Annotated in this window: 41 protein-coding genes (1 of these 41 running past the window's edge); 11 read left to right on the top strand and 30 right to left on the bottom strand. The window is 73.6% G+C overall.

Annotated features, from left to right (window positions below; translation table 11 throughout):
* Positions 1–464: 464 nt before the first annotated feature.
* The 3 genes from ACZ514_RS09870 to thyX form a co-directional block, all read right to left on the bottom strand.
* Positions 465–2,150 carry a ribonuclease J gene (locus ACZ514_RS09870; protein ID WP_467890899.1) on the bottom strand — a complete coding sequence of 562 codons (1,686 nt, stop codon included), beginning with the start codon at positions 2,148–2,150 and terminating at the stop codon, positions 465–467.
* A gap of 113 nt (positions 2,151–2,263) precedes the next feature.
* The gene (dapA, locus tag ACZ514_RS09865) at positions 2,264–3,163 is read right to left on the bottom strand and encodes a 4-hydroxy-tetrahydrodipicolinate synthase (protein ID WP_468702218.1); all 900 of its coding nucleotides are present in this window, start codon (positions 3,161–3,163) and stop codon (positions 2,264–2,266) included.
* 226 nt (positions 3,164–3,389) lie between these two features.
* A complete protein-coding gene (thyX, locus tag ACZ514_RS09860) occupies positions 3,390–4,130 on the bottom strand; it encodes an FAD-dependent thymidylate synthase (RefSeq protein WP_469124471.1) in 741 nt (246 codons plus the stop codon).
* 270 nt (positions 4,131–4,400) lie between these two features.
* On the opposite strand from thyX, the gene ACZ514_RS09855 reads away from it, so the two are divergent.
* Together ACZ514_RS09855 and ACZ514_RS09850 are read left to right on the top strand one after the other, a co-directional pair.
* On the top strand, positions 4,401–4,652 hold the full coding sequence (locus ACZ514_RS09855; RefSeq protein ID WP_468702215.1) for a hypothetical protein: 252 nt from the start codon (positions 4,401–4,403) through the stop codon (positions 4,650–4,652).
* 48 nt (positions 4,653–4,700) lie between these two features.
* Positions 4,701–5,252: a PH domain-containing protein gene (locus ACZ514_RS09850; protein WP_468166799.1), complete on the top strand. Its 552-nt coding sequence runs from the start codon at positions 4,701–4,703 to the stop codon at positions 5,250–5,252.
* 73 nt (positions 5,253–5,325) lie between these two features.
* On the opposite strand, the gene ACZ514_RS09845 is transcribed toward ACZ514_RS09850, so the two are convergent.
* The 6 genes from ACZ514_RS09845 to eccD form a co-directional block, all read right to left on the bottom strand.
* Positions 5,326–5,769, bottom strand: a complete 444-nt coding sequence (locus ACZ514_RS09845; protein ID WP_468166797.1) for a hypothetical protein — start codon at positions 5,767–5,769, stop codon at positions 5,326–5,328.
* Positions 5,770–5,784: 15 nt separating this feature from the next.
* Entirely contained in the window at positions 5,785–6,537 is a 753-nt protein-coding gene (gene dapB / locus ACZ514_RS09840) for a 4-hydroxy-tetrahydrodipicolinate reductase (protein ID WP_468166795.1), read from the bottom strand.
* Positions 6,538–6,547: 10 nt separating this feature from the next.
* Entirely contained in the window at positions 6,548–7,948 is a 1,401-nt protein-coding gene (locus ACZ514_RS09835; RefSeq protein WP_468166793.1) for a M16 family metallopeptidase, read from the bottom strand.
* Entirely contained in the window at positions 7,945–10,167 is a 2,223-nt protein-coding gene (locus tag ACZ514_RS09830) for a polyribonucleotide nucleotidyltransferase (protein WP_468166827.1), read from the bottom strand. The genes ACZ514_RS09835 and ACZ514_RS09830 overlap by 4 nt, the downstream gene beginning before the upstream one ends.
* Before the next feature lie 286 nt (positions 10,168–10,453).
* The gene (gene rpsO / locus ACZ514_RS09825) at positions 10,454–10,741 is read right to left on the bottom strand and encodes a 30S ribosomal protein S15 (RefSeq protein ID WP_007266917.1); all 288 of its coding nucleotides are present in this window, start codon (positions 10,739–10,741) and stop codon (positions 10,454–10,456) included.
* 171 nt (positions 10,742–10,912) lie between these two features.
* Positions 10,913–12,424 carry a type VII secretion integral membrane protein EccD gene (eccD, locus tag ACZ514_RS09820; protein ID WP_469124470.1) on the bottom strand — a complete coding sequence of 504 codons (1,512 nt, stop codon included), beginning with the start codon at positions 12,422–12,424 and terminating at the stop codon, positions 10,913–10,915.
* Positions 12,425–12,638: 214 nt separating this feature from the next.
* On the opposite strand from eccD, the gene eccCa reads away from it, so the two are divergent.
* A complete protein-coding gene (gene eccCa, locus ACZ514_RS09815; protein WP_469124469.1) occupies positions 12,639–16,628 on the top strand; it encodes a type VII secretion protein EccCa in 3,990 nt (1,329 codons plus the stop codon).
* A 122-nt stretch (positions 16,629–16,750) separates the two neighbouring features.
* A complete protein-coding gene (locus ACZ514_RS09810; RefSeq protein WP_079430064.1) occupies positions 16,751–16,984 on the top strand; it encodes a DUF397 domain-containing protein in 234 nt (77 codons plus the stop codon).
* 90 nt (positions 16,985–17,074) lie between these two features.
* Here the strand turns inward: ACZ514_RS09810 and ACZ514_RS09805 are convergent, their stop codons facing one another.
* From ACZ514_RS09805 to eccB, 4 genes are all read right to left on the bottom strand, one after another.
* Positions 17,075–17,386 carry a WXG100 family type VII secretion target gene (locus tag ACZ514_RS09805; protein WP_468166787.1) on the bottom strand — a complete coding sequence of 104 codons (312 nt, stop codon included), beginning with the start codon at positions 17,384–17,386 and terminating at the stop codon, positions 17,075–17,077.
* A gap of 44 nt (positions 17,387–17,430) precedes the next feature.
* Positions 17,431–17,772, bottom strand: a complete 342-nt coding sequence (locus ACZ514_RS09800) for a WXG100 family type VII secretion target (RefSeq protein WP_468166785.1) — start codon at positions 17,770–17,772, stop codon at positions 17,431–17,433.
* Between the two features lie 214 nt (positions 17,773–17,986).
* Positions 17,987–19,198, bottom strand: a complete 1,212-nt coding sequence (mycP, locus tag ACZ514_RS09795; RefSeq protein ID WP_469124468.1) for a type VII secretion-associated serine protease mycosin — start codon at positions 19,196–19,198, stop codon at positions 17,987–17,989.
* 16 nt (positions 19,199–19,214) lie between these two features.
* Positions 19,215–20,795: a type VII secretion protein EccB gene (eccB, locus tag ACZ514_RS09790; protein WP_469124467.1), complete on the bottom strand. Its 1,581-nt coding sequence runs from the start codon at positions 20,793–20,795 to the stop codon at positions 19,215–19,217.
* Positions 20,796–21,038: 243 nt separating this feature from the next.
* Here eccB and eccE point away from each other — a divergent pair, with 243 nt between their 5' ends.
* From eccE to ACZ514_RS09775, 3 genes are all read left to right on the top strand, one after another.
* On the top strand, positions 21,039–22,313 hold the full coding sequence (gene eccE, locus ACZ514_RS09785; protein ID WP_469124466.1) for a type VII secretion protein EccE: 1,275 nt from the start codon (positions 21,039–21,041) through the stop codon (positions 22,311–22,313).
* Positions 22,310–23,020 (top strand): hypothetical protein, encoded by a 711-nt coding sequence (locus tag ACZ514_RS09780; RefSeq protein ID WP_468166777.1) that lies wholly within the window; start codon positions 22,310–22,312, stop codon positions 23,018–23,020. The genes eccE and ACZ514_RS09780 overlap by 4 nt, the downstream gene beginning before the upstream one ends.
* Before the next feature lie 159 nt (positions 23,021–23,179).
* Positions 23,180–25,756: an SCO5717 family growth-regulating ATPase gene (locus ACZ514_RS09775; RefSeq protein ID WP_469124465.1), complete on the top strand. Its 2,577-nt coding sequence runs from the start codon at positions 23,180–23,182 to the stop codon at positions 25,754–25,756.
* Between the two features lie 75 nt (positions 25,757–25,831).
* Here ACZ514_RS09775 and ACZ514_RS09770 read toward each other — a convergent pair whose 3' ends face one another.
* The 9 genes from ACZ514_RS09770 to rimP all read right to left on the bottom strand — a co-directional run bounded on the left by ACZ514_RS09770 (position 25,832) and on the right by rimP (position 37,838).
* Entirely contained in the window at positions 25,832–26,791 is a 960-nt protein-coding gene (locus ACZ514_RS09770; protein ID WP_468695558.1) for a bifunctional riboflavin kinase/FAD synthetase, read from the bottom strand.
* A gap of 119 nt (positions 26,792–26,910) precedes the next feature.
* Positions 26,911–30,498, bottom strand: a complete 3,588-nt coding sequence (locus tag ACZ514_RS09765; protein ID WP_469124464.1) for a serine protease — start codon at positions 30,496–30,498, stop codon at positions 26,911–26,913.
* A 291-nt stretch (positions 30,499–30,789) separates the two neighbouring features.
* Positions 30,790–31,725 (bottom strand): tRNA pseudouridine(55) synthase TruB, encoded by a 936-nt coding sequence (gene truB, locus ACZ514_RS09760; RefSeq protein ID WP_468695562.1) that lies wholly within the window; start codon positions 31,723–31,725, stop codon positions 30,790–30,792.
* Positions 31,722–32,174 carry a 30S ribosome-binding factor RbfA gene (gene rbfA, locus ACZ514_RS09755; RefSeq protein ID WP_362394283.1) on the bottom strand — a complete coding sequence of 151 codons (453 nt, stop codon included), beginning with the start codon at positions 32,172–32,174 and terminating at the stop codon, positions 31,722–31,724. The genes truB and rbfA overlap by 4 nt, the downstream gene beginning before the upstream one ends.
* Positions 32,175–32,207: 33 nt before the next feature.
* Positions 32,208–32,501, bottom strand: a complete 294-nt coding sequence (locus ACZ514_RS09750; RefSeq protein ID WP_388941856.1) for a DUF503 domain-containing protein — start codon at positions 32,499–32,501, stop codon at positions 32,208–32,210.
* A 154-nt stretch (positions 32,502–32,655) separates the two neighbouring features.
* Entirely contained in the window at positions 32,656–35,742 is a 3,087-nt protein-coding gene (gene infB / locus ACZ514_RS09745) for a translation initiation factor IF-2 (RefSeq protein WP_468695565.1), read from the bottom strand.
* A 148-nt stretch (positions 35,743–35,890) separates the two neighbouring features.
* Positions 35,891–36,178, bottom strand: coding sequence for a YlxR family protein (locus ACZ514_RS09740; RefSeq protein WP_468166765.1), 288 nt, complete (start codon positions 36,176–36,178; stop codon positions 35,891–35,893).
* Positions 36,179–36,321: 143 nt separating this feature from the next.
* Positions 36,322–37,323, bottom strand: coding sequence for a transcription termination factor NusA (gene nusA, locus ACZ514_RS09735; protein ID WP_468166763.1), 1,002 nt, complete (start codon positions 37,321–37,323; stop codon positions 36,322–36,324).
* Positions 37,324–37,325: 2 nt separating this feature from the next.
* The gene (gene rimP / locus ACZ514_RS09730; protein ID WP_468166761.1) at positions 37,326–37,838 is read right to left on the bottom strand and encodes a ribosome maturation factor RimP; all 513 of its coding nucleotides are present in this window, start codon (positions 37,836–37,838) and stop codon (positions 37,326–37,328) included.
* A gap of 233 nt (positions 37,839–38,071) precedes the next feature.
* Here rimP and ACZ514_RS09725 point away from each other — a divergent pair, with 233 nt between their 5' ends.
* The 4 genes from ACZ514_RS09725 to ACZ514_RS09710 all read left to right on the top strand — a co-directional run bounded on the left by ACZ514_RS09725 (position 38,072) and on the right by ACZ514_RS09710 (position 40,929).
* Complete coding sequence (locus tag ACZ514_RS09725) at positions 38,072–38,572, top strand: hypothetical protein (protein WP_469124463.1); 501 nt, start codon at positions 38,072–38,074, stop codon at positions 38,570–38,572.
* Entirely contained in the window at positions 38,569–39,015 is a 447-nt protein-coding gene (locus tag ACZ514_RS09720; RefSeq protein WP_468166756.1) for a ferritin-like domain-containing protein, read from the top strand. The genes ACZ514_RS09725 and ACZ514_RS09720 overlap by 4 nt, the downstream gene beginning before the upstream one ends.
* Positions 39,016–39,049: 34 nt before the next feature.
* Complete coding sequence (locus ACZ514_RS09715; protein ID WP_469124462.1) at positions 39,050–39,952, top strand: aminoglycoside phosphotransferase family protein; 903 nt, start codon at positions 39,050–39,052, stop codon at positions 39,950–39,952.
* A 68-nt stretch (positions 39,953–40,020) separates the two neighbouring features.
* Positions 40,021–40,929 (top strand): slipin family protein, encoded by a 909-nt coding sequence (locus ACZ514_RS09710; protein ID WP_469124461.1) that lies wholly within the window; start codon positions 40,021–40,023, stop codon positions 40,927–40,929.
* Between the two features lie 16 nt (positions 40,930–40,945).
* Here the strand turns inward: ACZ514_RS09710 and ACZ514_RS09705 are convergent, their stop codons facing one another.
* The 8 genes from ACZ514_RS09705 to ACZ514_RS09670 form a co-directional block, all read right to left on the bottom strand.
* On the bottom strand, positions 40,946–42,646 hold the full coding sequence (locus ACZ514_RS09705; protein ID WP_468166750.1) for a proline--tRNA ligase: 1,701 nt from the start codon (positions 42,644–42,646) through the stop codon (positions 40,946–40,948).
* 42 nt (positions 42,647–42,688) lie between these two features.
* Entirely contained in the window at positions 42,689–43,273 is a 585-nt protein-coding gene (locus ACZ514_RS09700; protein WP_469124460.1) for a GNAT family N-acetyltransferase, read from the bottom strand.
* A gap of 71 nt (positions 43,274–43,344) precedes the next feature.
* Positions 43,345–44,187 (bottom strand): GNAT family N-acetyltransferase, encoded by an 843-nt coding sequence (locus tag ACZ514_RS09695; protein ID WP_468166746.1) that lies wholly within the window; start codon positions 44,185–44,187, stop codon positions 43,345–43,347.
* 145 nt (positions 44,188–44,332) lie between these two features.
* Complete coding sequence (gene ispG, locus ACZ514_RS09690; RefSeq protein ID WP_388941890.1) at positions 44,333–45,490, bottom strand: flavodoxin-dependent (E)-4-hydroxy-3-methylbut-2-enyl-diphosphate synthase; 1,158 nt, start codon at positions 45,488–45,490, stop codon at positions 44,333–44,335.
* A 176-nt stretch (positions 45,491–45,666) separates the two neighbouring features.
* Complete coding sequence (locus tag ACZ514_RS09685) at positions 45,667–46,968, bottom strand: M50 family metallopeptidase (RefSeq protein WP_469124459.1); 1,302 nt, start codon at positions 46,966–46,968, stop codon at positions 45,667–45,669.
* Entirely contained in the window at positions 46,965–48,227 is a 1,263-nt protein-coding gene (dxr, locus tag ACZ514_RS09680) for a 1-deoxy-D-xylulose-5-phosphate reductoisomerase (RefSeq protein WP_469124458.1), read from the bottom strand. The genes ACZ514_RS09685 and dxr overlap by 4 nt, the downstream gene beginning before the upstream one ends.
* A 12-nt stretch (positions 48,228–48,239) precedes the next feature.
* On the bottom strand, positions 48,240–49,625 hold the full coding sequence (locus ACZ514_RS09675) for a hypothetical protein (protein WP_468166740.1): 1,386 nt from the start codon (positions 49,623–49,625) through the stop codon (positions 48,240–48,242).
* Positions 49,626–49,654: 29 nt separating this feature from the next.
* Positions 49,655–51,133 carry the 3' portion of an acyl-CoA dehydrogenase family protein gene (locus ACZ514_RS09670; protein ID WP_468166738.1) on the bottom strand. The gene runs 471 nt beyond the window's last position, so 1,479 of the gene's 1,950 nt are visible here — the last part of the coding sequence; the start codon falls outside the window, past its right edge — the gene reads right to left on this strand; the stop codon is at positions 49,655–49,657.

Here is a 51,133-nt window from a genome sequence, read left to right as displayed (position 1 = left end):
ATCCACCGGAGTGGACGGGGTATCAACTTCTGGCGTTGATTTTTGGCACGCTGTTGAGTTCTCAAGGAACGGACGCTTCCTTCGTACTCACCCTCGCGGGCTTTCCTCCGGGCTTTCGTTCTTCGTTCTTGCGTTTCCGACTCTATCAGAGTCTTTCTCGCTTCCTTTCCAGGTCCTGCGCTTTCGCGCTTTCCCTTTCCGGCGGTTCCGACTCTATCAGATTCTTTTCCCTGTCGTTTCCGACTTGGTTTCGAATTCCGATGGCCTTCGGAGGGCCTTTCCCTTTCGAGCGGATCAGACTTTATCAGGTCTCCCTGAGTGCTGATGGCCACCCGCTCGCGTGCGGCAGCGGGCACACGTGTGTGCCCGGTCCCTGCGAGGTGGAGCCGTAAACGTACTGGAGCGGGGCCCCCGGATGCAAATCCGGTTGCCCCGCTCCAGGAGGGTCGCTACGTAGGCCGAGGTCAGACCTCGACCACGACCGGGAGGATCATCGGGCGGCGGCGGTAGCTGTCCGACACCCACTTGCCCATGGTCCGGCGGATGAGCTGCTGGATCTGGTGCGGCTCCGCGACGCCGTCGGCCGCGGCGCGGGCGATGGCTTCCTCGATCTTCGCGCTGACCGGCCCGAAGGCCGAGTCCTCGATGCCGGAACCGCGGGCCTGGATGTTCGGGCCGCTGACGACCTTGCCCGTGGTGCTGTCGACCACGACGTAGACCGAGACGATGCCCTCGTCACCGAGGATGCGACGGTCCTTGAGGGAGGCCTCGGTGACGTCGCCGACCGAGAGGCCGTCCACGTACACGTAGCCGGCCTGGACCTTGCCGGAGATACGGGCCTTGCCGTCGATGAGGTCGACGACCACGCCGTCCTCGGCGATGACGATGCGGTCCTTCGGGACGCCCGTCATGGCGCCGAGCTCGGCGTTGGCGCGCAGGTGGCGCCATTCGCCGTGGACCGGCATCAGGTTCCGCGGCTTGCAGATGTTGTAGAAGTACAGCAGCTCGCCGGCGGAGGCGTGGCCGGAGACGTGCACCTTGGCGTTGCCCTTGTGCACGACGTTGGCGCCCCAGCGGGTCAGGCCGTTGATCACGCGGTAGACCGCGTTCTCGTTGCCCGGGATCAGGGACGACGCCAGGATGACGGTGTCGCCGGGGACGATCCGGATCTGGTGGTCGCGGTTCGCCATCCGGGACAGGGCCGCCATCGGCTCGCCCTGGGAGCCCGTGCAGACGAGCACGACCTCGTCGTCCGGCAGGTCGTCGAGGGTCTTGACGTCGACGACGAGGCCGGCCGGCACGCGCAGGTAGCCCAGGTCACGGGCGATGCCCATATTGCGGACCATCGAGCGGCCGACGAAGGCGACGCGACGGCCGTACTCGTGGGCGGCGTCCAGGACCTGCTGGATGCGGTGCACGTGGCTCGCGAAGGAGGCCACGATGATCCGCTTCTGCGCGCCCGCGAACACGCCGCGGATCACGTTGGAGATGTCGCGCTCCGGCGGGACGAAGCCCGGGACCTCGGCGTTCGTCGAGTCCGAGAGGAGGAGGTCGATGCCCTCTTCGCTCAGACGCGCGAAGGCGTGCAGGTCCGTGAGGCGGTTGTCCATCGGAAGCTGGTCCATCTTGAAGTCGCCGGTGGCGACGACGAGACCCGCACCGGTGCGGATGGCGACGGCCAGGGCGTCCGGGATGGAGTGGTTGACGGCGATGAACTCGCAGTCGAAGGGGCCCAGGTTCTCGCGCTCGCCTTCCTTCACCTCGAGGGTGTAGGGGCGGATGCGGTGCTCCTGGAGCTTGGCCTCGATGAGCGCCAGCGTCAGCTTGGAGCCGATCAGCGGGATGTCCGGCTTCTCCCGGAGGAGGTACGGGACGGCGCCGATGTGGTCCTCGTGACCGTGGGTGAGGACGATGCCCTCGATGTCGTCGAGACGGTCCCGGATCGACGTGAAGTCCGGCAGGATCAGGTCGATGCCCGGCTGCTCCTCCTCGGGGAAGAGCACGCCGCAGTCGACGATCAGCAGGCGGCCGTCGAACTCGAAGACGGTCATGTTGCGGCCGATCTCGCCGAGACCGCCCAGCGGGGTGACCCGGAGGCCGCCCTTGGGAAGCTTGGGCGGCGGGCCGAGTTCAGGGTGCGGATGGCTCAAAGGTTCTCCTTCACCACGCGCGCCACGTACCCCTCAGGCACGTGGCGCGCATGTCAATCGTGCACTTGCTCTTGTCTGTTTCGGTCTTGCTTGTTCAGTTGTGAAGTCTGTTGTCAGAGCTGTACCCCGCCCGCGGCAAGATCGATCTTGAGCTGGGCCGTCTCTTCGTCGGTCAGACCGATGAGGGGCAGGCGCAGCGGGCCCGCGGGCAGGCCCTGGAGGGACAGGGCGGCCTTGGTGGTCATCACGCCCTGGGTGCGGAACATACCCGTGAAGACCGGGAGCAGCTTCTGGTGGATCTCGGTGGCCTTCTGGACGTCGCCGCCGAGGTGGGCCTCGAGCATCGCCCGCAGCTCGGGGCTGACCACGTGGCTGACCACGGAGACGAAGCCGACGGCGCCGACCGACAGGAGCGGCAGGTTCAGCATGTCGTCGCCGGAGTACCAGGCCAGGCCGCTCTGGGCGATGGCCCAGCTGGCGCGGCCGAGGTCGCCCTTGGCGTCCTTGTTGGCCACGATCCGGGGGTGCTCGGCCAGCCTGACCAGCGTTTCCGTGTTGATCGGGACGCCGCTGCGGCCGGGGATGTCGTAGAGCATGACCGGCAGGCCCGTGGCGTCGGCGATGGCCGTGAAGTGCTGGAAGAGGCCTTCCTGCGGGGGCTTGCTGTAGTACGGCGTCACGGCGAGGAGGCCGTGGGCCCCGGTGCGCTCGGCCTGGCGGGCCAGCTCGAGGGTGTGGCGGGTGTCGTTGGTGCCGATGCCGGCCACGACGTGGGCGCGGTCGCCGACCGCCTCCAGTACGGCTCGTACGAGGTCGTTTTTCTCCGCGTCGGTGGTGGTGGGCGACTCACCGGTGGTGCCGTTGATGATCAGGCCGTCGTTGCCTGCGTCCACCAGGTGGACGGCGAGACGCTGCGCGCCGTCGAGGTCAAGTGCGCCATCAGCCGTGAACGGCGTGATCATGGCGGTGAGGACCCGCCCGAAGGGGGTCTGCGGAGTCGAGATCGGAGCCATGGGTAACACGCTACTCGCTGCCATGCTCGCGGTGTCCCCTCGGGGGACGTCAACAGGCGGTGCCGTCCGGCGGGAGCCGGGTGGGTGTGGGATCCCGGCACTGCCTGCTCGGGGGTTCAAGCAGTGCCGGGTCCGTTTGATCAGCCTAGATGAACTTTACGAAACGCCGCAATACGGACACTTGGGACTTGTCCCGCACATGCGTACGCCAGCCGTGCATCGGCCCTTACGGGGCAACGCGACCGTTGGCGTTGAAGGCCGCGTAGGTCAGCGGCATGAGCTTCGCCCAGTGCTGCTCCATCTTCTCGCCGACCATCTCGATCTCCCGCTGCGGGAAGGACGGGACCTTCGCCAGCTCGTGCTGGGTGCGCAGGCCGAGGAAGTGCATCAGCGAGCGGGCGTTGCAGGTGGCGTACATCGAGGAGAAGAGTCCGACCGGCAGGACCGAACGGGCCACCTCGCGGGCCACGCCGGCCGCGAGCATCTCCTGGTACGCCTCGTAGGCCTGACGGTAGGAGTCCTCCATGAGGCGGCCGGTGAGCTCCAGCTGCGCCTCGGTGCCCTCGACGAAGACGTACTTGCCCGGGCGGCCCTCCTGGACGAGCTTGCGCTCGGCGTCCGGGACGTAGAAGACCGGCTCCAGCTCCCTGTAACGGCCGGACTCCTCGTTGTAGGACCAGCCCACGCGGTGGCGCATGAACTCCCGGAACACGAAGATCGGGGCGCTGATGAAGAAGGTCATCGAGTTGTGCTCGAAGGGGCTGCCGTGGCGGTCGCGCATCAGGTAGTTGATGAGGCCCTTGGAACGCTCCGGGTCCTTCTGGAGCTCCTCCAGGGACTGCTCGCCGGCCGTGGACACGCGGGCGGCCCACAGCACGTCGCTGTCGGTGGCGGCGTGCTTCACCAGCTCCACCGTCACGTCACTGCGGAAGCTGGGTTTCGGGTCTGAGGCGGCGGTGTCGCTCACACGGGGTCCTTCCGAACGGGTCTTTCGAGGGGCGCGCCCACTCTACGGCGGATCGGGCGGACGCCCCGACCGGCCACCGCCCGGAGCGGTCACCGCCCGGATGGCGGCGGTCCGGCGGTGAGATGCGCGGGGCTGACGGGCCGCCACGAATTCCGCTCGATGTGCCGAAAACGGGCACCCCTCGGGCCCCTCGTTCGTCTGACCGGGAGAAAGCACACCATCCGTCAGGATCCGGGCCCAGGGCCCCCGACCCCAAGGAGAGCCGCCACCGTGTTCCGCCGGCGCGAACCCGTTCCCTTCGCCTTCGTCGCCGAGGCCGAGCGTTTCCGAAGCAATGTCACTCCGCCGCCGCGCGAGAGTCTGAGCGTCACCCAGATCACCGCCCGTAGTCTGGTCGGACTGACCGTGGTGGCGGGGCTCGTGGGCTCGCTGCTCTTCGGCATACCCGCGCTGCAGCCGTACCAGGCGTCCGACCGGCCCGCGGGGACGGCGCAGCAATCGGAGGTGTCCGGGGAGCGGTAGCCTCTCGGGCACAGCCCAACCGAACGTGCATGTGAGTGAGGTCCTGCCGTGCCCCTGCCCTTCTTGACGGCCGACGGCGTCTTCGACGCACACGAGGACGAAGCCCTCCCCCATGTGGATCCCGAGCGCTGGCGCCGCCCCTACCGGCCCGGACCGTGGCGGGTCGCGGGTGCGGCGGTGCTGCTGCTGCTCTCGGCCTTCATGCTGCTGGCCACGGTGATCATCGCCTTCGCGGGCACCTGGACCGGTGCCGGCATCGCCGGGGCCGCCTCGCTGGCCGTGGTCGGCTCCGCGCTGCGGATCCTGCGCGCGGGCGTGTGGGTGAGTCCCGCCGGGCTGCGCCGGGTCGGGTTCTTCGGGACCCGGTCCATCGCCTGGAGCGAGATCGAGAAGGTCCGTACGGTGCAGCAGCCGGTGCGCTGGCTGGGGCTGCCGCGGACGGTGCAGGGTCAGGCGCTGACGGTGGACGCGCGCGGCCGGGAGCTGACGGTGCTGCTGACCGACCACAGCGCCGACTTCCTGGCGCGGGGCGAGGCCTTCGACCGGGCCGCCGGACAGCTGGAGGCGTGGGCCGACCAGTACCGGGCGGTGCCCGCCTGACGGGCCGGGAACGCCACGAGGGCCCGTACGGGGATCGTCCTGTACGGGCCCTTCCGTTCCGGCGTCCGCGCGCCTAGGCGCGCGCCTGGTGCAGGGCGATGGCCCGCTGCATGGCCTTGCGGGCCCGCGGGGTGTCGCGGGCGTCGTGGTAGGCGACGGCGAGGCGGAACCAGGTGCGCCAGTCCCCCGGGGCGTCCTCGGTCTCCGCCTTGCGGCGCGCGAACACCTCGTCGGCGGAGTCGCGCAGGATCCGGCCGTACTGGTCCCGTTCCAGCTCGTCGGCGGGCAGGCCGCCCTCGGCCTCCAGTTCGGAGGCGAGCTGGTTGGCCCGGGTGACGAAGCGGGTGTTCATCCAGAGGAACCAGATGCCGATGACCGGCATGACGAGCACGGCCGCACCGAAGGTGACGGTGAGCCAGGTGCCCTGCTGGATCAGCAACAGGCCCCGGCTGCCGACCAGGAGGAAGTAGACGACCAGGACGGCGGCCGTGACGAGGTAGGTGATCTTCGCGCGCATCGTGCTACTGCCTCATCAGCCGAGGTCGAGGAAGTTTTCCAGGCCGAAGGTGAGGCCCGGGGTCTGCGTCACGCGGCGGGCGCCGAGCAGGATGCCCGGCATGAAGCTGCTGTGGTGCAGGGAGTCGTGACGGATCGTCAGGGTCTCGCCCTCGCCGCCGAGCAGCACCTCCTGGTGGGCCAGCAGGCCGCGCAGGCGGATGGCGTGGACCGGGACGCCGTCGACGTCGGCCCCGCGGGCGCCGTCGAGGCCCGTGGCGGTGGCGTCGGGCTGGGCGCCGAGGCCGGCCTCGGCCCGCGCGGCCGCGATGAGCTGGGCCGTACGGGTCGCCGTGCCGGACGGGGCGTCGACCTTCTTGGGGTGGTGGAGTTCGACGACCTCGACGGACTCGAAGTAGCGGGCGGCCTGGGCGGCGAACTTCATGGTGAGGACGGCGCCGATGGAGAAGTTCGGGGCGATGAGCACACCGGTCTCCGGGGAGGCGGCCAGCCAGGTGTTCAGCCGGGCGAGGCGGTCCTCGTTCCAGCCGGTGGTGCCGACCACGGCGTGGATGCCGTGGCTGACGAGGAAGTCCAGGTTCCCCATCACCGAGTCGGGGGTGGTCAGCTCGACCGCGACCTGGGCTCCCGCCTCGGCCACCGTCTCCAGCTTGTCGCCCCGGCCGAGGGCCGCCACCAGCTCCATGTCCTCGGCGGCCTCCACCGCCCTGACCGCCTCGGAGCCGATGCGGCCCCGGGCGCCGAGGACTGCCACGCGCAGCTTGCTCATTGTTGCTTCCTTAGGGTGCGTGCGTACGGTTCTGGGCGACCGCTTCGTCGAGGCGGGCGGCCTGCTTCTCCTTGAGGGGGCCGATCACCGCCAGCGAGGGCCGCTGGGCCAGTACATCCCGGGCGACCGCGCGGACGTCGTCCGGGGTGACCTCGGAGATGCGGGCCAGCATGTCGTCGACGGACATCTGGTCGCCCCAGCACAGCTCGCTCTTGCCGATGCGGTTCATGATCGCGCCGGTGTCCTCCAGGCCGAGGACGGTGGAGCCGGAGAGCTGGCCGACGGCCCGCCGGATCTCCTCGTCCGTGAGGCCCTCGGAGGCGACGGTGTCGAGTTCCTGGCGGCAGATCCGCAGCACGTCGTGGACCTGGCTGGGCCGGCAGCCGGCGTAGACGCCGAAGAGGCCGGTGTCGGCGAAGGCCGAGGTGTACGAGTACACGCTGTAGGCCAGGCCGCGCTTCTCGCGGACCTCCTGGAAGAGCCGGGAGGACATGCCGCCGCCGAGGGCGGTGTTCAGCACGCCGAGGGCCCAGCGGCGGTCGTCGGTGCGGGCGAGGCCGGGCATGCCGAGGACCACGTGGGCCTGCTCGGTCTTGCGGTTGACCAGCTCGACGCGGCCGGCGGTGCGGATCCGCTTGGTGCCGGTGCGCGGGCCGACGGGCCGGGCGTCGGTGTGCTCGAGGGCTCCGGCCTTCTCGAAGGCGGCGCGGACCTGGCGCACGACCTTGGTGTGGTCGACGTTGCCGGCGGCGGCCACCACGAGGCGGGTCGGGTCGTAGTGCTTCTTCCAGAAGCGGCGGATCCGGTCGGCGCCGAGGGCGTTGATGGTGTCGACGGTGCCGAGGACGGGGCGGCCGAGCGGCGAGTCCCCGTACATCGTCTGGGCGAACAGGTCGTGGACCACGTCGCCCGGGTCGTCCTCGGTCATCGCGATCTCTTCGAGGATGACCCCGCGCTCGGCGTCGACGTCCTCCTCGCGGATCAGCGAGCCGGTCAGCATGTCGCAGACCACGTCGATGGCGAGCGGCAGGTCGGTGTCGAGGACCCGGGCGTAGTAGCAGGTGTACTCCTTCGCCGTGAAGGCGTTCATCTCGCCGCCGACCGCGTCGATCGCGGAGGAGATGTCGAGGGCGCTGCGCCGGGCGGTGCCCTTGAAGAGGAGGTGCTCCAGGTAGTGGGTGGCGCCGTTGAGACTGGGCGTCTCGTCGCGCGAGCCCACGTTGGCCCAGATGCCGAAGGTGGCGGAGCGGACGGAGGGCAGCGTCTCGGTGACGACGCGCAGTCCGCCGGGCAGGACCGTGCGCCGGACGGTGCCGATGCCGCTGCGGCCCTTGAGGAGTGTTTGGGTACGGGCGACGGCCCGCCCCTCCGAAGAGGGGCGGGCCGTCACACGGGAACTACGCGACGTCACTTGTCGGAGTCGTCCTTGTCGGCCTCGGCGGTGTCGGCCTCGCCCTCGATCACGGGGACCAGGGAGAGCTTGCCGCGCTGGTCGATCTCGGCGATCTCGACCTGCACCTTGGTGCCGACCGCGAGCACGTCCTCGACGTTCTCCACGCGCTTGCCGCCGGCGAGCTTGCGGATCTGCGAGATGTGCAGCAGGCCGTCCTTGCCGGGCATGAGGGAGACGAAGGCACCGAAGGTGGTGGTCTTGACGACCGTACCCAGGTAGCGCTCGCCGACCTCCGGCATGGTCGGGTTGGCGATCGCGTTGATCGTGGCGCGGGCGGCCTCGGCGGCCGGGCCGTCGGAGGCACCGATGTAGATGGTGCCGTCGTCCTCGATCGTGATCTCGGCGCCGGTGTCCTCCTGGATCTGGTTGATCATCTTGCCCTTGGGGCCGATGACCTCGCCGATCTTGTCCACGGGGATCTTGACGGTGATGATCCGCGGGGCGTTGGGGGACATCTCGTCCGGCGTGTCGATCGCTTCCATCATCACGTCGAGGATGTGGAGGCGGGCGTCGCGGGCCTGGGTCAGGGCCGCGGCCAGGACGGAGGCCGGGATGCCGTCCAGCTTGGTGTCGAGCTGGAGGGCGGTGACGAACTCCTTGGTGCCGGCGACCTTGAAGTCCATGTCGCCGAAGGCGTCCTCCGCACCGAGGATGTCGGTGAGGGCGACGTAGTGGGTCTTGCCGTCGATCTCCTGGGAGATCAGGCCCATGGCGATACCGGCGACGGGGGCCTTGAGGGGCACACCGGCGTTCAGCAGCGACATGGTGGAGGCGCAGACCGAGCCCATGGACGTCGAACCGTTGGAGCCGAGGGCCTCGGACACCTGGCGGATCGCGTAGGGGAACTCCTCGCGCGTCGGCAGGACCGGCACGATCGCGCGCTCGGCGAGCGCGCCGTGGCCGATCTCGCGGCGCTTGGGGGAGCCCACGCGGCCGGTCTCGCCGACGGAGTACGGCGGGAAGTTGTAGTTGTGCATGTAGCGCTTGCGGGTCACCGGGGAGAGGGTGTCCAGCTGCTGCTCCATGCGGAGCATGTTGAGGGTGGTGACGCCCAGGATCTGGGTCTCGCCACGCTCGAACAGCGCCGAGCCGTGCACGCGCGGGATGGCCTCGACCTCGGCGGCGAGGGTGCGGATGTCCGTCAGGCCGCGGCCGTCGATGCGGACCTTGTCCTTGATGACGCGCTCGCGCACCAGGGCCTTGGTCAGGCTGCGGTAGGCGGCGGAGATCTCCTTCTCGCGGCCCTCGAAGGCCGGGAGGAGCTTCTCGGCGGCGATGTCCTTGACGCGGTCCAGCTCGGCCTCGCGGTCCTGCTTGCCCGCGATGGTCAGCGCCTGGGAGAGCTCGCCCTTGACGGCGGCCGCGAGGGCCTCGTACACGTCGTCCTGGTAGTCCAGGAAGACGGGGAACTCGCCCTCGGGCTTGGCGGCCTTGGCGGCCAGGTCGGCCTGGGCCTTGCACAGGACCTTGATGAAGGGCTTCGAGGCGTCGAGGCCAGCGGCCACGATCTCCTCGGTGGGCGCCTCGGCGCCGCCCTTGACCAGGGCGATGGTCCGCTCGGTGGCCTCGGCCTCGACCATCATGATCGCGACGTCGCCGTCCTCCAGGACGCGGCCCGCGACGACCATGTCGAAGACGGCGTCCTCGAGCTCGGTGTGCGTCGGGAAGGCCACCCACTGGCCGCGGATCAGCGCGACGCGGACGCCGCCGATCGGGCCGGAGAAGGGCAGGCCGGCCAGCTGGGTGGACGCGGACGCGGCGTTGATCGCGATGACGTCGTACAGGTGGTCCGGGTTGAGCGCCATGACGGTGGCGACGACCTGGATCTCGTTGCGCAGGCCCTTCTTGAAGGACGGGCGCAGCGGGCGGTCGATCAGGCGGCAGGTGAGGATCGCGTCCTCGGAGGGGCGGCCCTCGCGGCGGAAGAACGAGCCGGGGATCTTGCCGGCCGCGTACTGGCGCTCCTCGACGTCCACCGTCAGGGGGAAGAAGTCGAGCTGGTCCTTGGGCTTCTTCGACGCGGTGGTCGCGGACAGCACCATCGTGTCGTCGTCCAGGTAGGCGACGGCGGAGCCGGCGGCCTGGCGGGCGAGGCGGCCCGTCTCGAAGCGGATGGTGCGGGTGCCGAAGGAGCCGTTGTCGATGACGGCCTCGGCGTAGTGGGTCTCGTTCTCCACTAGCGTTTTCTCCATTTTCGTCGTCTCCGTCCGCCACCCGTGTGGTGGTGGACGGTTGCGGAGAAGCGCTCCTGGCGTGCGGGCCGGTCTTCGATCGAAGCACCCGGTTCTCGGCCCCTCCGACGGGGCTTTCCGGATGCCACTACCGAGGACCGGCGGCGTGGGAGGGCGCTCCTCCTCTTCAGTTGTGCGCTGTGTCCCAGACTACAAAGCGTCCGGTACGTCGCGCACGTACGGCAAAGGGAGCGGCCCCATCGGTGTGGGAACCGCTCCCTTCACAGTGTGCTTACTTGGCGCCGGCCGCACCGCGGCGGATGCCGAGGCGCTCGACCAGCGTACGGAAGCGCTGGATGTCCTTCTTGGCCAGGTACTGCAGCAGGCGGCGGCGCTGGCCGACCAGGATCAGCAGACCACGACGGGAGTGGTGGTCGTGCTTGTGGGTCTTGAGGTGCTCGGTCAGGTCCGAGATGCGGCGGGAGAGCATCGCGACCTGGACCTCGGGAGAGCCGGTGTCGCCCTCCTTGGCACCGAACTCGGCGATGATCTGCTTCTTCGTAGCGGCGTCGAGCGGCACGCTTACTCCTCGTGTAGGTCTTCGTGGCCACCGAGTGCCCCAGGTCGAATTCTCTGGGGAGCTTCCGTAACTCGGGAGGCGGGGTCCGCTGAGCGCTGTCTCCAGAGGACTCCGGGGACGCGTACACAAACGGCCGTCACACAGCGTACCAGGCTGCCGGGACTCGACGTCTCAGCTGGTGAGAGAGCGGGCGCGGCCGTACATGTCGAGCACGGCCAGGGCCAGCGGCACCAGGGCGAGCAGGACGGCGGCCTCGGTGAGGTCGAGCAGCCTTCCCCAGAAGGGTGACAGACCCTTGCTGGGGATGACAAGCGAGATTCCCACGAGGAGGGCGGCGCCCGCGGCGACGGCGGCCGAGAGCCAGACCGTACGCAGGTCCAGGCCGCCGCGGTCGTGGTGGCGCGTCAGCTCGAACACCAGATCGGCCGGCGGGTGCAGGGCCAGGCCGAGAACCAGCAGCCCGACGGCGGCGAGGCCCGCGGCCAGGGCGCACACCACCTGGGAGGTGGAGCGGAAGAGGCGGGCGCGCAGGAGCATCGCCAGGCCGGTGGCCAGGGCCAGCAGCCGGCTCCAGGTGCCGTCGGAGAAGCCGAGGACGGCGCAGGCTCCGACGGCGACGGCCGCGCACCCCCCGACGAGGCCGAGCAGCATCTCGTGCCCGCGCCGGGCCTGGGCGGCGATGGCCTCCGCGTCGAGCGGGGCCGCCTGCTGGCCGGCCGCGCCCCGGTCGGCGTACGGGTCGGCGTACGGGTCGGCGTCGTAGTGCTCCGGGGCCCCGTGGCCCGGGGCGGCGCTCCGCGGGGCCTCGTACCCGATGGGCAGCCGGGCGAAGCGGGCGGAGAGGCCCGGCAGGAAGGCGACGAGCCCGATGCAGGCGGGGGCGCACACCGCGGCGGCGGCCGTGGCGGAGGCGCCGGTGGCGATGGCGCCGAAGGCGGCCAGGGTCCCGGTGGCGGCGAGGAAGGCGGCGGCGACGAAGGGTGCGTCCCCGTCCGGGGTGAGCGCGACCAGGGCGGCGGAGGCGACCAGGACGCAGGCGCAGCCGAGCAGGAACTGCAGCCGTCCGGGTCCCTGGCCGGCGCCGGCGGCGACGATGCCGGAGCCGGCGATCAGCAGGTGGGGCAGGGCGCCGAGGCCGAGGGCGACGGCGGAGCCGCGGTCCCGGTAGACGCGGGCGCGCACTCCGGCCGCGGCGGTGAGCAGGAGGCCGACGGCGCCGGCGATGATCCCGGGGAGGCCGTGCGCGTCGTGCCGGACCGGGTCGGCGTACCAGAGGACGAAGCCGAGCAGGACGAGCAGCAGCGCGGCGCCGGCCAGGCCCGCCCCGCGCAGCATGTCGTCGCTCCAGCGGTGCCGGTCGCGGACGACGGCGGAGGCGACGGCGTCGGAGACGTCGTCGAAGACGGCCGGCGGCAGGGACTCGGCGAAGGGGCGCAGGATGAGCACCTCGCCGTCGAGCACCTGCTGGGCGGCGAGGGTGCGGGCGCCGTCGAGGACGGTGCCGGAGCGCCGGACCAGGTGGAAGCCGGTGGGGGCGCCGACGGGCTGGGTCTGGCCGGTGAGGCGCAGCAGTTCGGGGTAGACGTCGGCGACGGCGAGGTCCTCCGGGAGGGCGACGTCGACGCGGCTGTCGGGGGCCACGACGGTGACCCTGCAGAAACCGGTCGCCTCGGCCGTACTCACCTGTGTGGCCCTCCTGTTGGCGCCGCGCCGCCGCGACGGCGACCGGTCGCGGACGCGCCGGTGCGGGCGTCACCCTACCCCGGCGGCCGTCCCGCTCACGGCGAGTAGGATCGCCGTTCGCGTCGGGCGCCGGATGCGGAAGTGGCCCCGGACGTCCGGGACTCGGGGGCGCCGTCCGCGGCGTCCCGCCCGTGTTCGAGGGATTGATGCTCCGGTGAGCCAGATCGTCGTCAAACGCCCGCCGCGGTCCCTGCCTCCCGCGGTCCCTTCGGACGAGCTGAGGCTGGAGGCGCCGCCGGAACTCCCCCGGGGGCAGCAGGAGGGCATGCTGATGCAGCTCCTGCCGATGCTGGGCATGGGTTCCTCGGTCGTCTTCTTCTTCGTGCCGGGCGCCGCGCCGTTCCTGCGCGTCATGGGCGTGCTGATGCTGGCGTCGACGGCGGGGATGGTCATCGCCCAGCTGGTGCGCCACCGGCGCGGTACGCAGGGGCACGTGGCCGAGGTGCGGCGGGACTACCTGAAGTACCTCGCGCGGACGCGCCGCCGGGTCCGCCGCACCGCGCGGGCGCAGCGCGACGCGCAGCTGTACCTGCATCCGGCGCCCGAGCAGCTGTGGTCGGTGGTGGCGGAGGGTTCGCGCCTGTGGGAGCGGCGGGCCGGTGACGCGGACTTCGGGCAGGCCCGGCTGGGGCTGGGCGCGCAGCGGCTCGCGACCGCGCTGGTGGCTCCGGACACGGCCCCGGTGGACGAGCTGGAGCCGCTGGCGGCCGGCGCGATGCAGCGCTTCCTGAAGGCGCACTCCTCGCTGGAGGGGATGCCGGTGGCGGTGTCGGTCCGGGCGTTCCACCACCTGACGGTGGCCGGGGAGGCGGAGTCGGCGCGCGGCGTCGCGCGGGCGATGGTGGCGCAACTGGTGACGCTGCACTCCCCCGAGGACCTGGTGGTGGCGGTGGCGGCCGCGCCGGGTGCGGTGCCGTCGTGGGACTGGGTGAAGTGGCTGCCGCACGCGCAGGTGCCCGGGCAGCTCGACGGTGCCGGGACGAAGCGGCTGTTCGGCGACGACCTGGGGGAGCTGGAGGGGCTGCTGGGGTCGCGGCTGGAGGGCCGGCCGCGGTTCGGCCGGGAGGTGTCGCCGGTGCCGGACCAGCCGCACCTGGTGGTGGTCCTCGACGGTGGCGCGGTGCCGCCGGACTCGGTGTTCGCGGCGCCCGAGGGGCTCCAGGGCGTGACCGTGGTGGAGGTGACCGCGGGTGAGCCGGGCGGATCCCCTCGCTCCGCCGGGGAGGCCCCGGGGCGCGGCGGGCTGTCGGTCGTGGTGCGGCCGGGCCGGCTGCGGCTGGAGTCGGGCGCCGGGGTCGCGTACGAGGGCGTGCCGGACACCCTGTCGCTGCCCGCGGCGGAGGCCCTGGCCCGGCAGCTGGCGCCGTTGCGTACGGGCGGCGGGGACGACGACGAGCCGCTGCTGGCCAATCTGGACTTCACCGACCTGCTCGACCTGGGTGACGCGGCCTCGGTCGACGTGTCCCGCACCTGGCGGCCGAGGTCGGCAGGGGAGCGGCTCCGGGTGCCGATCGGAGTGGGCGAGGACGGCGCGCCGGTGATGCTGGACCTGAAGGAGGCGGCGCAGGAGGGCATGGGCCCGCACGGGCTGTGCGTGGGGGCGACCGGTTCGGGCAAGTCGGAGCTGCTGCGCACGCTGGTGCTGGGGCTGGCGGTCACGCACACGTCGGAGACGCTGAACTTCGTCCTCGCGGACTTCAAGGGCGGTGCCACCTTCACGGGCATGGGGCAGATGCCGCACGTCGCGGCCGTGATCACCAACCTGGCGGACGACCTGACGCTGGTCGACCGGATGGGCGACTCGGTCCGCGGCGAGCTCCAGCGCCGGCAGGAGCTGCTGCGTTCGGCGGGCAACTACGCGAACGTCCACGACTACGAGAAGGCCCGCGCGGCGGGTGCCCCGCTGGAGCCGCTGGCCTCGCTGGTGCTGGTCATCGACGAGTTCAGCGAGCTGCTGACCGCGAAGCCCGACTTCATCGACATGTTCCTCCAGATCGGCCGGATCGGTCGCTCGCTGGGGGTGCACCTGCTGCTGGCCTCGCAGCGGCTGGAGGAGGGCAAACTGCGCGGCCTGGACACGTACCTCTCCTACCGGATCGGTCTGCGCACCTTCTCGGCGGCGGAGTCGCGGACGGCGATCGGGGTGCCGGACGCGTACCACCTCCCGCCGGTGCCGGGATCGGGCTACCTGAAGTCCGGCACGGACGAGATGACCCGTTTCAAGGCCGCCTACGTCTCGGGGGCGTACCGCTCGGGCGGGCCGGACCCGGCGGTGGGGCCGTTCCCGGGGGAGCGCCGTCCCGTGCTGTTCACGGCGGCTCCGGTGCCGGTGGTGTACGCGGCCCCGGACCCGGCGGTCCCGGCGGAGCGGGAGGCGCGGGAGGGGCGGGAGGACGACGCCCTGGCGGACACGGTGCTCGACGTGATCGTGGGCCGGCTGGAGGGCCGGGGCGTACCGGCGCACCAGGTGTGGCTGCCGCCGCTGGACCGGGCGCCGTCCCTGGAGCAGCTGCTGCCGGCCCTGGCGCCCTCGGCGGAACGCGGGCTGCACGCGCGGGGGTACACGCGGCCGGGCGGGCTGGTGGTGCCGCTCGGGCTGATCGACAAGCCCTTCGAGCAGCGGCGCGAGGTGCTCTACCGGGACTTCTCGGGCGCCGCGGGCCACCTGATGGTGGTGGGCGGTCCGCAGTCGGGCAAGTCGACGCTGATGCGGACGCTGATCTGCTCGTTCGCGCTGACGCACACCCCGCGCGAGGTGCAGTTCTACGGGCTGGACTTCGGCGGCGGAGCGATGTCCCAGGTGGCCGGGCTGCCGCACGTGGGCGGGATCGCCTCCCGGCTGGATCCCGAGCGGGTGCGGCGCACGGTCGCGGAGGTGGCGGGGGTCCTGGCCCGGCGCGAGGAGTTCTTCCGCGCGAACGGCATCGACTCCATGGGCACCTACCGGAGCCGGCGCGCGGCGGGGGAGCTGCCGGGCGAGGCGTGGGGCGACGTGTTCCTGATCGTCGACGGCTGGGGCGGCTTCCGCGGCGAGTACGAGGGCCTGGAGGCGGTGGTCACGGACATCGCGGCCCGCGGGCTGGGCTACGGCATCCACGTGGTGGTCACGGCGGCCCGGTACATGGAGGTGCGGGCGGCGCTCAAGGACCAGATGCCGGGCCGGCTCGAGCTGCGGCTCGGCGACGTGATGGATTCCGAGTTCGACCGGCGGGTGGCGGCCAACGTGCCCGCGGGGATGCCGGGGCGCGGCCAGGTGCCGGAGAAGCTGCACTTCCTGGGGGCGCTGCCGCGGATCGACGGCTCGCACGACGCGGAGACCCTCGCGCGGGGCACGGAGGAGTTCGTGGCGGCGGTGCGCGCGGGCTGGGCGGGTCCCTCCGCGCCCGCGGTCCGGCTGCTGCCGCGGCTGCTGCACGCGGACCGGCTGCCCGGGGGCGGGGAGTTCCCCGACCGCGGGATCGCGATCGGCATCGACGAGATCGCCCTGGAGCCGGTGTTCGTCGACTTCGAGAGCGACCCCTTCTTCCTGGTGTTCGGCGAGGGCGAGTCGGGCAAGACGAACCTGCTGCGGCTCGTCGCGCGGCAGATCGCCCTGCGCTACCGTCCGGACCAGGCCAAACTGGTCGTCGGTGACTACCGGCGCGGGCTGCTGGGGGCGCTGCCGGAGGAGCACCTGCTCGAGTACGCGCCGATGGCGGACTCCCTGCGGACGCACATGGAGGCGCTGGCCGGGCTGTTCTCGCGCAGGCAGCCGCCGCCGGACGTCACCCCGCGGCAGCTGCGGGACCGCAGCTGGTGGACGGGTCCGGACGTGTACATCGTGATCGACGACTACGACCTGGTCGCCACCAGCCAGGGCAACCCGCTGGCGCAGCTGGTGGAGTTCCTGCCGTTCGCCCGGGACACCGGGATCCGGTTCGTGATCGCCCGCGGTTCGGCGGGGGCCTCGCGGGCGATGTACGAGCCCTTCATGCAGCGGATCAAGGAGCTGGGGGCGCAGGGCGTGGTCCTGTCGGGCGACCCCTCGGAGGGAGAGCTGCTCGGCAGTGCCCGTGCCCGCCCGATGCCGCCGGGCCGCGGCTCCTACGTGTCGCGCCGGCGCGGTACCTCGCTGGTCCAGCTGGGCCGGATGCCCGGGCTGTAGGACCCGGGGGGCCTCGGGGCTCCCGGTGATCGGGCGGAAACGGCTCCCCACGGGGCCGGGTTGCGCCGATAATCGGCAGCGAAGACCGAGCAGCACCGCACGACCGACGGGAAGGGCCGCACATGGGCACCCAGCAGGAGAAGGACGAGCTGTACGCGCTCGACATCAGCGACGTCGAGTGGCAGGGGCCGCCCGGGACCAGCCCGGACGAGGAGCGGGTGGAGATCGCCAAGCTGCCCGAGGGCGCGGTGGCGATGCGGTCCTCGCTGGACCGTGAGACCGTGCTGCGCTACACGGCGGCCGAGTGGGAGGCCTTCGTGCTCGGGGCCCGGGACGGGGAGTTCGACCTCACCTGAGACGCCCGGGGCCCGCGGGGCCCCCGGGCCGGGTACGGCGAAGGGGGCGCGCCCCGTGCGGGCGCGCCCCCTCGGCGTGCCGGGCGGGACTCAGAAGGCCTCGGTGAACAGGCGCGAGGCCTTCACGTCGGTGCTGCGGTAGTCGCCCTTGCCCCGCTCGATGAGCTGGGCGACCGACTCCAGCTGCTTCTGCATGTGGTCGGCGCGGGCGTGGTACTTCCTCTGGAGGTCGAGGTACGCGACGTGCGCCTCGCCCTCCCAGGTGTCGGTGACGACCTTCACGGCCGACTCCATCTCCTCCAGGTCCTTGAGGATGTTCCTGGAGACGACGCGGATGCGGTCCGCCATCTGCTGGACGCTCTCGTACCGTACCCGGGTGTGGCCGTCGTGGTTGCCTGCCATGTCCTTGCTCCTTCGGGCTGGGGGTGTGCGGGGGCGGACGGGCGTCAGAGGCCGTCGAGGCCCGAGCGGCCGCCGGTCCCGGCGCCGGCGTGGACGGTGTGGAACGCCGCGCGGACGTCCTCGTCCTGCGCGTTGGTCAGGTTCTTCGTCCGCGCGACGGCGTCGTGCAGGACGGTGAGCAGGCGGCGGATCTCGTCGTGGTCGAGGTTGAGGTCCGACTGGGCCTTCTGGAAGCCGGCCGCGCCGACACCGGTCCAGCCCGCGTGCGCGGTGGCGAGGATGTCGGCCAGTTCACGGGCCTGCCTGGTCACGGCGCCGGCCGTCTCGGAGATCTTGTCGGCCGCCTTGACGACCGGATCGTCCGCGAGTCCGAAATTGTTCGTCATCCGAAGCTCCTCACTCTCAATTCCCCGGCAGCACCGGCGGATTGCGCGGCGGAGCGGATGCCGGGGGCGGCCGTTCACGCCGATGACACCGGACTTGTCCCCTCCGCTTCACACGGATCCCCGATCACGTTCGTGAAGCCGGGCGTCACTCTAGCCAGTTCGGTTGCCGTGCCCAACACCACCGGCGCGCCGCCGCGGCCCGCTCCGTGCGCGTTCACTGCAAACGGTTCCGGCGGCCGCGGCGGGTGTCGCGCACGACGGTCGCGGTCCCCGCGATGGCGGCGATGAGCACTCCCGCGGCCGCCAGCGCGTACGTGCCGATCCGCTCCTCGCGCTCCTGCGGTGTCTCCGACGTCGCGAGGGCCGCCGCGCGCGGTGCGGGCGCCGGGGGCGGGCCGGGGTCCGGGGCGGGGGGCCCGGGGGTCCCCCGGTCCTGGGTGACGGCCCGCACGGGGTCCACCACTCCCCAGCCGACGTAGTCGTCACGGCCGTTGACGGAACGTTCGGCGGTGTTCTGGATCTGCCAGACCACCTCCTGCGGAGTCCACTGCGGGTGCTCGGCGCGCAGCAGGGCGGCGACGCCGGCGACGTAGGGGGCGGAGAAGCTGGTGCCGTGGTCGACGCACTGGCCGAAGCCGGGGACGGTGGAGACCATGTCGACGCCGGGGGCGGCGACCCCGATGAAGTCGCCGGGCTGGGAGAACGGGGCCCGCTCGTTGCTGCGGTCGGAGGAGGCCACGGCCAGGACCCCGGGGAAGGCCGCGGGGTAGGTCCTGCGCTTCTGTCCGTTCAGGCCGTCGTTGCCCGCGGAGGCGATGACCACGGCCTTGGCCAGGGCACGCCGGACGGCCCCGCCCAGTTCGGAGTCGGCGGTCAGCGGGGCGTCGGTGTCCTGGGAGATGTTGATGACGTGGGCGCCCTCGGCGACGGCGTGGTCGACGGCCCGGGCCAGGGTGGCCGCGTCGCCGTTGCCCTGGCCGTCGTTCTGCCGGATGGGGATGACGGTGGCCTCGGGGGCGAGGCCGACGAAACCGGTGCCCTGCTGGGGGCGGGCCGCGATCAGACCGGCGACCTTGGTCCCGTGCCCGACGGTGTCGTTCGTCCCGTCGCCGCCCGAGGCATCGACGAAGTCGCGGCCCGCGCCGGTGTCGAGGGCACCGGACAGCTGCGGGTTGGCGCGGTCCACACCGGTGTCGATGACCGCGACCCGTACCCCCTCGCCCCTGGTACGCGCCCACAGCGCGTCCAGCATGACCCGCTGGAGGGCCCAGGGCCGGCCGGCGATCTGCTTCCTCATCGGGAAGGTGCACTCGCCCGCACCGTCCAGGGCGAGGGCGTACGGGGACCCCGGCGCGGCCGCCGCGCCGCCGAGGGCGGCCAGGACGAGGGCGGCGGCCGCCACGGCGGCGCGGGAGGGCCGTGACACGGCGGGCTCCTTCACTTCACGAGCCCTGCGGCTGGCGGGCGGCGTTGGTGTCCAGGCGCGGCCCCTTGGAGAGGAACTCCGACCAGGCGATCGGCACCGTGGCGGGCACGATCCCGCCGTAGCCGAGCCGCACCTGGGCCTGGCTGGGCTCGGGCCGGCCGTCGCCGGTGCCGCCCCGCGCCCCCGCGGCCGGCGCCCCGATCGCCGACCGCCCGGCGTCACTGTCCCCGTTCGCCTGGACGGCGTACCGCAGGCCGGTGTCGGTGACCAGGAAGAGGGCGCCGCCGGGGGTGGCCCGGCGGCCCTGGGTCTGGGTGTAGAGCAGACCCGTGCCGGGGGTGACGTAGGCGCTGGTGCCGCTGGCGGTGATGTCGACGGGGAAGCCGGTGCCGGCCCAGGTGCTCAGCGTCCGGTCGCCCTGGCCGTCGACGGAGCGCAGGACGTTGCACACGGTGTCGCGCCGGGCGCCGCCCCGGGCGGCGCCCGGGGTGTCCGCGACCCGGTTGACCTGGGTGCCGCGGCGGTGGGGCCACTTGGCGTCGTTCTTGAAGGGGGGCGCGTCCGGGTCCAGGGACTCCAGGCCGGTCTCGCGGGCCTTGCCGTGCATGCCGAGGCCGCCGGCCGCCGGCGAGGAGATCAGCAGCCAGGCCACGAACTCCGAGACGGGGGCGACGCGGTCGGGCAGCACCACGTAGTACTGGGTGCCGGAGCCGGTCTGCGCGGTCAGCACCGTGCCGACCCGGCCGGCGCGGTTGCCCGGCCCCGGGGCGGCGGAGGCCGCTCCGGGGGTGCCGGGGAGCTGCGGGAAGGCCAGGTCGTCACCGGGGTCGAGGGTGGCCAGCCACTCCTCGGTCACCGGCTGCGGGGTGGCGCCGGTGCCGACCAGGGCCGTCGTGAGGGTCGCGGAGTCCGGCCGCCCCTCGGGGAACTTGTACTTCCGGCCGCCCGAGTCGACGAGGTAGCGCTCCTTGGCCCCGCCGGTGCTCTGGACGTACAGCACCTGGGTGTCGGTGGTGCGGTTCGCTCCGTCCGTCAGGCCCGCCTCCCGCTCGGCGAGCACGAAGGCCGCGGTCTGCACACCGCGGCCGTTGCCGCCGGGCCGCTGGCACACGGCCCAGCGCTTGGGCGCGGCCGCGTCCGCCGCGGCGGGGAGCCGGTCGGGGGCGTAGGGGATCCCGATGACGGGGCCCCGCGGGGGCCTGCCCGCGTCCAGCACCTTGTCGTCGACGTGGACGACCCTGGACCTGCGCGGGTCGAGCAGCAGGCGCGCCGAGGCGAGGTTCAGCACGGGGTGCAGCCGGGCCTGGTCCTTGCCGTTCACCCTCGTGGTCAACACCACGTACCGGGTCGTCGACTGCTTGCCGACGACGACCGCGGCCCCGGGCTCGTTCCACCCCTTGGGGGCCTGCGGTCTGAACATGCCCCAGGCGCCGAAGCCCGCGACCAGCAGCGCACCGGTCACCACTCCGGGCAGGACCGCGCGGAGCGGCCGGGGGGCGCCCTCCTCGGTACCGGTGGCGGAGGGCTGGAGGAACGCGGCCACGGTGCGCCGCTTCGCAAAGGTGTACGCGTTGAGCTCATCACGCCGTGACGTCATGACCGCCTGCTCCTCCCCCGCACGGCCCGGCCGGCGGGGCCGCTCCCCGGCCGTGGTGTCCGGTCCGGGGACCTACTATGCCTCTTGACGGAGGGTCAGCGGTTCCGGGGTGGGCCGGCAGGCCCTACGGGCCGGAGCATGCAGGGATGTTGGGGTGGATGCGGGAATTCCGGGGCCGGGGGCGTCCGCACCCGCGCCGGCGGGAACTCCCGCGCGCCGCCCCCGGGTCGGGGAGGTGCGCGAGTGAGGTCCACCGCGACGGCGCCACGGGCGGCCGCGGCCGCTCCCGCACCCGGCGGGGTCACGCCGCGGCCGCGGTCGGGCCCGGGCCGCTGGGGTCCGTTCCGACTGCAACAGGTCGTCCTCCTCCAGCTGGCGGTCGCCGCGCTGCTCGTGGCCCGGGCGGCCGGACCGCTGCTGCTGGCGCCCGCCGGCGCCCTGGCGGTGGTCCTGGTCCCGCTCGCCCTCGTACGCCGCCGCCGGCGCTCCCTGCCCGAATGGATCGGCGGCGCCCTCGCGCTGCGCGCCAGACGGCGCAGGGCCGCCTCCTTCATCCTGCCCTCGGGCACCGAACCGGGGCTGGCGCCGCTCGTCGAGGCCGATCCGGCACTGCGGACCACGGCCTTCGGGGACCGCGACCGGCGCCCGGTCGGGCTGGTCGGCGACGGGACCTTCCTGACGGCCGTGGTCCAGGTGGACACGGACGCCACCGCGCTGCGGCCCGACCGCACGGAGCGGCCGCTGCCGCTGTCCCTGGTCCGGGACGTCCTCGAGGTGGACGGCATCCGGCTGGAGTCGGCGCAGCTGGTCCAGCACACCCAGCCCGCCCCGGCCCCGCACCTGCCTCCCCGTTCACTGGCGGCGCTCAACTACGCCCCCCTTCAGGCGAGTACGGGCAGCCCGGCGGTGCGGCTGACGTGGATCGCGCTCAAGCTCGACCCCGAGCTGTGCCCGGAGGCCGTCGCCGCGCGCGGCGGCGGCCTCACGGGCGCGCGGCGCTGTGTGGTGCGGGCGGCCGACCAGCTGGCGAGCCGGCTCACCGGGGCCGGATTCCGGGCCACCGTACTGACGGAGCAGGAGCTGACGGGCGCGCTGGCGACCTCCTCGTGCGCGAACCCGATGGCGATCACCCGGGCGGGGCGTTCGGCGGGTGGCGGCCGGCGCACGGAGGAGACCCCGCGGACCTGGCGCTGCGACGACCGGCGCCACACCACCTACTGGATCGGCCGCTGGCCGCAGCTGGGCGGGGACGGGCCCGGGCTCCCCCAGTTCGTGGCGCTGCTCACCTCGCTGCCGGCGCTGGCGACCAACTTCAGCCTGACGATGGCCCCGGCCGGGCGGCGGGGCGTGACGCTGACCGGGCACGTGCGGGTCACCGGACGCAGCGACGGGGAACTGGTCGCGGCCCGGCGGGAACTGGAGCGGACCGCGCGGGGCGTACGGACCGGACTGGTACGGCTCGACCGGGAACAGGTGCCGGGGCTGCTGGCCTCGCTGCCGCTGGGAGGAGCGCGATGAGCGGCGGGGTGCGGGGCGGTTTCGGGCTGGTCGGCCCCCGCCGGGACCGGCACGTGCTCCCCGCGGCGGACCTGGACGCGCTGGCGCTGCCCGTCGGGGACGACGGGGTCGTCATCGGCGTGGACGCCGGGGGAAGGCCTGCGGTGCTCGGCGTGAACCGGCCCACGCCGTACGAGATCACGCTGATCGGCGGGCTGTGGACCGCCCAGGTACTGGCCCTGCGCACGGCCGCGACCGGGGCCCGGGTCGCGGTGGAGACGGGGCGCGCGCCGGTGTGGTCCGCGCTGGCCCGGGCGGCCGGCGGCGGCCAGCCGTGCGTGACCCTGCACGACGTGGGCCGGGTCCCGCCGCAGGGCGCCTCGGCGGGGAGCCCGGTGCTGGTGGTCCGGGACTGCGGGATGCGGCCGCCGAGGGGACGGGTGGCGGCGGGACCCTGGCAGTCGGTGCTGACCCTGCTGCCGTACCTGAGCCCGGCCGCGCCCCGGCTGCTGCGGAACGCGTCACTGGCCGGGGTGCAGCGGGTGTCGCCGGACGAGGCGGCGCGGATCGGGGCGCTGATGCGGCTGCCGGAGGCGGTGGTGGAGTCGCTGCCGACCCTGGGGGACGGGGTGACGCTGTGGTGCACGCCGCGGGACCGGAGGTTCGTGATGACGCGGGGCACGGAAGCGGAGACCGGACTGCTCGGCGCGGCGCGGCGGATCGACTGACGCGGTACGGGATGACGGTTGCCCCGGGCCCGGGCGGCCTGTAGGCAGGAGTACGGGGGCCCGGCCTCGGGGGCTTTCGGGCGCCGGGCGCGATTAGGCTGGGCGCGGGCGCGGCGTCGAGGTGGGCGCCGACCGGTGTTCGACAGACCAGGAGGACCAGTGAGCGGCGATCGGAACGAGAGGCGCGGCGGGACGTGGGACGTCCCGACGGACGATCAGTCCGACGCGGAGCCCGAAGTGACGGGCGAGTTCACCATCGACTACACCCCGCCGGCCTGGTACACCCAGGGCGCTCCCGCGCCGGCCGCGCCGGTGGCGGGGCTGCCCGGGCCGCCCGAGGGCAGCGGCTTCGAACCCCACCGCCCGGCCGACGTGGTCTCGGCGCCGACGATGCGGATCGCGCCGGTGTCGCAGCGCCCGGCCGGCGCCGACGCGCCCGCGGTGCCGTCCGGTTCCCACGCGGCGTCCGCGCCGGCGGCGTCGCCCGACCCGTTGGCCGCCTTCCCGGCGCAGGGCGGGGCCGCGTCGGGGGCGCCCGCGTTCCCCGCGCAGGAGGCGCCGGGCCGGGGACCGGCGTTCCCCGCGCAGGGGGCCGGGGCACCCGAGGCGGGACGCCCCGACGCGGCTCCGGCACCGTTCCCCACCCCGGCCGGGACCCCGGCGGCGCCCCCGGCCGGGCCGGCCGGGCCGGCCGGCGCGCCGGACCCGGCGGCCCTCGCCGCCTCGGGCGAAGCGGGACCCGCGGAGCCCTCCGCCGCCCGGCAGGACGCGGGCACCGCCGAGGCGTCCCGGGGACCGGCGCCGCTGCCCGCGCTGCCCGCGGACACCCCGGCGGGCTTTGCCGCCGCACCCGCGCAGGCGGAGCCCCCGGCCCCCTTCACGGTGCCCACCGTGGCCCCCGTCGCCGTGCCGGCTCCGTTCGCCGGGGCCGAGCCCCCGGCCGGCGACACCGCGGCGCCCGCGCCGTCCGAAGCCCCGGCGGCGCCGGCCGCACCCGTCGCCGCGTCCGGGCCGGACGGGGCCGACGGACCCGACGGGCCGGACGGGACGGCGTCCCGCGCGGAGGCGGCCCCCGCCGCCGCGCCCGCCCCGGTGGACGCCGTACCCCCGGGGTTCGCGGCGGCCGCCGGGGAAGCGGCGCCCGCGCCCGCGCGGACGCCCACCCCGACCGGGGGAACTCCGGTCCCCGGGCCCGCGGATACCCCGTTCGGGGGACCCGGTGCCGAACTCCCGCCGCTGCCGCCCGCGTTCGCCTCCTCGGACGCGCCCCGGGGCTACGGCTTCCCGCCCTCCGCCCCGGAACAGCAGCCGCAGCAGCAGGCGCAGCCCGAGGCGCAGTCCGAGGCACCCCAGGGCTACGGTTTCCCGCCCGTCGCCCCCGACGCCCAGCCGCAGCCGCAGCCGCAGGCACCGCACGCACCGCAGGGCTACGGCTTCCCGCCCCTCCCGCCGCAGCAGCAGCACGCCGCGCAGCCCCCGCAGGAGTACGGCTTCCCCCAGCAGCACCAGCAACCGCAGCAGCCCCAGCCGCCGCAGCCGCAGTGGCAGCAGGGTCCGTACCAGCAGCAGCCCCACCCCGGCCAGGGCCCCGGCGCTCCGCTCGGCTACACCGCCGCCGTGGAGCTGTCCTCCGACCGCCTGCTGCGGGCCAAGCAGAGGCCGAAGCCCACCCGCTCCGGGTTCCGCTTCGGCGGCAAGGCGGCCGAGGCCGACCGCCAGCGCAAGCTGGAACTCATCCGGACCCCGGTGATGTCCTGCTACCGCATCGCCGTCATCAGCCTCAAGGGCGGCGTCGGCAAGACCACGACCACCACCGCCCTCGGCGCCACCCTCGCGACCGAGCGCCAGGACAAGATCCTGGCCATCGACGCGAACCCGGACGCCGGCACCCTCGGCCGCCGCGTCCGCCGCGAGACCGGCGCGACGATCCGCGACCTGGTCCAGGCGATCCCGTACCTCAACTCGTACATGGACATCCGGCGGTTCACCTCGCAGGCCCCCTCGGGCCTGGAGATCATCGCCAACGACGTGGACCCGGCGGTCTCGACGACCTTCAACGACGAGGACTACCGCCGCGTCATAGACACCCTGGGCCGCCAGTACCCGATCATCCTGACCGACTCCGGCACCGGACTGCTCTACTCCGCCATGCGCGGCGTCCTGGACCTCGCCGATCAGCTGATCATCATCTCCACGCCGTCCGTCGACGGCGCGAGCAGCGCGAGCACCACGCTCGACTGGCTCTCCGCACACGGGTACGCCGACCTCGTCTCGCGGTCGCTCACCGTCATCTCCGGCGTCCGCGAGACCGCGAAGATGATCAAGGTCGAGGACATCGTGCAGCACTTCGAGACCCGCTGCCGCGGCGTCGTCGTGGTGCCGTTCGACGAGCACCTCGCGGCCGGCGCCGAGGTGGACCTCGACCTGATGCGGCCCAAGACCCGGGAGGCGTACTTCAACCTCTCCGCCCTGGTCGCGGAGGACTTCGCACGCGCCCAGCAGCAGGCCGCGCAGGCCCACTGGGGCGCGCCCCAGGGCCAGCCGCCGGCGCCGCACCCCCAGCAGCAGCCGCAGGGCGGCCCGTACCAGCAGCCGTACGGTCAGCAGCCGCAGGCCCAGCAGCCGTACGGTCAGCAGCCCTACCCGCAGCCCGGCCAGCCCTGGCAGCAGCAGCCGCCGGCCGCCCAGCCGCCGCAGTACCCCGGTCAGCCCCCGCGCGACCCGCGCCTCGGCTAGCGGATCCGGATACGCGGAAGGGCCCCTGCCGTCCTGGGACGGAAGGGGCCCTTCGCCGTGTGTCAGGAGCGCCGTTCAGCGCCGCGCGGCGTCGAAGGCGTCCGTCAGGACCCGCGCCCGCTTCACGTCGTCCGCGATGGCCTCCAGCAGCCCGTCGAGCGACTCGAACTTCGCCATCCCCCGCACGTAGGACAGGAAGTCGACGGACACGTGCTTGCCGTACAGGTCCAGTCCGACACGGTCGATCGCGTACGCCTCCACGGTCCGCTCGGTGGCGTCGAACTGCACGTTCGTACCGACCGAGATCGCCGCGGGCATCCGCTCGCCGTCGGCCGTCAGCCAGCCCGCGTACACCCCGTCGGCCGGGATCGCGGTGTGCGGCTGCGTCTCCACGTTGGCCGTCGGGTAGCCGAGCTCGCGCCCGCGCTGCGCGCCGCGGACGACGATGCCCTCGACCCGGTGCGGGCGGCCCAGGATCTCGGCGGCGCCCTCCATGTCCCCCTCGGCGACGAGCCTGCGGGCCAGGGTGGAGGAGAACGGCACGCCGCCGCCCGCCTCGCCGCGCTCGACCAGGTCCACGACCTCCACCTCGTAGTCGTAGGTGGAGCCCAGCTCACTCAGGAAGTCGACGTTCCCGGCGGCCCGGTGGCCGAAGCGGAAGTTCGGGCCCTCGATCACGGCGCGCGCGTGCAGCTTGTCGACCAGCACCTTCACGATGAAGTCGGCCGGGGACAGCTGCGAGAACTCCGCCGTGAACGGCAGGATGAGCAGCGCGTCGACACCGAGACCGGCCATCAGTTCGGCCCGCCGGTCGTACGGGGCCAGGATCGGCGGGTGGCTGCCGGGGCGCACGACCTCGCTCGGGTGCGGGCTGAAGGTGACGACGACCGCCGGGAGGCCCAGCTCGTGGGCTTTCGCCACGGCGCGTCCGATGATCAGCTGGTGTCCCCGGTGCACGCCGTCGTAGGAGCCGATGGTGACGACGCTGCGTCCCCAGTCCTGGGGGATGTCCTCCAAGCCACGCCAGCGCTGCACTGTGACCGCTCCTCGCCCGAACCCGTGTAGTCCCTGTACCGATTGCCGATTGCAGGTCTAAGACTGCCATGCCGTCGGCCGGTGCCCCGCATCGGCTCTGGCCGGAATCCCTCCCCGCCTCACGTAATGTCCGGCGCGGCCCTACGAAGAGTCTCCACGGTACGCCGGGCGCCCGGCCCGAGCAGCGCCGCCGCCTCCGTCGCGGCCTCGGTGAGCCAGCGGGACACCAGCGCCCCGAACACCGGATCGGCCCGGGCCAGCTCCACCGTGCGGTGCTCGAAGACGGCCGGCCCGCCCGGTGCCCGCAACAGCTGCCGGCCGGTGCGCCGCAGCAGCTCGCGGGTACGGACCTCCGGGCGCCGGTGGCTCCCGGCGGCGAGCCCCGCCAGGAAGGCTCCGAGCACGTGCGGGTCGGTCTCCTCGCGCAGCAGTACGTCGGCCAGCTCGGCCCGCAGCGGGTACGAGACCTGCGCCCCGGGCGCGGCCAGCACCCCGGCCAGCGCGGCCCGCACCTGCTGCGGGCCGCCCCGCAGCAGGCCGAGGACCAGGGGCCGCAGCACCGGGCCGGCCGCCGGGCCCTGGTCCAGGCGCCGGTCCACGAAGGCGGCGGCGTGCGGGGCGTCCCCGGGGCGGCGGACGAGGTGGTCCCGTACGAGGTCCCCCGCGCGGCGGGCCAGGCCCGGGGTGGTGAGCCCGGCGAGGGCGCGGATCACCTCCCCGTCGGCCCGGTCCCGCAGCGCGGCGAACACGGCGTCCTGGTCGGGCAGTACGGGCAGTGCCGCGACCAGCGCCGAGGCCGGCAGCCGGGTACCGCCCGCGGGGTCGCGGAAGCAGTCGAGGGCCTCGGGCAGGCGGCGGGCCCGCGCCTGGGGGTCGCGGAGCAGGATCGCGAGGGCGCTGCCGCGCAGGCCGGTGTCGCCGGGGCGGTCGAGGAGCGCCTCGGCCGCGCGGCGCAGCAGCTCCCGGTCGGCGGGGGTGCGCACGTGCGGGGCGGTGGCGGCTCCGTACGCGGCGGCGGCCACCCGCCGTTCGGGCCGCTCGTCCCGCGCCCAGCGGGCGACGGCCCGGCACAGGGCGGACGGCTCGTCCTCCGCGAGGACGGCGAGGAGTTCGTCGGCCCGCGGGTGCGCGGCGGCGACCAGGGCCTCGGTGAGGTCGTCCACCGCGAGGCGGCGGTGGGTGTGCAGCAGGGCCTGTGCCGCGGTGGCGACGGTGGCCCCGGGCCGGCCGCGCAGCCGGCGCTCGTCGGTGAACCAGGCGCAGACCAGCGGCTGGACGGTCCGCGGGGCTCGGGTGAGGCGGCGGGCGGCGGCCTCGAGGTAGCGGTGGTCGGAGGGCAGCAGGCGGCGCAGCAGGTCGAGGCGGTCGGACTCGGGGAGCCGCAGCCCGTTCCAGAACCAGCCGCCGAACTCGCCGGAGCCGGCCCGCGCCACGTGTTCGGCGAGGGCGTGCAGGACGGGCAGGTGGGCGGTGGCGTCGGGAGCGCCGAGCAGGGTGCCGCGCAGCAGCCGGGAGGCCCACCACGGCCGGTCGGGGTGGACGGGGTCCGGGGATCCGGCGGCGCGTCGTTCGGCGAAGGTGTTCAGGGCGCCCACCAGGGCGTCCAGCGGGGCGCGCGCCTCGGCGGGCGGGAGCCTGCGCAGGGCTTCCAGCACGGGTCCGATGCGGTGCCGGGGCACGGGCGGCCCCGCCGCGGCCGGACCGCGGTGCACGAGGTGGTCCAGGGCGCTCGGGACGTCGAGGTGCGCGGACTGGAGCCAGTCGGACAGCTCCTCGTGGGCGAAGCGGTAGCCGGGGCCCGCCGGGACCAGCAGGCCCTCGGCGAGGACGGCGGAGGCCCAGCCGGTGCGCCAGGGGAACAGTTCCTCGAAGACGGCCCGGTCCAGCTGGCCCTGCCCGGGGCCGAGGCACCGGCGGGCGGCCTCGTGCACCCGCCCCGCCACCCGGGCGGCCAGCCGCCGCACCCCGGGGCCGTGCACCCCGGCTCCGCGCCCCGCGGCGGCCGCCGCCGCGATCCGGACGGCGACGCGCAGGGCGACCAGGTCCAGGTGCGCCGCGAAGACCTCGTCACGGCCCGGGCGGCCCGTCGTGACCTCGGCGGCGCGGATCCCCGCGAGCAGGCGCAGGGTCAGCGGGTGCCCGGCGTCGGCCTCGCTCACCGCGTCGTCCGGGATCCCCAGCCGGGCGCGGGCCGTGCGCGCCTCCTCGGGGGTCAGGTCGCCGACGGGCAGCGCGGGCGGCAGCCGCCGGGCGGGACGGGCCGGGGTGTGCAGCAGCTCCGGCGGGTAGAGGCCGCCGGCCCGCTCCCAGTACTCGGGCCGGGCCGCGACCACCAGACGGGCCCCGGTGCGGCGCAGCCAGTCGGCGGTGGCCGCGGTCCACGGCTCCAGGCGGTGGGCGAGGCCGGGCGGCATCTCCTCGGGGGCGTCCAGCACCACCAGCAGCGCCCGTCCGGCGGCGGCCGCGAGCCGGGCCACGCGCTCGGCGGTGCCCCCGGGGGACGGGTCCGCCGGCGGGGCGAAGCCGGCCGGGGTCCCGGGGAAGGCGAAGCCGGAGGGCGCGCCCCCGGAGGGCCCTGCCGGGGCTCCCCCGGCGCCGCCCGGCCGGACGCCCCCGGGCGGCCCGGGCGCGGGCGCGGCCGGCCCGGGCGGCGGGGGCGCCGGCCGGGCCGGTGCGGCGCCCGCGGCGGAGACGATGCGGCCGGCCGCCGCCAGCGCCCGGGCGGCGGCGTCGGCCAGCGAGCCGTCGCCGTCGCGCAGGTCGGCTCCGCGCAGCCAGAGCGTCGGCGCGGGACGGGGTCCGCGGGCCCGGTCGGCGGCCAGGGCGGCGAGGGCGGTGGTGCGGCCGGTTCCGGGCATTCCGACGAGGCCGAGTACGGGGGCCTCCCCGGCGGTGAAGGCGGCCAGTGCGGCGGCGATCCGGGGGCGCGGCACGTGCTCCGGCGCGGGTTCGGCGGCGCCGGACGGGGGGAACGCCGTGCCGAGGGTGGTGGCGGTCAGCTCCAGGGCGCCGGCCAGGTTGAGGTCGTCGCCGTAGCCAGGCACGGTGGCGTAGTTGCGCTCCAGCAGCGTCGCGAGGGGGCTCCCGGGGGCGGCCGCGGCGGCCGCGCGCAGGGGGACGGCGAAGCTCCCGGAGCGGTGCTCCGCCCGGAGAGCGGTGCCCAGTACCGCGAGCACCGCTCCGGTCGCCGCGTCGAGGACCGGTCCCCCGCGGACCTCGCCGCCCAGCCGCAGGGCGTCCCGGCCGGCCGTCCCGATGGCCAGCTCGACGGTGGCGGGCAGCCGTCGGGAACCGTCCGCCGAGGTGTAGGTGACCTCCGCACCGGCCCCGAGCACCCGCGCCTGGCGCCAGCCCCGCGCGGGCAGGCGTACGTACGTCCCCGGAGTGATCGCCTCGCGCATCGCCACGGGCAGCGGCCGCACGCCCAGTCCGTCGCTGCGCACGAGGGCCAGCCCGAGCTCCGGCAGGGCGGTCACGTCATCGGCCCCGGCCAGCCAGGTCCGCTCCCCGGCGCCGGACGCGCGCAGCACCACCCGTTCGAGGCCGTCGACGGCCTCGTGGCTGGTGATCACGGTGCCGCGGTCGTCGGCGACGAAGCCGGTGCCGCGCGGCCGTCCGGCCGCGTCCCGGACCGTCACGAGTTCCGCGGCGCCCGCGAAGGGGCCGGAGCGGGCACCCCTCGTACCGCCTGTGACCTCGTCCCTCATCGCCGCACCACTCTCCCGCCGCGGGACCCGTGTGCACGACGGTAGGCAAGTGAAGATCAGCGCCGGAAGGACGCCCGGCGAAAGCGCCCCCCTACGCTCCCCGCCTTCACTCCGAGCGCCTGCTCGAAGGGGTGAATCCGGGGCCGCGTGTGGATAGACAGTTATCCGAGGGGGGTCGTGGAGCGGTGAGCACGGTCCGTGCGCGCTCACCGCTCCACGTCAGGCCCACGACCCCACGCCGTTAGGGCGAGCGGCCGGGCGGACGGACGCGGCCGGACGGCCGGACGAACGTCAGACGAAGACCGCCAGGGACTTGGCCTTGCCGCCCTTGCTCTCCACGAGCCCGAGCAGCTTGCCCTCCGGCCCGTAGACGGCGACGGTCCGCCCGTCCTGGTAGGCGTCCGGCATCTCGATCCGCACGCCGTTGGCGAGCAGCGAGGCCCGCCGGGCGTCCAGGTCCCAGCGCGCGAACGCGGCGGCGGCCGCCTCGCCGATCGGCATGACGGTCAGCTCCTCCTGGAGCTGGTCCAGCGTGCGCGCCCGGTCGAGCTTGTACGGGCCCACCCGCGTGCGCCGCAGCGCCGTGAGGTGGCCGCCCACACCCAGGTCGGCGCCCAGGTCGCGGGCGAGGGCGCGGATGTACGTACCGCTGGAGCAGACGACGGAGACGACGAGGTCGACGACCTTGGTGCCGTCCTCGGCCTCGCCCTCGCGCATGTCGTACACCTGGAACGACGAGATGGTGACCGGCCGGGCCGGGATCTCGAAGTCCTCGCCGTCACGGGCGCGCTTGTAGGAGCGCACGCCCTTGATCTTGATGGCGCTGACCTTGGACGGGACCTGCATGATGTCGCCGGTCAGCTTGGCGATGCCGGCGTCCACGGCCTCGCGGGTCACCCCGGAGGCGTCGGCGGACGAGGTGATCTCGCCCTCGGCGTCGTCCGTGAGGGTGTTCTGCCCGAGCCGGATGGTGCCGAGGTACTCCTTCTCGGTCAGCGCGAGGTGGCCGAGGAGCTTGGTGGCCTTCTCGACGCCGAGGACGAGGACGCCCGTCGCCATCGGGTCGAGGGTGCCGGCGTGGCCGACGCGCCGGGTCTTGGCGATCCCGCGCATCTTGGCGACCACGTCGTGCGAAGTGAAGCCGGACGGCTTGTCGACGATGACAAGCCCGTCCCGGGGGCCCCTCCCGGCGCTAGCCGGGGGAGTCTGACCTGCGTTGGTGCTCATTCCGCGGCTGCGTCCTCGTCGTCCTCGTCGCCCGGCTTCTTGTACGGGTCGGCGTCGCCGGCGTACTTCGCGCCGGAGGACACCTCGCGCACCTGGGCGTCGGAGGCCCGGGCCTTGTCGAGGAGGTCCTCGATGGTCTTGGCGTTCTCCGGGAGGGCGTCCGCGACGAAGGTCAGGGTGGGCGTGAACTTGGTTCCCGCCGCCCGGCCGACCGCGGAGCGCAGCACGCCCTTGGCGCTCTCCAGGCCCGCTGCCGCGCTGGCCCGGTCCTCGTCGTCGCCGTAGACCGTGTAGAAGACCGTGGCCTCCCGCAGATCGCCGGTGACCCGGGTGTCCGTGATGGTCACGTGCGTACCGAGGCGGGGGTCCTTGACTCCGCGCTGCAGCTTCTCGGCCACCACCTCCCGGATGAGGTCCGCCAGCTTCTTCGCCCGCGCATTGTCGGCCACTGGTCCGTCTCCTTCTTTGTTGCAGACAAGCAATCAGTCTTCATCACCGTGGTACCGCCGTCTCACGGACAGCAGCTCCACTTCCGGACGCGCCGCGACCAGCCGCTCACAGCGGTCGAGCACGTCCGATACGAACGCCGCGTCCCCGCTCACCAGGGCGACGCCCAGACGGGCCCTGCGGTGCAGGTCCTGGTCTCCCACCTCGGCGGCGCTCACGGCGAACTTGCGCTGGAGCTCGGCGACGATGGGCCGGACGACGGAGCGTTTCTCCTTCAGCGAATGAACGTCGCCGAGGAGCAGGTCGAAGGACAGAGTCCCCACGTACATGCAGTTCCGGATATCCCGCCGGTGCGGGTTCGGTGGCCTGCCGGCCGACGCTCGGCAGGGTCACCAGAACCGTACACGCAACGGCCGGGGCCGATCGACGGATATTCCGCCGACCGGCCCCGGGGGTCACGACACGGTGCGATGTGCCTCGCGCTTACGCGCGGGGCTTCTCGCGCATCTCGTACGTCGCGATGACGTCGTCGATCTTGATGTCGTTGAAGGAACCGAGGTTGATACCGCCCTCGAAGCCTTCGCGGATCTCGGTGACGTCGTCCTTGAAGCGGCGCAGACCGGAGATGGTGAGGTTCTCGGCGATGACCTTGCCATCGCGCAGGAGCCGCGCCTTGGTGTTGCGCTTGACCTCGCCCGAGCGGACCAGGACACCGGCGATGTTGCCCAGCTTGGACGAGCGGAAGATCTCGCGGATCTCCGCCGTACCGAGCTCGACCTCTTCGTACTCCGGCTTGAGCAGACCCTTCAGGGCCGCCTCGATCTCCTCGATGGCCTGGTAGATCACCGAGTAGTACCGGACGTCGACGCCCTCGCGGTCCGCCATCTGCGCGGCACGGCCGGCCGCACGGACGTTGTAACCGATGACGATGGCGTCGGAGCCCATCGCCAGCGAGATGTCGGACTCGGTGACCGCACCCACACCGCGGTGCAGGACCCGGATGTCGACCTCTTCACCGACGTCGAGCTGGAGCAGTGAGGACTCGAGGGCCTCGACCGCACCGGACGCGTCGCCCTTGATGATGAGGTTGAGTTCCTGGACCAGACCGGCCTTGAGCACGGAGTCGAGGTCCTCGAGGGACACGCGACGGACGCGCTTGGCGAAGTTGGCGTTGCGCTCGCGCGCCGCCCGCTTCTCGGCGATCTGGCGGGCCGTGCGGTCCTCGTCGACGACGAGGAAGTTGTCGCCGGCGCCGGGGACGTTGGTGAGACCCAGGACCAGGACGGGGGTCGACGGACCCGCTTCCTCGACGTTGTTGCCCTTGTCGTCGAGCATGGCGCGCACGCGGCCGTAGGCGTCGCCCACGACCATCGTGTCGCCGACGCGGAGGGTACCGCGCTGGACGAGGACGGTGGCGACGGCACCGCGGCCGCGGTCGAGGTGGGACTCGATCGCGATGCCCTGAGCGTCCTGCTCGGGGTTGGCGCGCAGGTCGAGGGAGGCGTCGGCGGTGAGGACGACGGCCTCGAGCAGGGAGTCGATGTGCAGACCCTGCTTGGCGGAGATGTCGACGAACATCGTGTCGCCGCCGTACTCCTCGGCGACCAGACCGAACTCGGTGAGCTGACCGCGCACCTTGGTCGGGTCGGCACCCTCGACGTCGATCTTGTTGACCGCGACGACGATCGGGACGCCGGCGGCCTTGGCGTGGTTGAGCGCCTCGATCGTCTGCGGCATGACGCCGTCGTTGGCCGCGACCACGAGGATCGCGATGTCGGTCGACTTGGCACCACGGGCACGCATGGCGGTGAACGCCTCGTGACCGGGGGTGTCGATGAAGGTGATGCGACGCTCTTCGTCGTTGACCTCGGTGGAGACCTGGTACGCACCGATGTGCTGCGTGATGCCGCCGGCCTCGCCCGCGACGACGTTCGTCTTGCGGATGGCGTCGAGCAGTCGGGTCTTACCGTGGTCGACGTGACCCATGACGGTCACGACCGGCGGACGCGGGAGCAGGAACTCCTCGCCGCCCTCGTCCTCGCCGAACTCGATGTCGAAGCCCTCGAGGAGCTCGCGGTCCTCCTCCTCCGGGCTGACGATCTGAACGGTGTAGTTCATCTCGTCGGCGAGGAGCTGGAGGGTCTCGTCGGAGACGGACTGCGTGGCCGTGACCATCTCGCCGAGGTTCATCATCACGGCGACGAGCGACGCCGGGTTGGCGTTGATCTTCTCCGCGAAGTCGGTGAGGGAGGCACCGCGCGACAGGCGCACGGTCTCGCCGCCGCCGCGCGGCAGCATCACGCCGCCGACCGACGGGGCCTGCATGGCCTCGTACTCCTGGCGACGCTGGCGCTTGGACTTGCGGCCGCGACGGGCCGGACCGCCGGGACGGCCGAAGGCGCCCTGCGTGCCGCCACGGGCACCGGGACCGCCGGGACGGCCACCGAAGCCGGGACGACCGCCGCCACCGGCACCGGCCGGGCCGCCGCCGAAGCCGCCGCCACCCGGACGCGGGCCGCCGAAGCCGCCGCCCGCCGGGCGGGAGCCCGGACCGGCCGGACGGCCGGCGAAGCCGCCGCCGGGACGACCGGCGCCACCGCCGGGACGCGGGCCACCGGCACCGGGACCACGGCCACCGGGGCCGCCGCCGGGACGGGGACCGGGACCACCGGCAGCGGGACGCTGCGGCATCATGCCCGGGTTCGGACGGTTGCCGCCCGGAGCCGGACGCGGAGCGCCGCCCTGGGGACGGGGCATGCCGCCCGGGGTGGGACGGGCGCCGCCGGGACCCTGCGGACGCGGGGCGCCGCCGGGACCGGCCTGCGGACGCGGAGCACCCTGACCGCCGGCGCCGGGGGCACCGGGACGGGGAGCGCCGGCCGGACGGGGCGCCTGCGGGCGCGCCATGCCGGTCGAGCCGCCGGAGGTGAAGGGGTTGTTGCCCGGACGGGGACCGGCCGGACGGGCGCCGCCGGGACGCGGGGCCTGGGAGCCGCCGGCCGGGCGCTGGCCCTGGCCGCCGGGGGTGGAGCCGGCCGGACGCGGGGCGCCGGGACGGGCACCCTGGCCCGGGGCGGCCGGGCGCTGCTGCGCCGGACGCGGGCCGGGGGCCGCGGCGGGACGCGCCGGGGAGGCGGGAGCCGCCGGGGGCGCGGAGAACTCGGTCGCCACGGGAGCCGCCGGAGCGGGCTTCGGGGCGGGAGCCTTGGGACCGGGACGCGGGCCGGGGGCGGCCGGGGTCACCGGGGTGGCCGCGGGGGCCTCGGCGGCGGCGGGCTTGGGGGCCACCGGTGCGCCGGGCTTGGGGGCGGCGGGACGTGCCGCGGCGGCCGGGGAGGGCGCCGCGGGCTTGGCGGGCGCGGCCTTGCGGGGCGCGCCGGGCTTCGCAGCGGACTTGCCGGCGTTGCCGCCGGGCCCCTGCAGTGCGTCAGTCAACTTGCGTACAACCGGCGCCTCGATCGTCGAGGACGCCGAACGGACGAATTCACCGAGTTCTTGGAGCTTGGCCATGACGACCTTGCTCTCGACTCCGAACTCCTTGGCGAGTTCGTATACCCGGACCTTAGCCACTTCGCTCCTTTGAGGTCCGGGTTACGCCGGACCGTCGCTACTTCATGGGCGTACTCATCGCGTACTCATCGAGTGCTCATCGCAATCTCGACCTACTTCCAACTCGCGAGGTACCTGACCGCACGGGGTTTCCGTGCCGTACTACTTCTTACGGTGTCGCCTCGGCCTGTGCGGCCAGAGCCTTGCGCAGTTCCTCCGTGTCGAGCGTTCCGGCGGACCTGAGGGCCCGGGGGAACGCCCGGCGGCGGACCGCCTGGTCGAGGCAGACCACGGCGGGGTGCACGTAGGCACCCCGGCCGGGCAGCGTACCGCGAGGATCAGGGACGCATTCGTCCCCGATCGCCACGATCCGCAGCAGATCGCTCTTGGCCGCTCGCTCCCGGCACCCCACACAGGTGCGTTCGGGGCATGCGCGGGCTTGCGTCCGGCCAGACACGCCTAAGTCTACCTCCCCGTACCGACCTCACCCCTTCAGGCGAAAAATCGAACGGATGTCGTCGTGTTGTTCCCGTGCGCGGGGACTCCCCGAGCACCTGTCTACCCGCCGGGAACCTCCGGCGGGTAGCGGTTTATTCCCGGTCAGTCACGGGCGTCCGCGTCGGCGGGCGCCTCCGTGTCGGGCCGGATGTCGATGCGCCAGCCGGTGAGCCGGGCGGCCAGGCGGGCGTTCTGGCCCTCCTTGCCGATCGCCAGCGACAGCTGGTAGTCGGGCACGGTCACCCGGGCGGACCGGGTGTCCCAGTCGACGACCTCGACCTTGCTCACCCGGGCGGGTGAGAGGGCGTTCGCCACCATCTCCGCCGGGTCGTCCGACCAGTCGACGATGTCGATCTTCTCACCGTGCAGCTCGGCCATCACGTTGCGCACGCGGGCGCCCATCGGGCCGATGCAGGCGCCCTTCGGGTTGAGGCCCGAGCGGGTGGACCGGACGGCGATCTTGGTGCGGTGGCCGGCCTCGCGGGCGATCGCGGAGATCTCGACGCTGCCGTCGGCGATCTCCGGGACCTCCAGCGCGAAGAGCTTCTTCACGAGGTTGGGGTGGGTCCGCGACAGGGTCACGGACGGACCGCGGACACCCTTCGCCACCCGCACGACGTACGCCTTGAGGCGGAGACCGTGCGTGTACTCCTCGCCCGGCACCTGCTCCTGCACCGGCAGGATGGCCTCCAGCTTGCCGATGTCGACGAGGACGTTCTTGGGGTCCTTGCCCTGCTGGACCACGCCGGTGATGACGTCGCCCTCGCGGCCGGCGAACTCGCCGAAGGTCAGGTCGTCCTCGGCGTCGCGCAGACGCTGGAGGATCACCTGCTTGGCGGTCGTCGCGGCGATCCGCCCGAAGTCCGACGGGGTGTCGTCGAACTCCTTGGGCTCCTGTCCCTCTTCGAGGTCCCTCGGGTCCTCCGTCGCCCACACGACCACGTGACCGTTGGTGCGGTCGAGCACGACACGGGCGCGCCGGAAGCTGCCCTCGGTGCGGTGGTACGCGATGAGGAGGGCCGACTCGATCGCCTCGACGAGCAGGTCGAAGGAGATCTCCTTCTCCCGGACCAGACCCCGCAGGGCACTCATGTCGATGTCCACGGCTACGCCTCCTCTTCCTTCTTGTCCTTGCGGCTGAACTCGATCTCGACTCGCGCCTTGGCGATGTCGGTGAAAGCGATACGACGGGCGGTCGCCTTGCGGCCCTTCACACCCGGGATTTCGAGGTCCATGCCCTCGTCGTCGACGCCGAGGATGCGGGCGACCAGTTCGCCGGCATCCTTTCCACCTTCGGCGGACAGCTGGAACTTCACGAGGCGGCCGGTCGCCCGAACGTAGTGACGGTGCTCGCTGAGCGGGCGGTCGGCGCCCGGGGAACTGACTTCGAGGTTGTACTCGTCCTCGCCCATCACGTCGGACTCGTCGAGCCGGTCGGAGATCTCACGGCTCAGCTCGGCGCATTCGTCCAGGTCGACACCCTCATCGGAATCCACGATGACGCGCAGCATCCGGCGCTTGCCCGCCTTGGAGAGCTCGATGTCCTCGAGGTCCAGGCCCTTGGCGGCGACGAGTGGCTCCAGCAGTCCGCGCAGCCTGTCGCTCTGGGTGGTGCTCATCCGGGTGACTCCTCGGCCGCGTGTGCTGTTGTGGTTTCCGTCGTGTCAGGTCAAAGGGTATCCGGTCGTGGAGGGTGTTGCCGTCCGCGCTGCGGGCGGGACCCCCGGGTACCGTGATCACACCTGCCCCGCCGTCACCCCCCGAGGACGCCGCCGTGCCCTGGACCACGCCCTTGAGGCCCTCGCCCTCACGAAGAAGCCTGCTCGCCGGAGCAGCCGGTGCGGCCGGGGCCGTGCTGCTCACCGGGTGCACCGGTGGCGGTGACGCCGCCGGCGCCGACGGCGGGATTCCGCTCGAACGGCGGATGCGGGAGGGCGCCGTCCGTGACAGCGAGCGACTGCTGGAACGTTACGACGCCACCGCGGCCGCCCATCCCGGGCTCGCCGGGCGGCTCGCGCCGCTGCGCGCCGCCGTCGCGGCGCACACCGCGGCCCTGGCCTTCTCGGACCCGGCGGCCCGCGAGCCCGCCGCCCGGCCGGGTCCGCCCTCCGCCGCCGCGTCGGGGGTCGCCGCGCCGGCTCCCGGTGCGCCCGCCGCGGGCGGCGAACCGATTCCGCAGCAGCCGGCCGAGGCCCTGAGCGCGCTCGCGGACGCCGAGCGGAGCCTGTCCGAGGCCCGGACCATCGCCCTGGCCGGCGCCCCGGGGGAACTGGCCCGGATGCTCGCCTCGGTGGCGGCCTGCGGGGCCGTCCACGCCTACCTGCTGACCTCCGCCCCGGGAGCCGCCTCGTGAAGCCCTCGTCCTCCCCCTCCCCCGCCGGCGGGGCCCTGCCCGCCGCCCAGGCCGCGCTGGCCGCCGAGCACGCGGCGGCGTACGGGTACGGGGTGATCGGGGCGCGGATCGCGCCCGCCCGCGCGACCGAGGCCCGGGAGGCGTACGCCGGCCACCTGGCCCGCCGCGACCGGCTGACCCGGACCGTGCGGGAGCTGGGCGGCGCGCCGCGGCCCGCCGAGGCCGCGTACGCCCTGCCCTTCGAGCTGCGCACCCCGGCCGACACCGAGCGGCTGGCCGCCGTGATCGAGGACCGGGTGGCGGGCGCGTACTCGGACCTGGTGCGGTCGGCGGACGGCCAGTTGCGCCGTGAGGCGGCTGACGCGCTGAGCGCCGCGGCCGTGCGCGCGGCGCGCTGGCGCGGTGTCGGCGTAGCCTTCCCTGGGCTCACGGAACGCTCGTAGGGGGCCCGTACCGGCTGAAAGGGACCACGCACGCATGGCTTTCGAACCGCCGCAGCGGCTCGTACGGGCGCTCGGCGAGCTGCCGCCGACCGAGCGGGACACGGAGTGGCTGGAGCGCGTGCCCGAGCTGGCCGAGGAGGCGCTGAAGCGGCGGGACGTGACGGCGCAGCGGGTCCAGGCCCCGGGCGGACGCAGCAGTGTGGTGCTTCTGGTCCGCTACCCGGACGGCACCCCTGCCGTCCTGAAGCTGGCGCCGCCGGGGGCCGCTCCCGGCCGGGAGCTGGCGGCGCTCGCCCACTGGGGCGGCTTCGGGGCCGTACGGGTCCTCGACTCGCGCCACCACGAGGAGGACGGGGCGCTGCTGCTGGAGCGGCTGCACCCGGACGTGTCGCTGCGTTCGCTGCCGGAGGCCAAGGCCCTGCTGGAGGCCTGCGGTACGCTGCGCCGGCTGTGGGTGGCACCGCCGCAGGGCCATCCGTTCGAGACGGTGGCCGAGCGCACCGCCGTCCAGTGCGCGCTGCTGCGGTCGGCGCCGCCGGAGGTGCGGACCCTGGCGGACACGGCGCTGGAGCTGCGGGAGGAGCTGACCGGGGCGCCCGGCGAGGAGCTGCTGCTGCACGGGAACTTCCGGCAGGGAAAGGTGCTGGCCGGTGAGCGCGCGCCGTGGCTGACGGTGGGCCCCGACCCGTTGGTCGGCGAGCGGGCCTATGACCTGGCCCGGCTGGTCCGGGACCGGCTGGAGGACCAGGTCGCCGCCTCGGCGGGGGCGGCCGGGGCGCGGCGGCGGGTGAACAAGCTCGCCGACTCGCTGGAGGTGGACCGGGAGCGGCTGCGGGGCTGGACGGTGTTCCGGGCCGTGGAGTCGGGCTGCCGGGCGCTGGCGGCGGGACGGCGGCGGGACGCGGAACTGCTGCTGGAGTTCGCGGCCTGGTTGTAGGGCGGATCGCGGGGCATACCGTGAATAGGTAGGTATGTCCTGTACGTCCCGTCCGGCGGGGGGCCGCCATGGTCGAGGAACTGCTGACAGCGGGAATCGCCGCCGCCACCGGCGCCGCGGTCTACCTGGGCGCGGCCGCCCGGGTGGTGAAGCAGTACGAGCGGGGCGTGGTCTTCCGCTTCGGCCGGCTGCGCGAGGGCGTCCGGCCCCCCGGGTTCACCGTGATCGTTCCGGGCGTGGACCGGCTGCGGAAGGTGAACCTGCAGATCGTGACGCTGCCGGTGCCGGCCCAGGAGGGCATCACGCGGGACAACGTCACGGTGCGGGTGGACGCGGTCGTGTACTTCAAGGTCATCGATCCCGCGAGCGCGATCATCGCGGTGGAGGACTACCGGTTCGCCGTGTCCCAGATGGCGCAGACCTCGCTGCGGTCGATCATCGGCAAGAGCGATCTGGACGACCTGCTGTCGAACCGCGAGAAGCTCAACCAGGGGCTGGAGCTGATGATCGACAGCCCGGCGATGGGGTGGGGCGTGCAGATCGACCGGGTGGAGATCAAGGACGTGTCGCTGCCGGAGACGATGAAGCGCTCGATGGCCCGGCAGGCGGAGGCCGACCGGGAGCGGCGGGCGCGGGTCATCAACGCGGACGCGGAGCTCCAGGCCTCGCACAAGCTGGCGGAGGCGGCGGCGGTGATGTCCGACCAGCCGGCCGCGCTCCAGCTGAGGCTGCTCCAGACCGTGATCGCGGTGGCGGCGGAGAAGAACTCCACCCTGGTCCTCCCCTTCCCGGTGGAGCTGCTGCGCTTCCTGGAACGCGCGGCCCCCGTCCCTCCAGGGGCCCCCGTTCCCGGGGCCCCCGTTCCCGGGGCTGCCGCCCCTTCCGGCGCTTCCGCCCCTCCCGCGGCCCGGGACCCCGCCGGGCCCGCCGTCCCGCCGTCGCGGGCCACGCCCCCCGAACCGCCGGCGGCTTCCTGACGGGCCCGGCCGCGGGTCAGGTCAGGCGGGAGAGCGCCTCGGTGAGGGGCAGTTCCTCGCGGGTGCCGCAGGCGCGGTCCTGGAGTTCGACGACGCCCTCGGCGGAGCGCCTGCCCGCCACCAGGATCCACGGCACGCCGATCAGCTCCGCGTCGGTCAGCTTGACCCCGGGCGACAGCCCCGGACGGTCGTCCAGGAGGACCCGCCGCCCCGCCGCGGCCAGCGCCTCCGCCGCCTCCTCGGCCAGCGCGAGCGGCCCCGCCTTGCCGGCCGCCACCACGTGGACGTCGGCCGGCGCCACCGAGGCGGGCCAGCGCAGGCCCCGCTCGTCGGCCGTCTGCTCGGCCAGCGCGGCCACCGCCCGGGACACGCCGATGCCGTAGGAGCCCATCGTCACCCGGACCGGCTTGCCCTCCTTGCCGAGGACGTCCAGCCCGAAGGCGTCGGCGTACTTGCGGCCCAGCTGGAAGATGTGCCCGATCTCGATGGCCCGGTCCAGCTTCAGCCCCGCCCCGCAGGACGGGCAGGGGTCGCCGGGCTCGACGACGACCACGTCCAGGTAGCGGTCCACCTCGAAGTCCCGGCCGCAGACCACGTTGAGGGCGTGGGTGCCCGGCTTGTTGGCCCCCGTCACCCAGGCCGTGCCGGGTGCGACGCGGGGGTCGGCGACGTAGCGCACCCCGCTCAGGCCCTGCGGGCCGACGTAGCCGCGCACCAGGTCGGGCCGGTCCGCGAAGTCTTCCGCCGTCACCAGCTCCACCACCGCCGGGGCCAGGTGCTCGCCCAGCTTGCCGAGGTCCACCTCGCGGTCCCCCGGCACGCCGACGGCGGTGATCTCGCCGTCCACCTTGACCAGGAGGTTCTTCAGGGTCGCGGAGGCGGGCACGCCGAGGTGCGCGGCCAGGGTCTCGATGGTGGGGGTGTCGGGGGTGGGGACCTCCTCCAGCGGGGCGTGGTCCGCGCCGGCGGGGGCGGGCGCCGGGACGAAGGTGACCGCCTCCGTGTTCGCCGCGTAGTCGCAGGAGGGGCAGTCCACGAACGTGTCCTCGCCCGCGCCGGCCGGCGCCAGGAACTCCTCCGACGCCGAGCCGCCCATCGCCCCCGACACCGCCGCCACGATCCGGTGGTCCAGGCCGAGGCGCTCGAAGATGCGTACGTAGGCCTCGCGGTGGAGCCGGTAGGACTCCTCCAGGCCCTCCTGGGACACGTCGAAGGAGTACGAGTCCTTCATCTGGAACTCGCGGCCGCGCAGGACGCCGGACCGCGGCCGGGCCTCGTCCCGGTATTTGGTCTGGATCTGGTACAGCATGACCGGCAGGTCCTTGTAGGACGTGCACTGGTCCTTCACCACGAGCGTGAAGATCTCCTCGTGGGTGGGGCCGAGGAGGTAGTCGGCGCCCTTGCGGTCCCTGAGCCGGAACAGCTGGTCCCCGTACTCCGACCAGCGGCCGCTGACCTCGTACGGCTCCTTCGGCAGCAGCGCCGGCAGCAGCACCTCCTGCGCGCCGATCGCGTCCATCTCCTCGCGGACGACGCGCGCCACGTTGTCCAGGACCTTCTTGCCGAGCGGCAGCCAGGTCCACACCCCGGCGGAGCTGCGCCGGACGTAGCCGGCCCGGACCAGGAGGCGGTGGCTGAGGGTCTCGGCGTCGGCCGGGTCCTCGCGGAGGGTCCTGGCCATGAGCCGGGACATGCGCTGCACGTGGTGAGTGGACATGGCGGGAGGCTACCGGGGGCGGCCCGGAGCCCGGAAACGGTTTCAGCGCGCCCGCGGGGGCCTCAGGAGGGGCAGCGGGGCGCCCATGACGGCGTACGGCAGGCTCGCGCTCGGGAAGTGGACCCTGCGGGCCAGGTCCCGGTAGCCGAGGGCGGCGTAGAGCCCGCGGGCCGGGCTGTCGGTGTCGATGGCGGAGAGGATCGAGCGGGGCTCGGCGGCGCCGTCGGTGATCCGGGTGATGAGGGCGCGGCCGACGCCGCGGCCCTGGAAGCCGGGGTGGACGTGCAGTTCCGTGATGACGAAGGAGTCGTCGAGCCAGGAGTCGCTGCCGCCCGCCCGCAGGTAGGGCTCGACGATCGTGGACCACCAGTGGCCGCGGTCGTTGGGCATGCCGTACACGAAGCCGGCCAGCGCCCCGTCGTCGGTGAACGCGCCGAGGGCGCGGGCCCCGGGGCAGGTCATGTGGCGCTGGACGATGTAGCGGCGGATGCCGACCTCTTCCTCGCTGAGCCCGAAGGCGACGGCCTGGACGCGCAGGGCTTCGTCCACCCGGCCGGCCAGGTCGAGGTGTCCGATGCGGAGTCCGGCGGGCCGTGCGGGGTCGTCGCCCGGGGAAGTAGGCAGCATGCGGCGACCTTACTTCGGGGTAGGGCGCCGCGGTACGGCTTCCGGGACGAAACCGGCCGCCCATGCCGCGGTCAGAACAGGACGCTCATGAACGCGCCGACCTCCCGGAAGCCGACGCGGCGGTAGGCGGCGCGGGCGGCGGTGTTGAAGTCGTTGACGTAGAGGCTGACCAGGGGCGCCACGTCGCGCAGCGCGTACGCGACGACCGCTGCCATGCCGGTCTCGGAGTGCCCCCGGCCGCGGAACTCCGGGGCCACCCACACGCCCTGGATCTGGCAGGCGGCGGCGGTGGCGGCGCCGATCTCGGCCTTGAAGACGACCTTGCCGTTCTCGACGCGGGCGAAGGAACGGCCGCTGCCGACGAGTTCGGCGACGCGGGCCTGGTAGAGCAGGCCGCCGTCGCCGGCCAGGGGCGAGATGCCGACCTCCTCGGTGAACATGGCCACGCAGGCGGGCATGATCAGGTCCATCTCGTCCTTGCGGATCCGGCGGACCATGGGGTCGGGGGCGATCTCGGCGGACGGCCGATCGGTGACCATGAGCGGCTGGTGGGCGCGGACGTCGCGGGCCGGTCCCCAGCTGGGTTCCAGGAGCTGCCACAGCAGCCGGGTGGGCTCGGCGGGGCCGACGATGGAGGAGCAGCGGCGGCCGGTGCGGCGGGCCCGGTCGGCGAAGGCGCGTACGGCGTCGGGTCCGGCGCAGACGGGGACGAGGTTGGCTCCCGCGTAGCACAGGGAGCGCAGCTCGCCGTCGGCGTACCAGCCCCACATCTCGCCGCCCAGGCGCCACGGATCGAGCCCGGCGACCTGGACCCGTGAGGTGACGAAGGCGTTCTCGACGGGCTCGCGTCCGAGGATGCCGAGCGCGGCGTCGAGATCACTGGGTTCCAGGACCCTGGTCGTGGTCTGCGTCAACACCGGTGCCTCACCATGCAGGTCTGCTGATCTCCGCACTGTACCCGCCGCGACCTGCGCCCGCCCGGCCGCGCAGGTCACGAAAGGGCCCGGCCCCGTCCGCGAGCTGCGGGAACGGGGCCGGGCCCTTTCGTGACGGTGCGGGTCAGACGCCGATGGCGACGCTCGGCTCGCCGGAGGTGACGCCGTCCTTCTCCATCTGCTCGGCGATCTTCAGCGCCTCTTCGATCAGGGTCTCCACGATCTTGGACTCGGGCACGGTCTTGATGACCTCGCCCTTGACGAAGATCTGGCCCTTGCCGTTGCCGGAGGCGACGCCGAGGTCGGCCTCGCGGGCCTCGCCGGGGCCGTTGACGACGCAGCCCATGACGGCGACGCGCAGCGGGACGGTCATGCCCTCCAGGCCCGCCGTGACCTCCTCGGCCAGCTTGTAGACGTCGACCTGGGCGCGGCCGCAGGAGGGGCAGGAGACGATCTCCAGGCGGCGCGGCTTGAGGTTCAGCGACTCCAGGATCTGGTTGCCGACCTTGACCTCCTCGACCGGCGGCGCGGAGAGGGAGACGCGGATGGTGTCGCCGATGCCCTCGGAGAGCAGCGCGCCGAAGGCGACGGCGGACTTGATGGTGCCCTGGAAGGCGGGGCCGGCCTCGGTCACGCCGAGGTGCAGCGGGTAGTCGCACTGGGCGGCGAGCTGGCGGTAGGCGTTGACCATGACGACCGGGTCGTTGTGCTTGACCGAGATCTTGATGTCGCCGAAGCCGTGCTCCTCGAAGAGGGAGGCCTCCCACAGCGCGGACTCGACGAGCGCCTCGGGGGTGGCCTTGCCGTACTTCTTCAGCAGGCGGGCGTCGAGGGAGCCGGCGTTGACGCCGATGCGGATCGGCGTGCCCGCCTCCTTGGCGGCGTACGCGATCTCCTTGACCTTGTCGTCGAACTGCTTGATGTTGCCCGGGTTGACGCGGACGGCGGCGCAGCCGGCGTCGATCGCCGCGAAGACGTACTTGGGCTGGAAGTGGATGTCGGCGATGACCGGGATCTGCGACTTCTTCGCGATGACGGCCAGCGCGTCGGCGTCGTCCTGCGTCGGGCAGGCGACGCGGACGATCTGGCAGCCGGACGCGGTCAGCTCGGCGATCTGCTGGAGCGTGGCACCGATGTCGGAGGTGCGGGTCGTCGTCATCGACTGCACCGAGATCGGCGCGTCGCCGCCGACGGCCACGGAACCGACCTGGATCTTGCGGCTGACCCGGCGGTCGGCAAGCTTCGTCGGCACGGACGGCATTCCGAGAGAGATGGCGGTCATCTGCTGTGCAACCCCAAGGTGTGGATCGAGGTCCCGAGATCGGCGGGCTCCAGCCTTCGAGGTTACGCCAAGCGGCGCGCGCCCCGTGCATCCGAGGGGCCGCGCCACCCGAACGTAGGGAGCCGGGCACGATGCGTGCCCGGCTCCGGCGGCCGCCGTCGGGCGGGGCCGTACCGCTAGGTGATCTTGATGGGGTTGACCACGTCCGCGACGAGCACCAGCAGGGTGAAGGCGACGAAGACGCCGGCGACCACGTACGCGGCGGGCATCAGCTTCGCCACGTCGAAGGGGCCGGGGTCGGCGCGCCGGAAGACCTTCGCGACGGTGCGGCGCAGGGACTCCCACAGGGCGCCGGCGATGTGCCCGCCGTCCAGGGGCAGCAGGGGCAGCATGTTGAACAGGAAGAGCGAGAGGTTGAACATGCCCAGCACGTTGAGCAGGATCGACATCCTCTGCTCGCTGGGCAGGTCCAGCGCGGCGATGTCCCCGCTGATCCGGGCCGCTCCGACGATGCCCATCGGGGAGTCGGCCTCGCGCTCGCCGCCGCTGAAGGCCGCGTTCCACAGGGCGGGGATCTTGGCGGGGAGCTTGAGCAGGCCCTGGACGCTGCTGTCGACGACCTCGGCCATGTGGTCGACGGACTCGCCGAAGGACAGGGCGGCGATCTCGTTCTTCGGGCTGAAGCCGAGCCAGCCGGCGGTGATGTACTCGCCCTTGACGTAGCCACCGTGGCCGTCGGTCTTGGCGACCTGGTTCGCGATCAGGGTGACGGGGACGCTGAGCTGCTGCCCGTCGCGCACGACGGTGACGGTGGCGGGGCCGACGGTGTCGCGGATCCGCTTCTGGAGGGCGGCCCAGTCGGCCACCTTCTTGCCGTTGAAGGCGACGATGCGGTCGTCCGCCCGCAGTCCGGCCTTCTTCGCCGGGGCCACCGGGTCGCCCTCCTTGCAGACGTCGCGCTTCTCGCTCTGCTGGATGACGCAGGGCGAGACGGTCGCGATCTGGGTGGTCGTCCGGTTGACGCCGAAGGTCATCCAGACGCCGAAGAAGATCGCGAGGGCGAGCACCAGGTTCATGAAGGGGCCCGCGAACATCACGATCACGCGCTTCCACGGCTTGCGCGTGTAGAAGAGCCGGCTCTCGTCGCCGGGCCGCAGCTCCTCGTAGGCCGCCGAGCGGGCGTCCTCGATCATCGACCGGAACGGCGAGGTGGAGCGGGCGGTGACCTTGCCGTCCTCGCCGGGCGGGAACATCCCGATCATGCGGATGTAGCCGCCCATGGGGATGGCCTTGATCCCGTACTCGGTCTCGCCCTTCTGGCGGGACCAGACGGTCCTGCCGAAGCCGACCATGTACTGCGGCACGCGGATGCCGAAGAGCTTGGCCGTGGAGAGGTGGCCGAGCTCGTGCCAGGCGATGGAGAACAGCAGCCCGATCACGAAGACGAGGATGCCGATCACCGTGAGCAGTACCGTCATGCGCCCGCCTCCACGGCGGCGCGCGCCGCCATCTCCCGTGCCCGGGCCCTGGCCCAGGTCTCCGCTTCGAGGACGTCCGCCACCGTCAGGGAAGTTCCCGCGGCGGGCGATCCGTGCTCGTCGACCACTGCGCAGACGGTATCCATGATTGCTGTGAACGGCAGCCGACCGGCCAGGAAGGCGTCCACGCACTCCTCGTTCGCCGCATTGAAGACGGCGGGGGCGGTGCCGCCCAGGGAGCCGACGTGCCGGGCGAGGCCGACCGCCGGGAAGGCCTCCGTGTCCAGCGGGAAGAACTCCCAGGTGGAGGCCTTGGTCCAGTCGAAGGAGCGGGAGGCGTCCGGCACCCGCTGGGGCCAGCCGAGGCCGATCGCGATCGGGCCGCGCATGTCCGGCGGGGTGGCCTGGGCGAGGGTGGAGCCGTCCGTGAACTCGACCATGGAGTGCACGTAGGACTGGGGGTGGACCACGACCTCGATGCGGTCGAAGGGGATGTCGTAGAGCAGGTGCGCCTCGATGACCTCCAGCCCCTTGTTGACCAGGGTCGCCGAGTTCACGGTGATGACCGGGCCCATGGCCCAGGTGGGGTGCGCGAGGGCGTCCTGGACGGTCACCGAGGCCAGCTCCGCGCGGGTGCGGCCGCGGAAGGGACCGCCGGAGGCGGTCACCACGAGCTTGCGGACATCGGCGCGGGTGCCGGCGGCGAGCGCCTGGAACAGGGCCGCGTGCTCGGAGTCCACGGGGATGATCTGGCCGGGGGCGGCGAGGGCCTTGACCAGCGGGCCGCCGACGATCAGCGACTCCTTGTTGGCCAGGGCGAGGGTGCGGCCCGCGCGCAGTGCCGCGAGGGTGGGCGCGAGGCCGATGGAGCCGGTGATGCCGTTGAGGACGGTGTGGCAGGGCGAGGCGGCGAGTTCGGTCGCCGCGTCGGGCCCGGCCAGGATCTCGGGCAGCGGCTCGGATGCGCCGTACTGCTCGCCCAGCGCCTCCTTCAGGGCCGGTACGGCGTCCTCGCGGGCGACGGCCACGGCCTGGACCCGCAGCTTCCGTGCCTGCTCGGCCAGCAGCCCGACGCGCCCGCCCGCGGCGGACAGCGCGGTGACCCGGAACCGGTCCGGGTGGCGCAGGGCGAGGTCGATGGCCTGGGTACCGATGGAGCCGGTCGACCCGAGGATCACGATGTCCCGGCGGCCGGCCGCGGCGTCGAAGAGGAGGTGCGGATCGGCGAGGGGGGCTGGACTGTCGCTCATGCCCCCCATTGTTGCCGCAACTCACGGACGCTTGGACACGGAGTCCCCGTCCGTGACGCGCGCCAGGAGTTCGGGCAGGGTGCCGGCGAAGTCGGGGAGCGCCCGGGCGGCCCGCCACCACGCCCCGGCGTCGTTCCCGAGGGCCGCGTCGAAGAGCCGGTCGGCCTCCGCGCGGGCGGCGAGCACGGCGGCCGGGCGGTCGTGGCGGTCGGGGTGGCCCGTCTCCCCGAGCCACTGGTCCTCGTCGAGCGCCCAGCAGGCGGGGACCTTGTGCCGGACCACGTCGGCGCCGGTGAGCAGGCCCCGGTCCAGGCAGTCGCGGACCCAGCGGACGTCCTCGGCGGCCGTCTCCATCGGCACGGCCAGGCTGACCAGGGCCAGTTCGCGTTCCCACGCGCCGGCCGGCTCGGCGGGGGCCGGGTCCGGGGCGAGGTGGCGGACGGCGCGGGCCAGCGCCGGGTCGTGGCGTACGTCGCCGGGCGCGGCCGGGGCCCCCGCGGCCAGCGCGGCCGCCAGTTCGGGCAGGGTGCCGCGGAAGGCGGGGGCCCGGCGGCCCAGTTCGGCCCACAGCCGGGGGTCGTCGCCGAGGGCGGGGCGCAGGGCGCGGTGCACGGCCGACTGCATCTCGGCCTGTTCGGGCAGGCTCCAGCGCAGCCCGTGGGCGACGGGGAGGTGGCCGAGCAGCAGGGTGCGGGGCGCGGGGGCCACGTACGCGACGAGTTCGTCGCAGGTCAGCAGCCCCATCCGGACGGCGCGGACGGCGGGCCGGTACCAGTGGCGGCCGTACGGGTCCCCCGTGCGCGCGTCGAGCAGCGCCCGGCACGCCCGCCGGGGCAGTCCGCCCGCCAGCAGCAGCGCCTCGACCGCGCCGGCCGGAAGCGGGGCGCGGGCGTGGGCGCGCAGCAGCGGTTCGGGGTCGTGGAGGTCGAGCAGGTGCGGCATGCGGAGCAGGGTGAGCGGGATCCGGGGGCGGCGGCCGTGCCGGCGCAGCAGGCGGATCAGCTCGTCGGGGGCGAGGGGGCCGGGGCCGGTCTCGGCGAGCAGTTCGGGCGAGGGCCCCGGCCGGGCGGCGTACCGCGCGGGCCCGGGCAGGCCGGGCAGCGGGCGGCCGACGACGTGCGGATTGCGGGCGATGTAGTGCCGGTCGGTGTCGGTGCCGTGGCGCAGCAGCAGGGTGACGGCGGCGGCGGGCAGCCACTGGTCGCGGCACAGGTACGTGCGGGTGGGCCCGTCGAGCCGGTCGACCAGGTCGGCCACCACGGCGTGCGGTGCGTGGCGCAGCAGGTGCGCCACGCACCAGGCCAGCCGTCGGCGGGCCCGGTCCTCCTCGGCCGTCGCCATCGTCCTCGCCCGCCTCGCGCTCGTGCCGGTACCGGTGCTGCTGCCCGTACGCCCGTACTCGTACATCCGTCCGGTCTGCTGCCGATGATGGCAGGTCAGCGCAGGGGACGGTGAACGTTTTCCCGGGTGGAGGGGCCGGGGGCGGCGTCCGCGATCCACGGGCCGTCGCCGGAGGGGTCGAGGACGCCCTCCTCCAGCCAGGTGTAGGCGCCGCCGAGGACCCCTTCGACGACCTTGCGGTCGAGCTCGTCGGTGTTGGACCACAGGCGGCCGAAGAGCTCCTCGACGCGCAGCCGGGACTGGCGGCAGAAGGCGTCGGCGAGCTGGTAGGCCTCGCGGCCGTGGTCGCCGCTCTCGCGCAGGTGCTCGGCGCGCACGCAGGCGGCGCTCATCGCGAAGAGTTCGGCGCCGATGTCGACGATCCGGCCGAGGAAGCCCTGTTTGGTCTCCATGCGGCCCTGCCAGCGGGACATCGCGTAGAAGGTGGAGCGGGCCAGTCTGCGGGCGCCGCGTTCGACGTAACGCAGGTGGGTGGCGAGGTCGGGGTGGCCGGCCGGGTGGAATTCCCGGTAGGTGCCGGGCACCTGGCCGGGGCCGGTGGCCAGCTTGGGCAGCCAGCGGGCGTAGAAGCCGGCGGCGCGGGCGCCGGCCTTCGCCTTGTCCCCGAGGGCCTTCTCCGGGTCGATGAGGTCCCCGGCGACGGACAGGTGGGCGTCGACGGCCTCGCGGGCGATCAGCAGGTGCATGATCTCGGTGGAGCCCTCGAAGATCCGGTTGATCCGCAGGTCGCGCAGGAGCTGTTCGGCGGGCACGGCGCGTTCGCCGCGGGCGGCGAGGGACTCGGCCGTCTCGAAGCCGCGGCCGCCGCGGATCTGGACCAGTTCGTCGGCCATCAGGCAGGCCATCTCGGAGCCGTAGAGCTTGGCGAGGGCGGCCTCGATGCGGATGTCGTTGCGGTCCTCGTCGGCCATCTGGGAGGCGAGGTCCACCACCGCCTCCAGGGCGAAGGTGGTGGCGGCGATGAAGGAGATCTTCGCCCCGACGGCCTCGTGCCGGGCGACGGGGCGGCCCCACTGCTCGCGCACGCCGGACCATTCCCGGGCGATCTTCAGGCACCACTTGCCGGCGCCGACGCACATGGCGGGCAGGGAGAGCCGGCCGGTGTTGAGGGTGGTCAGCGCGATCTTGAGGCCGGCTCCCTCGGCGCCGATCCGCTGGGCAGCGGGCACCCGGACGCGGTGGAAGCGGGTGACGCCGTTCTCCAGGCCGCGCAGGCCCATGAAGGCGTTGCGGTGCTCGACGGTGATGCCCGGCGAGTCGGCCTCCACGACGAAGGCGGTGATGCCGCCGCGGTGGTTCTCGCTCCGGGGGACGCGGGCCATGACCACGAGCAGGTCGGCGACCACCCCGTTGGTGGTCCAGAGCTTCACCCCGTCGAGGACGTAGGTGTCGTCGTCCTCCGGGTCGGGAACGGCGGTGGTGGCCAGCCGTGCCGGGTCGGAGCCCACGTCCGGCTCGGTGAGCAGGAACGCGCTGATCGCGGAGGTGGCGCAGCGCGGCAGGTAGGCGTCCTT

The organism is Streptomyces sp. NPDC034086, assembly GCF_055575515.1.
The sequence above is the reverse complement of the archived record's forward strand: the minus strand, read 5'-3'. Positions and strand labels throughout refer to the sequence as shown.

What these genes read in the sequence shown, in the direction of transcription:
- dapA (WP_468702218.1), bottom strand. Translation starts at nt 3,163, where the DNA reads ATGGCTCCGATCTCGACTCCGCAGACCCCCTTCGGGCGGGTCCTCACC.
- ACZ514_RS09845 (WP_468166797.1), bottom strand. Translation starts at nt 5,769, where the DNA reads ATGCGCGCGAAGATCACCTACCTCGTCACGGCCGCCGTCCTGGTCGTC.
- dapB (WP_468166795.1), bottom strand. Translation starts at nt 6,537, where the DNA reads ATGAGCAAGCTGCGCGTGGCAGTCCTCGGCGCCCGGGGCCGCATCGGC.
- ACZ514_RS09810 (WP_079430064.1), top strand. Translation starts at nt 16,751, where the DNA reads ATGGGCACCCAGCAGGAGAAGGACGAGCTGTACGCGCTCGACATCAGC.
- ACZ514_RS09805 (WP_468166787.1), bottom strand. Translation starts at nt 17,386, where the DNA reads ATGGCAGGCAACCACGACGGCCACACCCGGGTACGGTACGAGAGCGTC.
- ACZ514_RS09800 (WP_468166785.1), bottom strand. Translation starts at nt 17,772, where the DNA reads ATGACGAACAATTTCGGACTCGCGGACGATCCGGTCGTCAAGGCGGCC.
- eccB (WP_469124467.1), bottom strand. Translation starts at nt 20,795, where the DNA reads ATGACGTCACGGCGTGATGAGCTCAACGCGTACACCTTTGCGAAGCGG.
- ACZ514_RS09780 (WP_468166777.1), top strand. Translation starts at nt 22,310, where the DNA reads ATGAGCGGCGGGGTGCGGGGCGGTTTCGGGCTGGTCGGCCCCCGCCGG.
- ACZ514_RS09765 (WP_469124464.1), bottom strand. Translation starts at nt 30,498, where the DNA reads ATGAGGGACGAGGTCACAGGCGGTACGAGGGGTGCCCGCTCCGGCCCC.
- truB (WP_468695562.1), bottom strand. Translation starts at nt 31,725, where the DNA reads ATGAGCACCAACGCAGGTCAGACTCCCCCGGCTAGCGCCGGGAGGGGC.
- ACZ514_RS09750 (WP_388941856.1), bottom strand. Translation starts at nt 32,501, where the DNA reads ATGTACGTGGGGACTCTGTCCTTCGACCTGCTCCTCGGCGACGTTCAT.
- rimP (WP_468166761.1), bottom strand. Translation starts at nt 37,838, where the DNA reads ATGAGCACCACCCAGAGCGACAGGCTGCGCGGACTGCTGGAGCCACTC.
- ACZ514_RS09715 (WP_469124462.1), top strand. Translation starts at nt 39,050, where the DNA reads ATGGCTTTCGAACCGCCGCAGCGGCTCGTACGGGCGCTCGGCGAGCTG.
- ACZ514_RS09710 (WP_469124461.1), top strand. Translation starts at nt 40,021, where the DNA reads ATGGTCGAGGAACTGCTGACAGCGGGAATCGCCGCCGCCACCGGCGCC.
- ACZ514_RS09705 (WP_468166750.1), bottom strand. Translation starts at nt 42,646, where the DNA reads ATGTCCACTCACCACGTGCAGCGCATGTCCCGGCTCATGGCCAGGACC.
- ACZ514_RS09700 (WP_469124460.1), bottom strand. Translation starts at nt 43,273, where the DNA reads ATGCTGCCTACTTCCCCGGGCGACGACCCCGCACGGCCCGCCGGACTC.
- ispG (WP_388941890.1), bottom strand. Translation starts at nt 45,490, where the DNA reads ATGACCGCCATCTCTCTCGGAATGCCGTCCGTGCCGACGAAGCTTGCC.
- ACZ514_RS09685 (WP_469124459.1), bottom strand. Translation starts at nt 46,968, where the DNA reads ATGACGGTACTGCTCACGGTGATCGGCATCCTCGTCTTCGTGATCGGG.
- dxr (WP_469124458.1), bottom strand. Translation starts at nt 48,227, where the DNA reads ATGGGGGGCATGAGCGACAGTCCAGCCCCCCTCGCCGATCCGCACCTC.
- ACZ514_RS09675 (WP_468166740.1), bottom strand. Translation starts at nt 49,625, where the DNA reads ATGTACGAGTACGGGCGTACGGGCAGCAGCACCGGTACCGGCACGAGC.